Annotated in this window: 33 protein-coding genes, 1 tRNA gene and 1 pseudogene; 17 read left to right on the top strand and 18 right to left on the bottom strand. The window is 71.0% G+C overall.

Annotated elements, in window-relative coordinates; genetic code table 11:
* A pseudogene (locus AADR41_RS42960) lies at positions 1–101 on the top strand (SIMPL domain-containing protein); the annotation flags it as partial.
* Positions 102–227: 126 nt separating this feature from the next.
* Complete coding sequence (gene pyk / locus AADR41_RS23535) at positions 228–1,661, top strand: pyruvate kinase (RefSeq protein WP_342283374.1); 1,434 nt, start codon at positions 228–230, stop codon at positions 1,659–1,661.
* A gap of 8 nt (positions 1,662–1,669) precedes the next feature.
* On the opposite strand, the gene AADR41_RS23540 is transcribed toward pyk, so the two are convergent.
* Together AADR41_RS23540 and AADR41_RS23545 are read right to left on the bottom strand one after the other, a co-directional pair.
* Positions 1,670–2,449 carry a helix-turn-helix domain-containing protein gene (locus tag AADR41_RS23540; protein WP_342283375.1) on the bottom strand — a complete coding sequence of 260 codons (780 nt, stop codon included), beginning with the start codon at positions 2,447–2,449 and terminating at the stop codon, positions 1,670–1,672.
* Positions 2,450–2,559: 110 nt separating this feature from the next.
* Positions 2,560–2,632: transfer RNA gene (locus AADR41_RS23545), tRNA-Leu, on the bottom strand.
* A 100-nt stretch (positions 2,633–2,732) separates the two neighbouring features.
* Between AADR41_RS23545 and AADR41_RS23550 the strand changes: the two genes are divergently transcribed.
* The gene (locus AADR41_RS23550) at positions 2,733–3,383 is read left to right on the top strand and encodes an ANTAR domain-containing response regulator (RefSeq protein ID WP_124718259.1); all 651 of its coding nucleotides are present in this window, start codon (positions 2,733–2,735) and stop codon (positions 3,381–3,383) included.
* A gap of 66 nt (positions 3,384–3,449) precedes the next feature.
* Here the strand turns inward: AADR41_RS23550 and AADR41_RS23555 are convergent, their stop codons facing one another.
* From AADR41_RS23555 to AADR41_RS23585, 7 genes are all read right to left on the bottom strand, one after another.
* Positions 3,450–4,166 carry an ABC transporter ATP-binding protein gene (locus AADR41_RS23555; protein WP_342283376.1) on the bottom strand — a complete coding sequence of 239 codons (717 nt, stop codon included), beginning with the start codon at positions 4,164–4,166 and terminating at the stop codon, positions 3,450–3,452.
* Positions 4,163–5,056 (bottom strand): ABC transporter ATP-binding protein, encoded by an 894-nt coding sequence (locus AADR41_RS23560; protein WP_342283377.1) that lies wholly within the window; start codon positions 5,054–5,056, stop codon positions 4,163–4,165. Before AADR41_RS23560 ends, AADR41_RS23555 begins: the two co-directional genes overlap by 4 nt.
* Positions 5,057–5,061: 5 nt before the next feature.
* Positions 5,062–6,852 carry a branched-chain amino acid ABC transporter permease gene (locus AADR41_RS23565; RefSeq protein WP_342283378.1) on the bottom strand — a complete coding sequence of 597 codons (1,791 nt, stop codon included), beginning with the start codon at positions 6,850–6,852 and terminating at the stop codon, positions 5,062–5,064.
* Positions 6,853–6,857: 5 nt separating this feature from the next.
* Positions 6,858–7,787 (bottom strand): branched-chain amino acid ABC transporter permease, encoded by a 930-nt coding sequence (locus tag AADR41_RS23570; protein WP_342283379.1) that lies wholly within the window; start codon positions 7,785–7,787, stop codon positions 6,858–6,860.
* Positions 7,788–7,887: 100 nt separating this feature from the next.
* A complete protein-coding gene (locus tag AADR41_RS23575) occupies positions 7,888–9,105 on the bottom strand; it encodes a branched-chain amino acid ABC transporter substrate-binding protein (protein WP_342283400.1) in 1,218 nt (405 codons plus the stop codon).
* A 648-nt stretch (positions 9,106–9,753) separates the two neighbouring features.
* Complete coding sequence (locus AADR41_RS23580; protein ID WP_342283380.1) at positions 9,754–10,224, bottom strand: PaaI family thioesterase; 471 nt, start codon at positions 10,222–10,224, stop codon at positions 9,754–9,756.
* 80 nt (positions 10,225–10,304) lie between these two features.
* On the bottom strand, positions 10,305–12,626 hold the full coding sequence (locus AADR41_RS23585; RefSeq protein ID WP_342283381.1) for an FdhF/YdeP family oxidoreductase: 2,322 nt from the start codon (positions 12,624–12,626) through the stop codon (positions 10,305–10,307).
* Between the two features lie 158 nt (positions 12,627–12,784).
* Here AADR41_RS23585 and polA point away from each other — a divergent pair, with 158 nt between their 5' ends.
* Together polA and AADR41_RS23595 are read left to right on the top strand one after the other, a co-directional pair.
* The gene (gene polA, locus AADR41_RS23590) at positions 12,785–15,496 is read left to right on the top strand and encodes a DNA polymerase I (protein ID WP_342283382.1); all 2,712 of its coding nucleotides are present in this window, start codon (positions 12,785–12,787) and stop codon (positions 15,494–15,496) included.
* Positions 15,497–15,806: 310 nt separating this feature from the next.
* Positions 15,807–16,901, top strand: coding sequence for a hypothetical protein (locus tag AADR41_RS23595; RefSeq protein WP_342283383.1), 1,095 nt, complete (start codon positions 15,807–15,809; stop codon positions 16,899–16,901).
* A gap of 15 nt (positions 16,902–16,916) precedes the next feature.
* On the opposite strand, the gene AADR41_RS23600 is transcribed toward AADR41_RS23595, so the two are convergent.
* Entirely contained in the window at positions 16,917–17,756 is an 840-nt protein-coding gene (locus AADR41_RS23600) for a DUF4184 family protein (RefSeq protein ID WP_342283384.1), read from the bottom strand.
* Positions 17,757–17,942: 186 nt separating this feature from the next.
* Between AADR41_RS23600 and AADR41_RS23605 the strand changes: the two genes are divergently transcribed.
* From AADR41_RS23605 to AADR41_RS23615, 3 genes are all read left to right on the top strand, one after another.
* On the top strand, positions 17,943–19,703 hold the full coding sequence (locus AADR41_RS23605; RefSeq protein ID WP_342283385.1) for a lytic transglycosylase domain-containing protein: 1,761 nt from the start codon (positions 17,943–17,945) through the stop codon (positions 19,701–19,703).
* Positions 19,704–19,846: 143 nt separating this feature from the next.
* Positions 19,847–19,984: an SPW_0924 family protein gene (locus tag AADR41_RS23610; protein WP_266916575.1), complete on the top strand. Its 138-nt coding sequence runs from the start codon at positions 19,847–19,849 to the stop codon at positions 19,982–19,984.
* Positions 19,985–20,040: 56 nt separating this feature from the next.
* On the top strand, positions 20,041–21,018 hold the full coding sequence (locus AADR41_RS23615) for a DUF3068 domain-containing protein (protein ID WP_342283386.1): 978 nt from the start codon (positions 20,041–20,043) through the stop codon (positions 21,016–21,018).
* 155 nt (positions 21,019–21,173) lie between these two features.
* On the opposite strand, the gene hrpB is transcribed toward AADR41_RS23615, so the two are convergent.
* Positions 21,174–23,669: an ATP-dependent helicase HrpB gene (gene hrpB / locus AADR41_RS23620; protein ID WP_342283387.1), complete on the bottom strand. Its 2,496-nt coding sequence runs from the start codon at positions 23,667–23,669 to the stop codon at positions 21,174–21,176.
* A gap of 61 nt (positions 23,670–23,730) precedes the next feature.
* Positions 23,731–24,552 carry a class I SAM-dependent methyltransferase gene (locus AADR41_RS23625; RefSeq protein ID WP_342283388.1) on the bottom strand — a complete coding sequence of 274 codons (822 nt, stop codon included), beginning with the start codon at positions 24,550–24,552 and terminating at the stop codon, positions 23,731–23,733.
* A gap of 400 nt (positions 24,553–24,952) precedes the next feature.
* Between AADR41_RS23625 and rpsA the strand changes: the two genes are divergently transcribed.
* Positions 24,953–26,464 carry a 30S ribosomal protein S1 gene (rpsA, locus tag AADR41_RS23630; RefSeq protein WP_072483117.1) on the top strand — a complete coding sequence of 504 codons (1,512 nt, stop codon included), beginning with the start codon at positions 24,953–24,955 and terminating at the stop codon, positions 26,462–26,464.
* A gap of 108 nt (positions 26,465–26,572) precedes the next feature.
* Here the strand turns inward: rpsA and AADR41_RS23635 are convergent, their stop codons facing one another.
* The gene (locus AADR41_RS23635; RefSeq protein ID WP_342283389.1) at positions 26,573–27,535 is read right to left on the bottom strand and encodes a right-handed parallel beta-helix repeat-containing protein; all 963 of its coding nucleotides are present in this window, start codon (positions 27,533–27,535) and stop codon (positions 26,573–26,575) included.
* A 453-nt stretch (positions 27,536–27,988) separates the two neighbouring features.
* Here AADR41_RS23635 and AADR41_RS23640 point away from each other — a divergent pair, with 453 nt between their 5' ends.
* The 3 genes from AADR41_RS23640 (at position 27,989) to AADR41_RS23650 (ending at position 30,038) form a co-directional block, all read left to right on the top strand.
* A complete protein-coding gene (locus tag AADR41_RS23640; RefSeq protein WP_342283390.1) occupies positions 27,989–28,927 on the top strand; it encodes a PAC2 family protein in 939 nt (312 codons plus the stop codon).
* 39 nt (positions 28,928–28,966) lie between these two features.
* Positions 28,967–29,572, top strand: coding sequence for a dephospho-CoA kinase (coaE, locus tag AADR41_RS23645; RefSeq protein ID WP_342283391.1), 606 nt, complete (start codon positions 28,967–28,969; stop codon positions 29,570–29,572).
* Positions 29,573–29,669: 97 nt separating this feature from the next.
* The gene (locus tag AADR41_RS23650; protein ID WP_124718274.1) at positions 29,670–30,038 is read left to right on the top strand and encodes a tetratricopeptide repeat protein; all 369 of its coding nucleotides are present in this window, start codon (positions 29,670–29,672) and stop codon (positions 30,036–30,038) included.
* Positions 30,039–30,089: 51 nt separating this feature from the next.
* Here the strand turns inward: AADR41_RS23650 and AADR41_RS23655 are convergent, their stop codons facing one another.
* Positions 30,090–30,368: a DUF6343 family protein gene (locus AADR41_RS23655; protein ID WP_342283392.1), complete on the bottom strand. Its 279-nt coding sequence runs from the start codon at positions 30,366–30,368 to the stop codon at positions 30,090–30,092.
* A gap of 77 nt (positions 30,369–30,445) precedes the next feature.
* On the opposite strand from AADR41_RS23655, the gene AADR41_RS23660 reads away from it, so the two are divergent.
* Complete coding sequence (locus AADR41_RS23660) at positions 30,446–31,564, top strand: ADP-ribosylglycohydrolase family protein (RefSeq protein ID WP_342283393.1); 1,119 nt, start codon at positions 30,446–30,448, stop codon at positions 31,562–31,564.
* Between the two features lie 48 nt (positions 31,565–31,612).
* Here the strand turns inward: AADR41_RS23660 and AADR41_RS23665 are convergent, their stop codons facing one another.
* From AADR41_RS23665 to AADR41_RS23675, 3 genes are read right to left on the bottom strand one after another with little or no spacing between them, the layout of a single operon-like run.
* On the bottom strand, positions 31,613–32,710 hold the full coding sequence (locus AADR41_RS23665; RefSeq protein WP_342283394.1) for a tyrosine-protein phosphatase: 1,098 nt from the start codon (positions 32,708–32,710) through the stop codon (positions 31,613–31,615).
* A 41-nt stretch (positions 32,711–32,751) separates the two neighbouring features.
* The gene (locus AADR41_RS23670; RefSeq protein ID WP_342283395.1) at positions 32,752–34,743 is read right to left on the bottom strand and encodes a hypothetical protein; all 1,992 of its coding nucleotides are present in this window, start codon (positions 34,741–34,743) and stop codon (positions 32,752–32,754) included.
* A 6-nt stretch (positions 34,744–34,749) separates the two neighbouring features.
* Positions 34,750–35,646, bottom strand: a complete 897-nt coding sequence (locus tag AADR41_RS23675; RefSeq protein ID WP_342283396.1) for an SGNH/GDSL hydrolase family protein — start codon at positions 35,644–35,646, stop codon at positions 34,750–34,752.
* 194 nt (positions 35,647–35,840) lie between these two features.
* On the opposite strand from AADR41_RS23675, the gene AADR41_RS23680 reads away from it, so the two are divergent.
* Both AADR41_RS23680 and AADR41_RS23685 read left to right on the top strand, forming a co-directional pair.
* Positions 35,841–37,052, top strand: coding sequence for a PucR family transcriptional regulator (locus AADR41_RS23680; protein WP_342283401.1), 1,212 nt, complete (start codon positions 35,841–35,843; stop codon positions 37,050–37,052).
* Positions 37,053–37,149: 97 nt separating this feature from the next.
* Positions 37,150–37,860 carry a class I SAM-dependent methyltransferase gene (locus tag AADR41_RS23685; protein WP_342283397.1) on the top strand — a complete coding sequence of 237 codons (711 nt, stop codon included), beginning with the start codon at positions 37,150–37,152 and terminating at the stop codon, positions 37,858–37,860.
* A gap of 69 nt (positions 37,861–37,929) precedes the next feature.
* Here AADR41_RS23685 and AADR41_RS23690 read toward each other — a convergent pair whose 3' ends face one another.
* The gene (locus tag AADR41_RS23690) at positions 37,930–38,277 is read right to left on the bottom strand and encodes a hypothetical protein (RefSeq protein WP_124718280.1); all 348 of its coding nucleotides are present in this window, start codon (positions 38,275–38,277) and stop codon (positions 37,930–37,932) included.
* A gap of 346 nt (positions 38,278–38,623) precedes the next feature.
* Here AADR41_RS23690 and AADR41_RS23695 point away from each other — a divergent pair, with 346 nt between their 5' ends.
* Together AADR41_RS23695 and AADR41_RS23700 are read left to right on the top strand one after the other, a co-directional pair.
* Positions 38,624–39,586, top strand: coding sequence for a slipin family protein (locus AADR41_RS23695; RefSeq protein WP_342283398.1), 963 nt, complete (start codon positions 38,624–38,626; stop codon positions 39,584–39,586).
* Between the two features lie 214 nt (positions 39,587–39,800).
* The gene (locus AADR41_RS23700) at positions 39,801–42,812 is read left to right on the top strand and encodes a DEAD/DEAH box helicase (protein ID WP_342283399.1); all 3,012 of its coding nucleotides are present in this window, start codon (positions 39,801–39,803) and stop codon (positions 42,810–42,812) included.
* Positions 42,813–42,839 lie beyond the last annotated feature (27 nt).

The following is a 42,839-nucleotide window of genomic DNA, read 5'->3' on the forward strand; positions in this document are numbered from 1 at the left end:
CGGCACCCGCGCCCGCCCCCGCCCTCGACCTCGAACCCCAACGCCAGACCGTCTACGCCCAGGTCAACGCCCGCTTCATCATGTCACCGCCAAAACTCTGAAAGAGAATGCTCATCCGAGCACCCCGCCGCACAATTCAACACTTGTCAATAACCCTTCATCCAAAGGTCGTTGAGCGGTCACGGCACGCTGAATAACTACCCGTAGGTAAGGTCTAGGGTCGAACCATGCGCCGAGCAAAAATCGTTTGTACCCTGGGCCCCGCCGTCGACACATACGACCAGATCAAGGCATTGGTCGAAGCGGGAATGGACATCGCCCGCCTCAACCTCAGCCACGGCACCTACGCCGAACACGAAGAGCGCTACCACCGCGTGCGCAAGGCCTCCGACGAGATCGGACACAGCGTCGGCATCCTCGCCGACCTTCAAGGCCCGAAGATCCGCCTCGGATGCTTCCGCGAAGGCCCCGTACTCCTTGAACGCGGCGACAGCTTCACCATCACCGTCGAGCCCGTCGAAGGCGACCGTCACACCTGCGGCACCACCTACGACGGCCTCGCCGACGACGTCACCCCCGGCGAACGCATCCTCGTCGACGACGGCCGCGTGACCCTCGAAGTCACCGAGGTCGACGGCCCCCGCGTCCGCACCACCGTCGTCGAGGGCGGCATGGTCTCCGACCACAAGGGCCTCAACCTCCCCGGCGTCGCCGTCTCCGTCCCCGCACTCTCCGAGAAGGACATCGAAGACCTCCGCTGGGCCCTGCGCACCGGCGCCGACATCATCGCCCTCTCCTTCGTGCGCAGCGGACGCGACATCGAGGACGTCCACCGCATCATGGACGAGGAGGGCCGCCGCCTCCCCGTCATCGCCAAGGTGGAGAAGCCCCAGGCCGTCGAGAACATCGACGGCATCGTCGCCGCCTTCGACGGCATCATGGTCGCCCGCGGCGACCTCGGCGTCGAAATGCCCCTGGAGCAGGTGCCGATCGTCCAGAAGCGCGCGATCAAACTCGCCCGGCGCAACGCCAAGCCGGTCATCGTCGCCACCCAGATGCTCGACTCGATGATCGACAACTCCCGCCCCACCCGCGCCGAGGCCTCCGACGTTGCCAACGCCGTCATCGACGGCACGGACGCGGTGATGCTCTCCGGCGAGACCAGCGTGGGCAAGTACCCCGTCGAGACGGTCCGCACGATGTCCCGCATCGTCGAGGCCGCCGAGGAGGACATCCTCACCAAGGGCCTCCCGCCGCTGACCGACCGCAACAAGCCCCGCACCCAGGGCGGCGCGGTGGCCCGCGCGGCGGCCGAGATGGGCGACTTCCTGGGCGCGAAGTTCCTGGTCGCCTTCACCCAGAGCGGCGACACGGTCCGGCGCCTGTCCCGCTACCGCTCACCCATTCCGCTCCTGGCCTTCACCCCGGACCCGGCCACCCGCTCCCAGCTGAATCTGACCTGGGGTGTAGAGACCTTCCTCGGCCCGCACGTGGAGTCGACCGACGCGATGGTCGCCCAGGTCGACGAGGAGCTGCTGAAGATCGGCCGCTGCGAAAAGGGCGACGTCGTGGTCATCACGGCCGGCTCCCCGCCGGGCGTCCCCGGCTCGACGAACCTGGTGCGGGTGCACCACATCGGCGAGGACGACAGCCCCAAGTAGGCCGGTCGTCAGTGCTTCGGCCCGACGTGGGCGTCCATCAGCGCGACGGACGCCCGTCGGGCGACGGAGATGTTGTAGCGCTTTCCGGCGCGAGTGCAGTGCTTCCACTCGATGCCGAGCTTGTCGAGGGTGTCGGTGTAGAGCTGCCGGATGTCGTCCGAGACGTTGGTGAACCAGTACCGCGGATACTCGTAGCGCTTCCGCACGCCACCGACCGTCCTGGTGGTCCAGTTCATGTTCCGGCAGCCGTCGGAGTGGATGAGTCCACGGACGAAGTCCCAGGGGTGGGCGTCGACGATCTCCTGCTGCCAGGAGGCCAGAACGATGGGGCGCTCGTGCTTCTTGCCGGGGCCGTGCTGGGGGAAGAGGCATGTCCAGTGCTTCGTGAAGGACTTGACCTCGACGCACCCGCTTTTTTGCCGGCGCCCGGTACGTGGCAAGGGCATCACCTTGCGCATTGCCGACTCTGCCTCATCGATCAGGCCGGGCCATGCATCACCGCAGAAGATTGACAGGTGGTGCTGTTTGGGCTTGGAGATGATGTGGCCGTCTCCGAGGTAGAGGCCCAGCAGATACGCGTACGCGATGCGGTCGAAGTCCCGCCCCGTACATGACGGGCAGTCGGTGGGCTGCTCGTATCGCACGCCGCGGCGCTTGCGATCCTGGTGCAGCCACCAGCCGATAGTTCCACGAGGGACATTGAGGAGTTCTGCAACCGCTCGATTGGTGTTGCCGCCCCGCAAGAGGGCAAGTGCTTCGTCACGTATCGATGGATTGTGCTGTTCCATGTGGCGGAGTCTTGTGCGGACCTCGCCGATGCGTCCCGGATTCGAAGACACGTTCACCGACAGGAGTGAAGATCACAAAGTGATGTCGGGCCTTGGAATCAAAGGTAAAGTGCCCTGGGTGGGATTCGAACCCACGCTGTCGGTGGTTTGAGCACCGTGTCTCTTCCGCTGGACTACCAGGGCTGGCCTTAGCATCAAAGGTTAGCGTAGGCCCGCTGTGACTCAAACATACAGGAGCTAGGTAGGCTCAGGTAGCAGCACCTGCCTTGAAAAAAGGAGCCCCGTGACCACGCCCGAGTCGCCCCAGCCCGCCGCCGACGACGACAAGTCGCACGTTCCGCCGCTGACGACCCGCGTCGTCATCGCCGAGGACGAGGCGCTCATCCGTCTCGATCTCAAAGAGATGCTGGAGGAAGAGGGCTACGCGGTCGTCGGCGAGGCCGGGGACGGGCAGCGGGCCGTCGAGCTGGCGCGGGAGCACCGGCCGGATCTGGTGATCCTCGATGTGAAGATGCCGGTTCTGGACGGGATCTCCGCCGCCGAGAAGATCGCCGAGGAGTCCATCGCGCCGGTCCTGATGCTGACCGCGTTCTCGCAGCGCGATCTCGTCGAGCGGGCCCGGGACGCCGGGGCGATGGCGTATCTGGTGAAGCCGTTCAGCAAGAGCGACGTGGTGCCGGCCATCGAGATGGCGGTGTCCCGGTTCGCGGAGCTGAAGGCGCTGGAGACCGAGGTCGCGGATCTCGCGCAGCGGCTGGAGACGCGGAAGCTGGTCGACCGGGCGAAGAGCATTCTGCAGACGGACTACGGGCTTTCCGAGCCGGCCGCGTTCCGGTGGATCCAGAAGACGTCGATGGACCGGCGGCTGTCGATGCAGCAGCTGGCCGAGGCGTTGATCGAGGACGCCGAGGAGAAGAAGAAGGCGGCCGAGTAGGCCGTAGGCGAGTACGAGGAAGGCCCGCGTCCCGGTTGTCCGGGGCGCGGGCCTTTCCGTTGTGTGTCAGTCCTCGCCGAGGTACGCCTTGCGGACGGACTCGTCGTGGAGGAGGTCCGGGCCGGTGCCGGAGAGGACGATCCTGCCGACCTCCATGACGTGGCCCTGGTCCGCGAGGGAGAGCGCTGCCTGGGCGTTCTGCTCCACGAGCAGGATGGTGGTGCCCTGGGCCTTCAGCTCGACGATGGTCGCCATGATCTTCTGCATCATGATCGGCGAGAGGCCCATCGACGGTTCGTCGAGCATCAGGAGCTTGGGCCGGCACATGAGGGCCCTGCCCATGGCGAGCATCTGCTGTTCGCCGCCCGAGAGGGTTCCGGCTGCCTGCTTCCGGCGTTCCCCGAGGATGGGGAAGAGCTCGTAGGCGCGCTGGATGTCCTTCTCGATGCCTGCCTTGTCGTTGCGGAGGTAGGCGCCGAGCTGGAGGTTCTCGGTGATGGTCAGCCGGGGGAAGATGTGGCGTCCCTCGGGGGAGTGCGCGAGGCCGAGGGCGACGACCTTGTGGGCGGGGACGTCGGTGAGTGGCCGGCCGTCGAAGACGATGCGGCCGCCGACCGGCTTGAGCAGGCCGGAGAGGGTGCGCAGGGTGGTGGTCTTGCCCGCACCGTTGGTGCCGATGAGGGTGACGACCTGGCCGGCCTCGACGGTGAAGGAGATGCCCTTGACGGCTTCGATCTTGCCGTAGGCGACGCGGAGGTCCTCGACCTCCAGAAGTGCGGTCATCGGGTGTCCTCCTCCTCGGTGCTGGTGCTGGTGGTGGTTGTCTTCGCGGTGTCGGCTCCGGCTTCGGCGGCTTCGACCTCGGCGGCTTCTTCGGCGCCGGGGGCGCCTTCGAAGGGGGTGCCGAGGTAGGCGGCGACGACGCGTTCGTCGCTCTGGACCTCGGCCGGGGAGCCTTCGACGAGCTTTTCGCCCTGGACGAGGCAGGCGACGCGGTCGCAGAGGTTGAAGATGAACCGCATGTCGTGCTCGATGACGAGGACGGCGATGCCCTGGTCACGGATGGCGAAGATGAGCTCTTCGGTGACGCGGGTTTCCTGCGGGTTCATGCCGGCGGTGGGCTCGTCGAGGAGCAGGAGTCCGGGGTCGCTGGCCAGTGCGCGGGCGATCTCCAGCTTGCGCTGGTCTCCGTAGGGGAGGTTGCGCGCGAGGTGGTCGGCCTTGTCGGCGAGGCCGATGAACTCCAGGAGTTCCATGGCCCGTTCGCGGCTGGCCTGCTCCGCCCTGGCGAAGCCGGGCAGGCGCAGGAGGGCGGACCAGAGGCCCTCCTTGGTCCTGGTGTGGCGTCCGACGAGGACGTTCTCCAGGACGGACATGTTGGCGAAGAGCCGGATGTTCTGGAAGGTGCGGGCGATGCCTGCCTGGGTGACGAGGTGGGGCTTGGGCGGCAGGACGGTGCCCTTGTAGCTGACCTTGCCCTCGGTGGGGACGTACAGGCCGGTGAGGCAGTTGAAGAAGGTGGTCTTGCCGGCACCGTTGGGGCCGATGAGGCCGACGATCTCGCCCGCGTTGACGGTGAGGTCGACATTGCGTACGGCGGTGAGGCCGCCGAAGCGCATGGTCACGCCGTTGGCGTCGAGGACGGTGGTGGCGGTTTTCGTGGTGGTGGTCATGGTGGTCACACCCCCGCCTTGGCGATGCCGGCGGCGGTCTCTTCGGACTGTCGCGGTTCGGGTACGTCGGGCTGGTCGTTCTCGTGGAATTCGAGTTGCTTGCGGCGGTCGGCGACGAGTCCTTCGGGTCGCAGGCGCATCAGGAGGATGAGTGCGATGCCGAAGAGGAAGAGCTGGTAGTCCTGCATGAACTGCAGCTTCGCCGGGATGAGGTAGAGCATCGCGGCGCCGACCAGGGGGCCGCTGAGGGTTCCCATGCCGCCGAGGATGACGGCGGCGAGGAGGAAGGCGGAGTTGGGTGGCACGGAGCCGGCGAACTGGTACTGCTCGGGCGTCACGGTGTAGTTGACGTGTGCCTGGACGGTTCCGGCGAGTCCGGCGAGGGTGGCGCCGAGGGCGAAGGCGAGCAGCTTGAGCCGGAAGGCGTTGATGCCCATGGCGGTGGCTGCGGTCTCGTCCTCGCGGATGGCGACCCAGGCGCGGCCGATGCGGGATTCTCCGGAGCGGCGGAAGACGAGTACGACGACGGCGGTGAAGACGAGCATCAGCAGGTAGTAGTTGGAGGACCTGCCGAGGTCGAAGCCGAGGATGTTGTGCTTGAGCCCGAAGTCGAATCCGAAGAAGTTGAGGTCGGGGATGCTGGGGATGCCCTGGGAGCCGTTGGTGAGGTCGGGTCCGCTGTTGCCGTTGAGGTTGTTCACGGTGAGGCGGAAGATTTCACCGAAGCCGAGTGTGACGATGGCGAGGTAGTCGCCGCGCAGTCGCAGGGTGGGTGCGCCGATGAGTACGCCGAAGACGAGTGAGGCTCCGGCGCCGGTGAGGACGGCGGCCCAGAAGGGGAATTCGACGCCGATCGCGGACATGGTGGAGCCGGATACCAGGGCGGCGGCGTAGGCGCCGACTCCGAGGAAGGCGACGTATCCGAGGTCGAGCAGGCCGGCGAGGCCGACGACGACGTTGAGGCCGAGTGCCACCGTGCCGAAGATGAGGATGTTGGCGCCGATGAGTGCGAACTCCTCCTTCTGCTGGGTGAAGGGGAAGCAGACGGCTGCGACGAGGGCGGCGGTGAGTGTGATGTTGCGGTGCTTCGAGGTCAGCGCGGTGAGGCGGGAGACGAGTCCGGCCCGGTGGAGTGCGGTGAAGGCGAAGCCGACGGTGATGAGGAAGCCGATGAAGAGTTCGGTGTAGTCGGTGTCGATGCCGTAGGCGAAGACATGGAGGCCGATGCCGAACGCGGCGACGATGATGAGGATCTCGGCCCAGGAGGGGAGTGCCTTGGCGCGGCGGGCGTGGGGGGCGCCGAGGCTGTTGCGGAAGCGCTGCCAGGCGGTGGTCGCGGTTCCGTCGAGCGGCTGGTCGCCGGGGAGGCCGAGTGCGGCGACGGTGGCGAGGAGGGCGCCGATGCCGCTGACCCAGGCGCCGGGTTCCAGGTTGACGATGCCGCCGAGGTCGTAGGCGATGGCACCGATGGTGTAGCCGGTGGTGCCGAGGGTGCCGAGGGCGAGGAGACGGACGGGGCTGTTGGTGCCGCCGGGGGTGAGCCAGCGCAGGCCTCGGATGCCGTATCCGGACAGTGTGAGGAGCAGGGTGAGTGCGGCGCTGATGAGGGTGAGGACCTGGAGGCCGCCGGGGTAGCCGGTGACGGTGAGGTCGCCGGGGAATTCGTCGGTCCAGGTCCAGGCGAGGAAGGTGCCGGCCAGTGCGACGGCGGATCCCGCGGTGGTGCCGATGCGGGCCGCGGCCGGGGGGATCGGCAGGAATGCGGGGCCGGGTGCGGTGGTGTGGTTGGTGGTCATCCGTATCACGCCCGATCCGCGACGCGTTCGCCGAGCAGTCCCTGGGGACGGAGCAGCAGGACGATGATGAGGAGGACGAAGGCCCATACGTCCTTCCAGGCGCCGCCGCCGAAGAGGTCCATGCCGGGGACGTTGCTCATGTAGCCGGTGGCGAGGGATTCGGCGATGCCGAGTACGACGCCGCCGAGCATGGCTCCGTAGATGTTGCCGATGCCGCCGAGTACGGCTGCGGTGAAGGCCTTGAGGCCCATGATGAAGCCCATTTTGAAGCCGATCTGGCCGTTCTTGAGCCCGTAGGCGACGGCGGCGACGGCGGCGAACGCGGCACCGATGGCGAAGGCCATGACGATGATGCGGTCGGTGTTGATGCCCATGAGCTTGGCGGTGTCGGGGTCCTGGCTGGTGGCTTGCATGCCGCGGCCGGAGCGGGTCTTGGAGACGAAGAGCCCGAGGGCGAGCATGCAGATGGGTGCGGTGATGAGGACGAAGAGGTCGCCGCGCTGGATGTGGGCGCCGAAGATGTCGATCGCTTCGCCCTTGAACTGGGGGAAGGAGCGGTCCTTCTTGGCGTCGGGGTACCACTTCCAGATGGCTTGCTGGAGTGCGAGCGAGAGTCCGATCGCGGTGATCAGCGGGGCCAGCCGGGGGGCGGAGCGCAGCGGTCGGTACGCGAAGCGTTCGGCGGCCGTGCTGACGGCGACGGAGCATATGACGCCGCCGATGATCATGAGGGGGATGATCGCGAGGAGGGAGACACCGGCCGGCATCCAGAGGTACACGGTGAGAGCTCCGAAGCCTCCGATCATGAAGATCTCGCCGTGGGCGAAGTTGATGAGCTGGATGATTCCGTAGACCATCGTGTAGCCGATCGCGATGAGTCCGTACATCGCGCCGAGGATGAGTCCATTGGCCAGCTGTTGCGGCAGTTCGTTCACCGCAGGGCCTCCGTGGAGTGGTTCGGATATGGCACCGCGCGGGGGCGCTGGTGGCGCTCCCGCGCGGTCTGGTGTGGGTCAGGCGTGGCCCGGGAGCTTGTTACGGCTTGTAGGCCTCGCTGAGCTTGGAGGTCCACTTGCCGCCGTCGACCTGGTAGGCGGTCATCATGGTGTTGGTGGTGTCGCCGTATTCGTCGAAGGAGACGGGGCCGGTGACGCCGTCGAACTTGACCTTGGCCATGGCCGCGAGGACCTTGGTGCGGGCGTCGTCGCCGCTGGGGAGCTTGCCGCCGTTGTCGGCGACGGCGATCTTGACGGCTTCGATGATCGACCAGGTGGCGTCGTAGGTGCCGCCGCCGTACGCCTCGTAGGCGTCCTTGTATCCGGCCGCCTTGTAGTTCGCGATGAACGCCTTGGCCGAGTCGAGCTCTTCGACGGGCTTGCCGACGGAGGTGGCGATGTCGCCCTGGGCCTTCTTGTTCAGCTTGATGAAGTCGGCGCTGTACATGCCGTCGCCGCCCATGAGCGGGACCTGGAAGCTGTCCTTGAGCTGCTGGCTCAGGGGTGCGCCGGCGGGGTACTCGCCGCCGTAGTAGACGGCCTTTGCGCCGGACTTCTTGACCTTGGTGACGACGGCGTTGAAGTCGCGGTCGTCGGGGTTGACGTGGTCGGAGCCGACGATCTTGCCGCCGAGGGTGGTGAAGGTGTTCTTGAAGGACGCGGCGAGACCGGCGCCGTAGGGCTTCTGGTCGTCGATGAGGTAGACCTGCTTGATCTTCGCGTTGTTGTAGAGGTACTTCGCTGCGAAGGCGCCCTGGATCTGGTCCGTGGTGGCGGTGCGGAAGTAGGTCTTGAAGGGGCGCTTCTTGTCGCCGGTCTTCCAGTTCTCGCCCTGGGTGAGCTCGGTGCCGGTGTTGGCGGGGGAGACCTGGGTGAGGTTGGCGTCGTTGAGCGGCTTCTGCATCGACTGGGAGACGCCGGAGTTCAGGGGGCCGACGACGCCGACAACGGTGTCGTCGTCGATGAACTTCTGGGCGTTCTGCTGGCCGACCGAGGGTTGTGCCTGGTCGTCGAGGGGCTTGACCTCGAATTTGATGCCGGGGACGGTGTTTTCCTTGTTGGCCGTCTTGGCGGCGAGGTCGGCGGAGTTCTTGATGCCGAGGCCGAGGGCGGACAGGTCGCCGGTGATCGGCGCGTCGACGCCGATGACGACGGTCTGGGTGCCGCCGCTGTCGCCGCCCTTCTTGCTGTCGTCGCGCGACCCGCAGGCGGTGAGGGTCAGTGCTCCGGTCGTGAGCACGGTGGTGAGTATGAGCAAAGAACGGTGTCGCACGAAAGGTCCTTTCCCTGGCGCGGCCTCCTCTGCTTGAGGTGCCGTGTCGTTCGCCGGGCCGTACTGGGTGGTACAGGGCCGTGCTGCAGACGCGCCCGGCGGCGCGGTGACTGGCGGTGACTCTAGGCGCAGGTGTGGGGGTCGGGGATGACTCAGCCGCAGGATGTGACTGTCTTGTTATGCCGTTGAGGAAGGCTTGAGGTGGCTGTGCGGACATGTACGGCTTTTTACCGGACCGTGAAGTGACCGCATTCTGAGAACTTGCAGCTCTGCTAAGGGGCTTGAGCCGATCATGCTGCTGTCGTACGAGGTGGGGAGGGGTGCGGCGCGGGTGGGCGCGGCGAGGTGCCCGGCGGCTTCGCGGCCGGGTCGGTGGGTCCGTGTGGTGGTGTCCGCGGACCGGGCGATGGTTACGCAGTGTCACATCGGGGCTGATGTGATCGACGCGGTGTGGTGTGTGTGGGATGCCGAGTTGGCCACACAACGCGGGTTCTGGTCAAGGGAGTTGGCGCATTTGAATGCCAACTCCTGTTGTGTTGGGCGTGGTTGTGGGCGGATATGGCGCTGCCCGGCCGGATTGTGTTCCGGCCGGGCAGTGGTGCCGCAGTGTGTTGTGCGGTGTGTTCCGGACCGTCAGGCGGCGTCGGGCCGGGGGGCGTCACGGAGCATGCAGGTGAGACGCGCGGTGCAGACCCGCTTGTCCTGTTCGTCGGTGATGGCGATCTCGTAGGTGGCGGTGGAGCGGCCGCGGTGCACGGGGGTGGCGACACCGGTGACGAGTCCGCTGCGCACGCCGCGGTGGTGGGTGCAGTTCAGGTCGACACCGACGGCGAGCTTGCCGGCTCCGCCGTGGAGCATGGAGCCGATGGAGCCGAGGGTCTCGGCGAGCACGGCGGAGGCGCCGCCGTGCAGCAGTCCGTAGGGCTGGGTGTTGCCCTCGACGGGCATGGTGCCCACGACGCGCTCCGCGGAGGCCTCGACGACGGTGACGCCCATGCGTTCGCCGAGGTGGCCGGCGGAGAAGAGCGCGGGCAGGTCGACGCCGAGGGCGGCGTACTCGTCGATGATCTCCTGGGGGAACTTGGGTGCGGTGTGCTCGCCCATGGGTCCGGCTCCGATCGTCTGCGATGGTTCACTGCTTCATTGCTGTGTACATCGTTCTTATCAGACGGCTGAGCGGACGCTTAGGGCTTGTCCGGTCCGGTGTTCGGCCCGGCCGCGCGTTCCGGCCGGGCGGTGGTGTTCTCGAAGCGGACGACGACGGACTTGCTGGCCGGGGTGTTGCTGGTGTCGGCGGTGGAGCCGAGGGGGACCAGCACATTGGTCTCCGGGTAGTAGGCGGCGGCGCAGCCCCGGGCCGTCGGGTAGTGGACGACCCGGAAGCCGGGGGCGCGGCGCTCCACGCCGTCCTTCCATTCGCCGACCAGGTCGGTGTACGCCCCGTCGGCCAGGCCGAGGGCGCGGGCGTCGTCGGGGTTGACCAGGACGACCCGGCGGCCGCCCTTGATGCCGCGGTAGCGGTCGTCGAGGCCGTAGACGGTGGTGTTGTACTGGTCGTGGGAGCGCAGGGTCTGCAACAGCAGTCTGCCTTCGGGGAGTTCGGGGTACTCGACGGGGGCGGCGGTGAAGTTGGCCCGGCCGGTCGCGGTGGGGAAACGGCGCTCGTCGCGCGGGGCGTGCGGGAGGGTGAAGCCGCCGGGACGCGCGACACGGGCGTTGAAGTCCTCGAAGCCGGGGACGACGCGGGAGATGCGGTCGCGGATCGTGGCGTAGTCCTTCTCGAACTCCTCCCACGGGGTGTGCGACGCGGGGCCGAGCACGGCACGGGCGAGGCGGGCGACGATGGCGGGCTCGGAGAGCAGATGGGGGCTCGCGGGGGTGAGGTTGCCGCGCGAGGCGTGGACCATGCTCATGGAGTCCTCGACGGTGACGAACTGCTTGCCGCTCGCCTGGACGTCCTTGTCGGTGCGGCCCAGTGTCGGCAGGATCAGCGCGCGGGTGCCGGTCACCGCGTGCGAGCGGTTGAGCTTGGTGGAGACATGGACGGTGAGGTGGGCGCGGCGCATCGCGGCCTCGGTGACGTCCGTGTCGGGGGTGGCCGAGACGAAGTTGCCGCCCATGGCGAAGAAGACCTTGGCGTCGCCGTCGCGCAGGGCCCGGATGGAGCGGACGACGTCGTAGCCGTGGTGGCGCGGCGAGGTGATCTTGAACTCCGCGTCGAGGGCGTCCAGGAAGGCGGGGGCGGGGCGCTCGAAGATGCCCATGGTGCGGTCGCCCTGCACGTTGGAGTGGCCCCGGACGGGGCAGACCCCGGCGCCCGGGCGGCCGATGTTGCCGCGCAGCAGCAGGAAGTTGACGACTTCGCGGATGGTCGGCACGGAGTGCTTGTGCTGGGTGAGGCCCATGGCCCAGCAGACGATGGTGCGCTCCGAGGCGAGGACCATGGCCAGGGCCTCCTCGATGGTCCCGCGGTCGAGGCCGGTGGCGGCGAGGGTCTGTGCCCAGTCGGCCTCGCGGGCGGCGGCGGCGAACTCCTCGTAGCCGTGGGTGTGCTCCCGTACGAAGGCCTCGTCGACGGCGCCGTCGGTCTCCAGGATCATCCTGTTGAGGAGCCGGAAGAGGGCCTGGTCGCCGCCGATCCGGATCTGAAGGAAGAGGTCGTTGAGCGCGGTGCCCCTGATCATGCCGAGCGGGGTCTGCGGGTTCTTGAAGCGCTCCAGGCCGGCCTCGGGGAGCGGATTCACCGAAATGATCTTCGCGCCGGCCGACTTGGCCTTCTCCAGGGCGGAGAGCATCCGCGGGTGGTTCGTGCCGGGGTTCTGCCCGGCGACGATGATCAGGTCCGCCCGGTGGAGGTCCTCCAGCAAGACGCTGCCCTTGCCGATGCCGATGGTCTCCGTCAGTGCGGAGCCGGAGGACTCGTGGCACATGTTGGAGCAGTCGGGGAGGTTGTTGGTGCCGAATTCGCGGGCGAACAGCTGGAGCAGGAACGCGGCCTCGTTGCTGGTGCGGCCCGAGGTGTAGAAGAGCGCCTCGTCGGGGGAGCCGAGCGCGCGCAGCTCCTCGGCGATGATGCCGAAGGCGCGCTCCCAGGTCACCGCCTCGTACCGCTCGGCGCCCTCGGGGAGGTACATCGGCTGGGTGATCCGGCCCTGCTGGCCCAGCCAGTACCCGCTGCGGGCGGCGAGGTCGGCGACCGGGTGCGCGGCGAAGAAGTCGGGGGTGACCCGGCGCAGCGTCGCCTCCTCGGCGACGGCCTTGGCGCCGTTCTCGCAGAATTCCGCGGTGTGCCGCTTGTCGCCCTCGGGCCAGGCGCAGCCGGGGCAGTCGAAGCCGTTCTTCTGGTTGACCTTGAGGAGGGTCTGCGCGGTGCGCCGCACGCCCATCTGCTGCCGGGCCATGAGCAGGCTGTGGGCGACGGCGGGCAGCCCGGCGGCCGAGTGCTGGGCCGGCTCGACCTGCGGCGCGTCCTGGGCCGGGTCACCCGTGGGCGGTTTGGTGGCCATTGCGTGCTCCCCTTCGAGCCGGCGGCGGACCTGGGCGGTGTGCTGTGCGCAGCGGTGCTGTCCGTGTTCCTCCCGCGATCCTGTCACGCGGCACGGACAGGGCGGGCGCCGAGCCGGGTCGGTCGGGAATGTCAGTGGTCCGTGGCAGGATCGGGGGCGTGGCTGAGACGGCATCGAAGAAGACGGCAGACAACCGACCGCGCCTGCTCCTGATGGACGGGCACTCCCTGGCGTACCGGGCGTTCTTTGCGCTGCCTGCGGAGAATTTCACGACAGGGTCGGGGCAGCCGACGAACGCGGTGTACGGCTTCGCGTCGATGCTCGCGAACACACTGCGTGACGAGGCGCCGACGCATTTCGCGGTGGCGTTCGACGTCTCCCGCAAGACCTGGCGCTCCCAGGAGTTCCCTGAGTACAAGGCGAACCGCTCGAAGACCCCGGACGAGTTCAAGGGGCAGGTCGAGCTGATCGGCGAGCTGCTGGACGCGATGCACGCGGACCGTTTCGCGGTCGACGGCTTCGAGGCGGACGACGTCATCGCCACGCTGGCCACACAGGCCGAGGCGGCCGGCTTCGAGGTGCTGATCGTCACCGGTGACCGGGACTCGTTCCAGCTGATCACGGACAACGTCACGGTGCTGTACCCGACCAAGGGCGTCTCGGAGCTGACCCGGTTCACCCCGGCCAAGGTCGAGGAGAAGTACGGGCTCACGCCGCAGCAGTATCCGGACTTCGCGGCGCTGCGCGGCGACCCGTCGGACAACCTCCCGGGCATCCCCGGCGTCGGTGAGAAGACCGCCGCGAAGTGGATCAACCAGTTCGGTTCGTTCGCCGAGTTGGTCGAGCGGGCCGAGGAGGTCAAGGGCAAGGCCGGTCAGAATTTCCGGGACCACCTGGACGCGGTGCGGCTGAACCGCAGGCTGACCGAGATGGTCCGCGACGTGGAGCTGCCGAAGACCCCCCAGGACCTGGAGCGCGCCCCGTACGACCGCACGGCGGTGACCGGTGTGCTGGACGTCCTGGAGATCCGCAACCCGAGCCTGCGCGAGCGGCTGCTGGCCGTCGACCCGGGTGCGGCCGAGGACGAGGCCCCGGCGCCCGCCGCGGGCGTCGAGCTGGACGGTGCGGTGCTGGGCGCGGGCGAGCTCGCGCCGTGGCTCGCCGGGCACGGCGGGCAGCCGCTCGGTGTGGCCACCGTCGACACCTGGGCGCTGGGCTCCGGCGCGGTCACCGAGGTCGCGCTGGCCGCGGCGGACGGTGCGGCGGCGTGGTTCGACCCGGCCGCGATCGACGAGGGCGACGAGCAGGCGTTCGCCGCGTGGATCGCCGACGCGGACCGGCCCAAGGTCATGCACAACGCGAAGAGCGCCATGCGGGTCTTCCCCGAGCACGGCTGGCAGGTCGAGGGCGTCACGATGGACACCGCGCTGGCCGCCTATCTGGTCAAGCCCGGCCGGCGCTCCTTCGCGCTGGACGCGCTGGCGGTGGAGTACCTGGGCCGCGAGCTGACCCCCGCCGCCGCGTCCGACGGACAGCTGGCCTTCGGTGCGGACGACCAGGCCGAGGCCGAGTCCCTGATGGCGCAGGCCCGCGCGGTCCTGGACCTGGGCGACGCGTTCACCACGCGGCTGGCGGAGGTCGGCGCGGCCGAGCTGCTGCACGGCATGGAGCTGCCGACGTCCGCGCTGCTGGCCCGTCTGGAGCGGCACGGCATCGCCGCCGACCGGGCCCATCTGGAAGGCATGGAGCAGCAGTTCGCCGGTGCGGTGCAGCAGGCGGTGAAGGAGGCGCACGCCGCGGTCGGCCGCGAGTTCAACCTCGGATCGCCCAAGCAGCTCCAGGAGGTCCTCTTCGGCGAGCTGGGCCTGCCGAAGACGAAGAAGACCAAGACCGGGTACACCACGGACGCCGACGCGCTGGCCTGGCTCGCCGCGCAGACCGAGCACGAGCTGCCGGTGATCATGCTGCGCCACCGCGAGCAGGCCAAGCTGCGGGTCACCGTCGAGGGTCTGGTCAAGACGATCGCGGCGGACGGCCGGATCCACACCACGTTCAACCAGACCGTGGCGGCGACGGGCCGGCTCTCCTCCACCGACCCCAACCTGCAGAACATCCCGGTCCGTACGGACGAGGGCCGGGCCATCCGCCGCGGCTTCGTCGTCGGCGAGGGCTTCGAGACGCTGATGACCGCCGACTACAGCCAGATCGAGCTGCGGGTGATGGCGCATCTCTCCGAGGACAAGGGCCTGATCGAGGCGTTCACCTCCGGCGAGGACCTGCACACCACGGTCGCCTCGCAGGTCTTCGGCGTCGACAAGTCGGCCGTGGACCCGGAGATGCGCCGCAAGATCAAGGCCATGAGCTACGGACTCGCGTACGGGCTCTCCGCGTTCGGCCTCTCCCAGCAGCTGAACATCGAGGCCGGCGAGGCGCGCGGTCTGATGGACACCTACTTCGAGCGGTTCGGCGGGGTGCGGGACTATCTGCACCGGGTGGTGGAGGAGGCGCGGGCCACCGGTTACACGGAGACGGCCTTCGGCCGCCGCCGTTACCTCCCCGACCTCAACAGCGACAACCGCCAGCGCCGCGAGATGGCCGAGCGGATGGCGCTCAACGCACCGATCCAGGGCACGGCCGCGGACATCGTCAAGGTGGCCATGCTCCAGGTCGACCGGGCGCTGACCGAGGCGAAGCTGAAGTCCCGGATGCTGCTCCAGGTCCATGACGAAATCGTGCTGGAGATCGCCGGGGGTGAGCGGGAGCGGGTCGAGGAGATCCTGCGCCACGAGATGTCCACGGCCGTGCAGTTGCGCGCCCCGCTGGACGTCTCGGTGGGCGTCGGCACGGACTGGGAGTCCGCGGCGCACTGATCTGCCGGAGGTGTCGGACGGGCCCGGGGCGCACGCTCCGGGCCCGTCCGCGTGTCCGGGCCCCGGGTCGTGCTGCCGGAACGGCACATGCCGCGCCCGTGCCGACGGCGGGTGCGGCGACCTGACAGCCGACGCACCGCCCCGGCAGGCCGCTGACTTGATCATGCGATCATATGGCCGACTTTTGGTGGGCCGGTGCGCAGCCGACCGGTCGGACGGCCGCGCGCCCACCGAGCAGTCGACCAATCGGGCAATCGGGCGGGAACGGGAGTGCGGTGTGAGCGGGGCTGGGGGGCCGGACGATTCGTCCGTGTCCGAAGAGGAGTGGGAGCGGTTCCTCCGCGAATCGGTGGCGGGTGTGCCCGGGGCTCCTGTGGAGCCGTCGGCGCGCGCCCGTGAGGCGGAGCAGCGGCTGCGGGAGAGCTCCGGGCAGCCGGAAGGATGGCGTACGTACGCTCCGGCCCGGCCCCGGCGCAGGACGGGCCGGTATGTGATGACCGGTCTGGTGGTGGTCGCGGCCCTTCTGGTCATGACGTTCTTCCCGCAGCAGGTCGCCGGCTGGTTCGGCGGTGACGACGGCGGGCAGGACGGGGCGCCGCAGGCCGCCGAGTCGGAGCGGCCGAAGGAGGCTCCCGGAGCCGAGCGGGATCTGCGCCCCACCCTCGCCGAACCCTTCCGGGGCTCGCCCGCCGCCCGCTGGGCCGACGGCGCGGCGGGAATCACGGTGCCGCCGGCCGAGGCGACGGGCTGGATGGACACCGCCCGGGTGGAGCGGGCACTGCGCCGGAGCCGGGACTTCCTGGTGGCCGCGGGGCTCGACCCCCAAGTGCTGCGCGGTGAGCGGCCCACGAAGGCGATCGCGATGCTGAACCCGCATCAGGAGGACGTCCAGAAGTATCTCCGTACCGCCCTGTCGTCGAAGGCGCCCAGCGGCAGGACCGACCCGCTGCTGTTGTTCAGCCGCTTCCGGCCGGAGCAGTCCCGGCTGGTCGGCGACGTGGTCAGGACCCGCGGCCGGCTCACCTACCGGGAGGGGAGGAAGGGGGCGGTCGAGGTGACGGGCGACGTCACCTTCGTCTACCCGGTCACCACGGCGGGAGACGGCGGGCGGGACGCCGAGGTCGTCCGTACGATCGTGCGGCGACAGGTGGTGATGAGCTGGGACGACCCGGCCGAGGTCATCACCGAGCCGGGCACGATGTCCCTCGTCTCGTACACGCTCGACATGACCAACGGCGGCTGCTCCGCCCCGACCGGCTACTTCGTGCCCCCCTTCGGCACGGACGACGAGCAGGCCACCGACAAGACCCGTCTCGTCGATCCGTACGACCGCAGCAGGCTGATCGACACGAGCAACGGCACGACGGCCACGGGCGGCAACTGCGCGACCGCCACCCGTTCCTAGGGCCCCTCGCCCGGATCAGGGCTTCACGGACACGCCCTCGGCCACGGGGGCGGCCGGACGCGGTCGCCGCATCCGCAGCCGCATCCACACCCCGTACAGCACCAGGCCCACCGCCAGCCCCGCCCCGGCGCCGAAGCAGGCGGTCGGGACGATGTCGAGCGGGGTGTCGATGTGCCCGAAGTACGCGTACCAGCGCGCGCACCGGTGGACGATGCCGAGCAGTGCGCAGACGCTCAGCAGCGCCCCCGCCGCCCACCGCCCCCGCCGGTCCAGCACCGGCACCGACGGCGGGACCGGGCGGGTCCCGGTGGCGCGCAGCCCCGAGGCCGTGAACCGGGCGAGTACGGCCAGGGCCACCGCCGAACTGCCGTACTGCACCAGCTGGAACACCGGGAATCCGCCGACGCTCCCGTCGAGCACCGGCACCAGGCGGACACCCCACCGGTCGTGATGGGTGAAGGCGTCCCAGACGACATGCGTGGCGGCCCCGATCATCGCCGACCCCACGAACCCGACGGCCTCCCGGACCCCCCGCGCACCGCGCCGACCCCGTACGAACGCGTGGACGCTCCCCTGCCGGTTGGCCGGCAGCAGCGCCACCAGCGGTTCGCGCAGCAGCAGCCACAGCGCCACCACGGCCGCGGTGATCAGCACATCGACGGTGATGACGCCCCACACCGAGTGGGTGACCTGCCCGAACTCCATGGCGCCGGGGATCGCGGTGTCCGCGTAGTACGTCATGTCGGGGGCGAACGAACCCGCGACCAGGGCCGAGGCGAACAGCCCTCCACGCGCCGTCCCGTCCCGCCGCATCCCCGGCAGTACGGCGGCGGCATGACTGAGTGTGAACGGCATGGCGGCAAGTATGCGCGAGCCGTGCGAGCCCCTCTGACCACCGCCGTACAACTTGCCGTCGGGAACGTGAAAAACAGGTAAGAACCGGTCAGTACGCAGTGCCCCTACGGCACAAGTTGCCGTAGGGTCGCCTGAGTCCTGTCGCTGGGGAGCGCGGACTGTCGACGAAGGGGAGGGGCCAGAGGTATGGCAGCGCAATTCGGTCGCCGGCTTCGCAAGGGGGCGACCACCACCGCTGTGGCCGCCGTCGCCGTGGCGGCGCTCTCCGCCTCGGGGGCCCCGGGCGCCACGCTGGTCACCGGGAGCGACGACCCGCAGGCCACCGGGTCGACACCTCCGCCCGACGACAGCGCGGCCACCGGCAACTCGCCGTACTACACGGACCTGCCGCCGCTGAACACCCCCGACAAGCCCGGCACGTCCACGAATCCGCCCGTCACCGGCAGCGCGGAATCCGGCATCCCGGCCTCCATCCTGGCCGCGTACAAGAAGGCCGAGCAGACCGTCGCCGGCAGCGACGCGGCCTGCCGGCTGCCCTGGCAGCTGCTCGCCGCGATCGGCAAGGTCGAGTCCGGCCAGGCCCGCGGCGGCCGGGTCGACGCGAACGGCACCACGTTCTCACCGATCCTCGGCCCGGTCCTGGACGGCCGGGGCTTCGCCATGATCAAGGACACCGACAACGGGGCGTACGACGGGGACTCGACCCACGACCGTGCCGTCGGCCCGATGCAGTTCATCCCGTCCACCTGGGCGACCTGGGGCCAGGACGGCAACGGCGACGGCCGCAAGGACCCCAACAACATCTACGACGCGGCGCTCGCCGCCGGCCGCTACCTCTGCGCCGGCTCCCGCGATCTGTCCCTCGCCGCGGACCTCGACCGGGCGGTCCTGAGCTACAACCACTCGGACGCCTATCTGCGTACCGTCCGCTCGTGGTTCGACTACTACAAGCGCGGCACCCACGAGATCCCCGACGGAACGGGCACCGTCCCGCCCGGCCTCGGCGGCGGCACGGACCCCGGCCCCGGCAGCCCGAGCCCCTCGCCCTCGCCGTCCGGGCCCGGCAAGCCGGCCCCCGGCCCCTCGAAGCCGGGCGACGGCGGATCGACCGGGCCGACCCCGGAGCCGAAGCCGCCCGCCGAGCCGGCCGAGACCCTCGCGGGCGTGGAGAACGCCGGTACCGGCCCGCTGACGGCCACCGCGGGCGACGCCTTCGCCGAGCGGATCAAGGTCCGGGCCAAGAACAAGCTCGGCGGCCCGCTCGCCAGGGTGTCCGTGACCTTCACCGTCGCCGGTGACACCGACGCGGCCTTCGACGGCGGGAAGAAGACGGCCACCCTCCGGACCGGCGCCGACGGCACGGTCACCGCCCCGGTCCTGAAGGCCGGTGAGAAGGCCGGGAAGTTCACGGTGCGGGCCGTCGCCACCGGCCGCTCGCTGCCCGCCGTCGCCTACGGCGCGACCGTCACCGGCCGCCCGGCCGACGCGATCGCCAGGACCGACGAGAAGGCGCTGACCACAAAGGCCGGCACCGAGTTCGCCGACACCGTCGAGGTCAAGGCCACCTACAAGGGCGCGGTCGCGGCGGGTGTCGCCGTCACCGCCACCATGATCACCGACGACGAGAAGCCGGTCGAGAACGACAAGGGCCCCTACTTCAAGGACGCCGACGACAAGACGGTCCGTACCCTCACGGACCTGAAGACCGGCGCCGACGGCACCCTGAAGCTGCCCGAGATCTACGCCGACGGCACCGCGGGCACCTACAGGCTGCGCCTCACCACCGAGGGCGGCGCCACGGTCGTCATCGAGCTGAAGGTCGAGCCGGCCGACCCCACCGGAACGCCCGACCCCACCGGAACGCCCGATCCCGCCGGGACGCCCGACCCCTCCGGTACCCCCGAGCCGTCGAGGACGCCCGAGCCCTCCGGGACGCCCACCGCCTGACCCCGTTGCCCCGCACGTCGGAACAGCCCCTCTGCCACCACCCGGCAGAGGGGCTGTTCCACGTGTTCTCATCTCGCGCCCGCGTTGCTACGGTGCCCCAATCCTGACGACCCATCAGATCCGTGCTCTCCGGGAGGACCGGCATGCGAGCTCTCGTCGCCGCCGCCATCGGGCTCGCCGCAGCCCTCGCGCTCGTCTTCACCATCACGGCGATCGGCGCCCCGCCCGGAGAGACCTCGCCCGAACCCCTGCTGACCACCGTCCCGGGCCCCAAGAACTAGTGCCCCGATCCGGCACTGACCACCAAAAGCAACCGAAGCCGAGGGAGGGCACCCACATGCGCCGCCGAGCCAGCCTCGTACTCCTGGCATTCGCCGTCTTCTTCGCCGCCATGTCGCCACTGCTGCGCTGGTACGCCTTCCCCAGGCTGGCGAAGATCCCGCCCAGCCAGTACCAGGAGACGGTGCTGGAGGCGAAGCCCGCCACCCTCCTCGACTACAACGACAACATGAAGGTGAAGACGGTCCCCAAGGTCACCATCGTGCAGACCCTCAAGGGGAACGTCGAGGAGTCCGAGAAGATCGAACGCAGCGCCGGCCGCGACGTCGTCGTCTGGGACGCCCTCAGCTACGTGGCCGGACCGGACGGCAAGATGGTCTCCGAGATCCCCGAACGCTACATCTTCGACGCCCACAGCCAGGCCCCCGTCCACGCCACCGGCGAAATGGTCGACGGCGACCCGGTCAGGCGCGACGGCATCGAGTTCAAGTGGCCCTTCCTCACCCAGAAGCGCGACTACGAGTACTTCGACGCCCAGACCCGCACCAGCTCGCCCATCCACTTCAAGGGCACCCGCACCTTCCACGGCATGGACGTCTACTACTTCGAGCAGACCATCCCGTGGACCAAGGTCCCGATGCCGAAGAAGATGCCGATCAAGGGCGTCAGCCCGGAACAGATCGCGAAGACGGGCATGACCCGCTGGTACACCACCCAGCGGATGTTCTGGGTGGACCCGGTCACCGGAGCGCCGGTCAACGGCGAGGAAATACACAAGGAGGAGCTGCGCAACGCCAAGAAGATGGGGATGCCGAAGGACACCATGACCGTGTTCGCCGGACACGTGAAGATGCGCCCGGACTACGTCGAATCCATCGTCGACCTCGTCAAGTCCCAGCGCCTGCTGGTCCTGCTCCTCACCTCGTACCTGCCCTGGGGCTTCCTGGTCCTCGGCGCCGGACTGCTCGCCCTCGCCCTCTGGCTGGAGGCCCGCTCCCGCCGCCCGGACCCCGCCCCCGCACCCGCTCCCGCTTGAGCCGGGCCCCGGAGGAGCCGGCGGCGGGCACCGCGGCGTCGCGGGGCCGGGGCACGCGCCCCGCGGTGTTGCCGTCGGTCACCAACGCTCCGCGTCGGCCCGGTCCTGCGCCCCGCGACGCACGCACCCCGGCCCCGCTCCTCCACCCGCGCCGCCTACCGCCGGGTCCTCTTGGTGAACCGGGTCGCCTCCACCGTCGTCGGATCCTCCGGCCACGGGTGCTTCGGATAGCGGCCGCGCAGCTCCGCCCGTACGGCGCGGTAGCCGTCCTGCCAGAACGACGCCAGATCGGCGGTGACGGCGGCGGGACGGCCGGCCGGGGAGAGCAGGTGGACCAGGACCGGCACCCCGGCCACCCTCGGGGTCTCCCGCAGACCGAACAGCTCCTGGAGCTTCACCGCGAGCACCGGCTGAGCCCCGCCGTACTCCACCCTGATCCGGGAACCGCTCGGCACCTCGATCCGCTCCGGCGCCAGCTCGTCGAGCCGCACCGCCTCGCCGGTCGCCCACGGCAGCAACCGCCGCAGCGCCTGCCCCGCGTCGATCCGGGCCAGGTCGGAACGGCGCCGGGCCCGTGACAGCTCGGGCTCCAGCCACTGCCCGGTACGTTCCAGCAGCGCATCCTCCGACACGTCCGGCCAGGGCTCGCCCAGCTCACGGTGGAGGAACGCGAGCCGCTCCCGCAGCTGCCCGGTCTCGCGCGTCCAGCGCAGCAGCCCGAGCCCCTCGCGCCGCAACCCCTCGACCAGCGCCTCACGCACCGGACCGGGCGCCGGCTGCTTCAACGGACGCACCGACAGCTCGACGGCCCCCAGCCGCTCCACCCGGCGGGCCACCACGTCGCCGCCCGCCCAGTGGACCTCCTCGCCCGCGAACCGCAGATGCCCGGCGGCCGACCGCGCCGTGTCCTCGTCGATGACGGCCGCGAGCCGCACCCGCGCGGACGCCGAGTGCGCGGGCCGGTCCGCCACCGCGACCGCCAGCCACGGCGCACCGCGCAGCCCCGAACCGTCCCGCGGCTGCGCACCCGTCCCCGACACCATCAGGAACGCCCCCTCGCCCCGCGCCCGCGCCACCCGCTCCGGGAAGGCCAGCGCGGCCACCAGGCCCACCGCCGCGTCGTCCGGCCCGGAGCCCCCGCCCGCGTCCGCGACGAAGGAGGACAGCCGCCGCACCTCCTGCCGCCACCGCCCCGCGTACCCGTCGCCGCCCCGCCGCGCCGCGCGCAACGCGGCCGCCAGATCGTCCCCGTACTCCCTCGGCGGCTCCTCGCTCAGCAGCGCCACGACCTCGGCCGCCCGCCGGCCGCCCACCTCGGCGGCCCCGTCCAGCAACGCCCGCGCCAGCCGGGGATGCAGGCCCAGCCGCGACATCCGGGTGCCCCGGCCGGTCACCCTTCCCTCCGCGTCCACCGCGCCGGTCGCCGTCAGCACCTCGCGCGCCGCGCTCATCGCACCCGCGGGCGGCGGGTCGAGCAGCGCCAGCCCCGACGCCCCCGGATCGCCCCAGCACGCCGCCTGCAACGCGAACGCCGTCAGGTCCGCGACCTTGATCTCCGGGGACGGGAACCGGGCGAGCCTGCCGTCCTCCGCCTGCGCCCAGCACCGGTACACCGCCCCGGGCGCCTCCCGCCCGGCCCGGCCCGCCCGCTGCCTTCCGGCCGCCTGCGAGGCCCGCACCGTCGTCAGCGCGCTCAGCCCCCGGGCGTGATCGGTACGCGGCTCCCTGGCCAGCCCCGAGTCCACCACCACCCGCACCCCGGGCACCGTGAGGGACGACTCCGCGACCGAGGTCGCCAGCACCACCCGCCGCCGCTCGCCGGACGACCCGGCCAGCACCGCGTCCTGCACCGCCGCCGGGGCCCGCCCGTGCACCTGGAGCACCTCGGCGGCCACCCCGGTCAGCTGCCCCGCCACCCGGCCGATCTCGCCGACCCCCGGCAGAAAACACAACACGTCCCCGTCCCGCTCCGCGAGCGCCCGGCGCACCGTCGCGGCCACATGCGTCAGCAGCGCCGGATCGACCCTCATCCCGTGCGGCGGCCGCACCGGCGAGGCGGGCGGCGCCCAGACCACCTCCACCGGATGCGAGACACCCTCCGCCTCGACCACCGGGGCATCGCCCAGCAGCCGGGCCCAGCCCTGCGCGTCCGTCGTCGCGGACGCGGCGACCAGCCGCAGATCGGGCCGGATCGCCTCCCGCACGTCCAGCAGGAACGCCGCGACCGTGTCCGCGTCCAGATGCCGCTCGTGGCACTCGTCGATGATCACCGCGTCGACCCCGGCCAGCTCCTGGTCGCGCTGGAGCCGCTGGAGCAGCACACCGGTGGTCACCACCTCCACCACCGTGTCGCGCCCCACCACCCGCTCCCCGCGGACCGTGAACCCCACCCGGCCGCCGGCCCGCTCCCCGACGAGCCACGCCATCCGCCGCGCCGCCGCCCGCGCCGCGATCCGCCGCGGCTCCGCGACCAGCACCCGGCGCACCGGACCGCCACCGGCCAGACCGGCCAGGACCAGCGGTACGAGGGTCGTCTTGCCGGTGCCGGGCGGCGCGCACAGCACCGCGACACCGCGGTCGTCGAGCGCCCGCTCCAGGTCGGGCACAGCGGTGCGTACGGGCAACTGGTCCAGGGCGTCGGTACGGATCACGCCCCCAGTCTCGTACGACCCGCTCCCGTGCCGGAGCGCCGGTGCCGCGGGACCGGTTCCGTCAGCCCCGCTCGCAGACGAAGACCGCCGTGCCGGGGATCAGGTTTCCGCGCAGGGGGGACCAGCCGCCCCACTCCTGGTGGTTCCAGGCCGGCCACTCCGGTTCGACGAGGTCGACCAGCCGGAAGCCGCCGGCCACCACGTCCCGCACCCGGTCGCCGAGCGTCCGGTGGTGCTCGACGTACACGGCCTCGCCCCGCTCGTCCTGCTCGACGTAAGGAGTGCGGTCGAAGTACGAGGCCGCGACCGACAGGCCCTCGGGCCCCGGCTCGTCCGGGAACGCCCAGCGCACCGGATGCGTCACCGAGAAGACCCAGCGGCCCCCGGGACGCAGCACCCGGTGCACCTCGCGGAACACCTGCACGGGGTCGGCGACGAACGGCACCGCGCCGTAGGCGGAGCACGCCAGGTCGAAGGAGCCGTCCCGGAACGGCAGCACCCCGGCGTCCGCCTCGACCAGCCGGACCGCCGGCGCGTCGCCGTCGATCCGCAGCGCGTGCTGCAACTGCCGGTGCGAGAGGTCCAGCGCCACCGGCCGGGCCCCCTGCGCGGCGAGCCAGCGCGAGCACTGCGCGGCGCCCGCGCCGATCTCCAGGACGTCCAGGCCGCGCAGCGACCCGGCGGGGCCCAGCAGACCGGCCTCCGCCTCGTCGAGCCCTTCCGGCCCCCAGACGAAGCGGTCGTCGCCCAGGAAGGCGCCGTGGTCGCTCTGGTACTCGTCGGCGTTCCGGTCCCACCAGCCGCGACTGGCCCGGCTGCTCTCGGCCTCCGACGCCTCGCGGCGGGTCGCTTCGGGTTCGGCCGGGTAGATCTCTTGGCTCATCGTGTCCGTCGTTGTAGTTTGCCTTCACCCCGCCGCACGCGGTACGTACCTTGGGGTACCTGTGAGTACGGCTCCCGTGCCCGTGGGTTTGTCTCCTGGGGCCGATCTGGCCTCGGGGAACACGAGTTGTGCCGGATATGCGCCGTTGCGCCCCCGGTGTGCGCCTTCGCGCATTGACCGTGCCCGGCTGCCCCCGTATGCTACAAGTTGCGCTGCGAGCCTGCGCGCCTCAGACCTAGCAGGCCGCGCTCGCATCTGTTGTATGTCCCCTCGGTTCACGAGGCGCCTCCCGTCCGGCGGGTTCGGTGCTTCCCGAGCTGTCCGGCTTCTGCAGAGGTGATACGGGCTCCCGGCGTAGCAGTACCTACGACTCACTGTCCGTACCGGAGCCCTTTCCCACATGACGAGCAGCACCGAGACCACCGCCACCACCCCGCAGGTAGCGGTCAACGACATCGGTAACGAGGAAGCCTTCCTCGCCGCGATCGACGAGACGATCAAGTACTTCAACGACGGCGACATCGTCGACGGCGTCATCGTGAAGGTCGACCGGGACGAGGTCCTGCTCGACATCGGTTACAAGACCGAAGGCGTCATCCCCTCCCGCGAGCTTTCGATCAAGCACGACGTCGACCCGAACGAGGTCGTCAAGGTCGGCGACGAGATCGAGGCCCTGGTTCTCCAGAAGGAGGACAAGGAAGGCCGCCTCATCCTGTCCAAGAAGCGCGCTCAGTACGAGCGTGCCTGGGGCACGATCGAGAAGATCAAGGAAGAGGACGGCATCGTCACCGGTACCGTCATCGAGGTCGTCAAGGGTGGTCTCATCCTCGACATCGGCCTCCGTGGCTTCCTGCCGGCCTCCCTCGTCGAGATGCGCCGTGTCCGCGACCTCCAGCCCTACGTGGGCAAGGAGCTCGAGGCCAAGATCATCGAGCTGGACAAGAACCGCAACAACGTGGTCCTGTCCCGCCGTGCCTGGCTGGAGCAGACCCAGTCCGAGGTTCGCCAGACGTTCCTCACGACCCTGCAGAAGGGCCAGGTCCGCTCCGGCGTCGTCTCCTCGATCGTCAACTTCGGTGCGTTCGTGGACCTCGGCGGCGTCGACGGTCTCGTGCACGTCTCCGAGCTGTCCTGGAAGCACATCGACCACCCCTCCGAGGTTGTCGAGGTCGGCCAGGAAGTCACCGTCGAGGTTCTCGACGTCGACATGGACCGCGAGCGCGTCTCCCTGTCGCTCAAGGCGACGCAGGAAGACCCGTGGCAGCAGTTCGCCCGTACGCACCAGATCGGGCAGGTCGTTCCCGGTAAGGTCACCAAGCTCGTTCCGTTCGGTGCGTTCGTGCGCGTCGACGAGGGCATCGAGGGCCTGGTCCACATCTCCGAGCTGGCCGAGCGCCACGTGGAGATCCCGGAGCAGGTCGTCCAGGTCAACGACGAGATCTTCGTCAAGGTCATCGACATCGACCTGGAGCGTCGTCGCATCAGCCTCTCGCTGAAGCAGGCCAACGAGTCCTTCGGTGCCGACCCGGCGTCGGTCGAGTTCGACCCGACCCTGTACGGCATGGCCGCGTCCTACGACGACCAGGGCAACTACATCTACCCCGAGGGCTTCGACCCCGAGACCAACGACTGGCTCGAGGGCTACGAGACCCAGCGCGAGGCGTGGGAGACGCAGTACGCCGAGGCGCAGCAGCGCTTCGAGCAGCACCAGGCCCAGGTCATCAAGTCCCGCGAGGCCGACGAGGCCGCTGCTGCCGAGGGCGCTGCCGCCCCGGCCGGTGGCGCCCCGGCTGCCTCCGGCGGCAGCGGTGGCGGCTCGTACTCCTCGGAGTCCGCGGACAACTCCGGCGCCCTGGCGTCGGACGAGGCCCTGGCTGCCCTGCGCGAGAAGCTGGCGGGCGGCCAGAGCTGACGCTCTGCACCCCCTCCGGTCGGTGATCGACCGCAGTAGCTGAAAAGTGAGGCCCGCTCCCTTCGGGGAGCGGGCCTCACTCGTTTCCGTGATCGTCCACGCCCGCCGTTACGGCGTGACGGCGATGTTGGTCAGTCCCTTGCCGCCGGTCACCGTGTTGCTGCTGTGCACGGTTGCCGGGCAGCCGGCGCCGTAGTTGGTGACGTTGACGGCGAGCTGCTTGTCGCCCTTGGCGCCGGTCAGGTCCGAGGTGTTGCCGCGGAAGACGGTGCCGCAGCCCCAGCCGCTCTGCTGGGTGTGGGTCTCGTAGCCGTTGTTGCTCGTACGGGAGCCCTTGTTTCCCTCGACCAGGACGTCATTGCCCTTCACGTCGACCCAGGAGTCGTCGTAGTTGGCTCCGGTCAGCCCGCTGCCGTCGAAGGTGTTGCCGATGATCCTCGCCCCGGTGGTGCCCTCCTTGATGTCGACGTTCTCGCCGCCGACCCCCGGGCCGATCGTGTTCCGCAGGATCTGGACCCCGTCGCTCCGGTCGGAGAGATCGCCGGCCGTGCCGACGTAGACGCCCTCGCCCATGCCCCGGCCGTCGTGCCCGGTGTCGTAGATCCGCGAGTCCTTGATGACGCCGTTCCTGCTGGACCTGCGGAAGTGGACGCCCTCCATGTCCAGGTCGTGCACGGTCACCGAATCGATGACGACGCCGGTGGCGGCGTCGGCCATGATGCCCTTCTGGCCGCCGGTGACGGTGATGCCCTCGACGGTCCAGTAGGAGGCCCCGTCGATGTGCAGTCCGTAGCCCCCGCCGGCCGTGAGGACCGCCCCGGCCGAGCCCGTGAGGGTGATCCGGGCGGAGGCGGTGCCGGGGACGGTCGCCTTGAAGTTGCCGGTGTACGTGCCGTCGGCGAGCCGGATGGTGTCGCCCGGGGCCGCGGCGGTGAGGGCGGACTTGAGCTGGGCGGCGGTGCTCACGTCGATGACCGTTGCCGCGCCGGCCGTGGTGGCGGAGGCGAGGGCGAGGCCGCCGGTGGCGAGGGCGGTGGCCAGCAGGGCCGGGAGCGGAGTGCGGGTGCGCATGGGGGTGCCTTCCCGTCGAAGGGGTTCGAGGTTCTCGTACATGAATGTGGGGCGAGTCTCTGAACGCTCTGCCCAGTGACGGTAGGGACGGGGCGCGGCCCTGTCAATGTCTGGACCAATGCCTCGCGAGGGTGGACCGGTGGACCGGGTGAACCAGGGAACGCCTGTGTGGTGCACGGGAAACTGACGGTCCGTCGCCCTCCGTGCGCGGAGCCTGCGGTCCGGCCCGCTGTCATGAACTCGGCGTCGCCGGAGCCGTGTTCACCGACATGAACGTCAACGCCGTTGTCCCGGACGGGAGGGCGGATGCCCGCCGGCGGCTCCCGCCCCGCGGGCGGCCCCGGCGTTCTCGCACCGGATCCGGCATGAACCGGCGGGTGAAAGGGCACAGTCCGGGAATGCATGTGCCCCGCCGGGCGTTCTTCTCCAGGAACACGAGGAGGAGCGGTAACCGTGCCTGATCCGCAGAGTTTGTACGAATGGGAGCCGAAGGGCCTGGCCGTCGTCGACATGGCGCTCGCCCAGGAGTCGGCCGGCCTGGTCATGCTCTACCACTTCGACGGATACATCGACGCGGGCGAGACCGGCGAGCAGATCGTGGACGGCCTGCTCGAAACGCTGCCGCACCAGGTCGTGGCCAGCTTCGACCACGACCGTCTGGTCGACTACCGCGCACGGCGCCCGCTGCTCACCTTCCGGCGCGACCGCTGGGCCGCCTACGAGACCCCGACGCTCGACGTCAGGGTCGTCCAGGACGCCACCGGGGCGCCGTTCCTGCTGCTGTCCGGGCCCGAGCCCGACGTGGAGTGGGAGCGCTTCGCCGCCGCCGTCGAGCAGATCGTCGAGCGCCTCGGCGTCCGCCTCGCGGTGAACTTCCACGGCATCCCGATGGGCGTCCCGCACACCCGCCCCGTCGGCATCACCCCGCACGGCAACCGCACGGACCTCATGCCCGGCCACCGCAGCCCGTTCGACGAGGCACAGGTGCCCGGCTCCGCCGAGGCCCTGGTGGAGTACCGGCTGATGGAGGCCGGACACGACGTCCTCGGCGTGGCCGCGCACGTCCCGCACTACGTCGCCCGCTCCGCGTACCCGGACGCCGCGCTCACCGCGCTGGAGTCGATCACGGCCGCGACCGGCCTGGTCCTGCCGAGCGTCGCCCATGCGCTGCGCACCGAGGCGCACCGCACCCAGACCGAGATCGACCGGCAGATCGACCAGGGCGACGAGGAGCTCGTCTCGCTCGTCGAGGGCCTTGAGCACCAGTACGACGCGGTCGCCGGATCCGAGACCCGGGGCAACCTGGTGGCCGAGCCCGTGGACCTGCCGTCCGCCGACGAGATCGGCCTCGAATTCGAGCGGTTCCTCGCGGAGCGCGAGGGCGACATCTGACCGTACCCGCCGGTCACTCCGCGTACTAGGCTGCCGGGCATGCTGAAAGTGGGCCTGACCGGTGGGATCGGCGCCGGCAAGAGTGAAGTGTCACGGCTGCTCGTCGGATACGGGGCCGTGCTGATCGACGCGGACCGGATCGCCCGTGAGGTCGTCGAGCCGGGGACACCCGGGCTCGCGGCCGTCGTCGACGCGTTCGGCGCGGACATCCTCACCGCCGACGGCACACTGGACCGGCCGAAGCTCGGCTCGATCGTCTTCTCCGACGCCGACCGGCTCGCCACCCTCAACGCGATCGTGCACCCCCTGGTCGGCGCCCGCTCCGCCGAGCTGGAACGGGCCGCGGGCCCCGACTCGGTCGTCGTCCACGACGTCCCCCTCCTCACCGAGAACGGCCTGGCGCCGCTCTACGACCTGGTGGTCGTCGTGGACGCGAGCCCCGGAACCCAGCTCGACCGGCTCGTACGGCTGCGCGGCATGACCGAGCCCGAGGCCCGCGCCCGGATGGCCGCCCAGGCCACCCGCGAGCAGCGCAGGGCCGTGGCCGACCTGATCATCGACAACGACGGACCGCTGGAGAACCTGGAACCGCAGGTCCGCAAGGTCTGGTCGGAGCTGGCCGGGCGGGCCGCCGCAGCCGGCTGACCCCGGCACCGGCCGGGACCGGAATACCGGACCGCGGCCGGACGTTGAGGACCCGGTGGCGGGTCGAGTACCCGCCGACGAACGGAAGGACGAGACCGTGCCCGAGAGGACCCCGGAGACCGACGTCATCGACTTCCGCGCGGCCGAACACCTGCTGGCCGCGCGCGACCCCCGGGGCGCGGTGAAACTGCTGGATTCGGTGATCGCGGCCCATCCGGAGAACACCGCGGCCCGGCTGCTGCGCGCCCGCGCGTTCTTCGCCGCCGCCCAGCTGCGTCCCGCCGAGCTCGAATTCGAACTCGTCCTGGAGCGCGAACCGGACAACGCCTTCGCGCACTTCGCGCTGGCCCGCACCTTCGAGCGCTCCGGCCGCACGGACCGGGCCGCCCGCCACTTCCGGCTGGCGGCCGCGCTCGACCCGAACCCGGAGTATCTGAAGGCGGCCCGCTTCCCGGCCCAGGACTGACGCCCCGCCCAGGACCGACACCCTGCGCCGGGTCGCGCCCCCGGTGACGCTTCAGTGCCCGTACCTGCCGTGACCGCCGTGGTCGGGTTCGTAGGGCGGGACATCGCGGCCGGGCTGGTAGTGCGGCCCCTGGTGGATGTGGTGGACGATCACCGTCAGATCCACCAGGACCAGCAGGAGCAGCAGGCCGCAGGCGGCGGCCCAGCCCGGCCGGTCGGTCAGTGTGAAGGCGGCCAGGCCGAAGACGGCCCAGGCCAGCCCCCATAGACTCAGCCAGAGCCGCAGCCGCAGTGGACTGCGGGCAGTCGTCGGTTCATTGCCGGTACGCATGGCGATCGCCTCTTCTACCAGCATGGACCCGTGACGGCGTTTGTGGGACATGTGATGTCGGACTGAGGGGATCGTGCGTGAACGGCACATCGTGGGAGGGCCGCACCGGCCGCGGGTCGAGGGTCCGGGGCTGTCTGCTGGGCGGGGCGATCGGGGACGCGCTGGGGAACCCGGTGGAGTTCCTGTCCCTGGCCGGTATCCGCCGGGCGCACGGTGCGCACGGCGTACAGGGACTCCTCCCGGACGAGGAAGGGGTCGTCGGCCGGGTCACGGACGACACACAGATGACCCTGTTCACCGCCGAGGGACTGATCAGGGCCCATGCCCGGGCGGCGTCGAAGGGGATCGGCGGTGCCGAGACCGCGCTCGTACGGAACGCCTACCTCCGCTGGCTGGACACCCAGAACCACCCCGCGCCGCCCTTCGCGGGCGGTGACAACCCGATACGGACCGGCTGGCTCCGGCAGCAGCCCTGGCTCTACGCCCGCCGGGCCCCCGGCAACGCCTGCCTGACCGGGCTCGCCACCGGCCACCTCCCCGAACCGACGCGCCGGCTCGGGGAGCCCGGACCCGTCAACACCGGGTCCAAGGGATGCGGCACGGTGATGCGGTCCGCCCCCTTCGGCCTGCTGGGACAGGACCCCGAGTCGGGCTTCCGGCTCGCGTACTGGTGCGCGCAGCTCACCCACGGCCATCCGACCGGCGCGTACGCGGCCGGGGCCCTCGCAGCGATCGTCACGCACCTCCTGGAGGGCGACTCGACGGCCGGCGCCGTGCTGAGGGCGATGGAGCTGCTGCGCCACCACCCCGGGCACGAGGAGACCACGGCGGCGCTGCGGGCCGCCGTGGAGCTGGCCGCGGAGGGTGCGCCGACCGGCGAGAAGGTGGAGACGCTGGGCGCGGGCTGGGTCGCCGAGGAGGCCCTCGCCATCGCCGTGTACTGCGCCCTGGTGCTGCCCGGCGCCGACCAGGTGGCCCCGGCGCTGCTGCTCTCGGTCAACCACTCGGGCGACAGCGACTCCACGGGGGCGATCTGCGGCAACCTGCTCGGCGCACGCCACGGGGACGTACACCTTCCGCCGTCCTGGCTGGTGTCGACCGAGGGCCGCGCGGTGATCACCGAGGTGGCCGACGATCTCTGCCTGGAGGCCGAGCACGCGGTCGCCTGGCCGGACGGGCGATACCCGGCGTGCTGACGGGCGGTGGGGCCACCGTCCGTCGGCACGCCGGACTCTGACGATGCGTCAGTCGGTCAGCAGCTTGGCGCGCAGGGCGGCCACCGTCGCGTCGTCGACCTTCAGGCCCTCGCGCACGTAGGTGTCGAAGTCGCCGTAGATGTGGTTCACCTCGTCGAACGCCGCGCGCAGCCAGCTCAGTTCGACGGCCTTCGGGTTGCCCAGGTAGTCGTTGCTGGCGAGGAAGTCCGCCTCGACGGTCTCGCGCGGGACGCCGAGCACGGTGAGCAGCACGGCCGTGCTCCAGCCGGTGCGGTCCTTGCCCGAGCTGCAGTGGAAGACCGTCGCGCCGGAGTCGTTCGTCGCGACGGCCGTGAGCAGGTCGCGGAAGGCGTAGTCGGCGCCGACGAAGTTGACCATGAACGGGTAGCCGATGGACTGGCCGAGGTCGGACGAGCCGGAGAACAGCCCCGCGGCTATGGCCTCGGCCAGGGTCATCAGCGCCGAGTCGTGGAAACGGAGGCCGTGGCTGAGCGACACCACGTCGGCGACCTGGTACTTCACACCGGCGGGCACCCGGTCCGGGTCGTCGTGCCGCTCCACCGCGTTGCGCAGGTCCACATCAAGGGTGAGCCGCTGGGAGAGCAGGCGCTGCTGCTCGGCGTCGGTGAGCTTGTTGATCTTGTTGGAGCGGTAGACCAGCCCCGGGCGGACCCAGCGGCCGTCGGTGGTGCGGTAGCCGCCGATGTCCCGGAAGTTGCGGGCGGACTCGATCCCGAGCGAGCGTTCGGCGACGACCAGCGGGGAGCCGCTGTCCGGCACCAGCCGGAAGTACCAGCGCCCGGCCTCGGCGAGGGTTCCGGCGGGGACGGTCAGCGAACCGGTGCCGGGGGCGGTGCCCACCGGGGTGCCGGTGGTCGCGTCGGGGGAGGTGACGGCGGTGACGGTCACCGAACCGGCGGCGGAGGACCAGGAGAGCGTGTAGCCGCCGTCGGCGGCGCGCTTGGCGGTGGCGGCGGTGAACGGCACCGCGGCGGCCCGGGTGCCGGCCTCGGCGCTCGCCGCCGGTGCGCCCGGGGGCGTGGCGGCGAGGGCCGGCGGTACGAGGACCGTACCGGCGAGCAGGGCGGCCGCGACGGCTGCCTGGATGATGCGGTGCGTGCGCATGGTGCTCCTTGTCTGCATCCCTGTCAGGGGGGTGGGGGGTGTCAGGAGGCGGGGACGGCGGTGCACGGCGTGGTGCCGCAGACATTGATGACACGGCCGGTGGTCAGGAAGGTGGCCTTCTGCTGACGCGCGGCCGACGAGTTGCGGGGGTCCGAGTGCGGGTCGTGGCCGTACTGCGGCCCGGTGGGCGGGGTGTTGCCGAGCGGCGGGGTGGGCGTACCGCTGTCCCACACCGTCATCGCGGAGCCCCGGTAGGGCAGTTGGGCCCGGGAGACGGTGCGGATGCCCCAGTACGGGACGGTGTCCGGGCTGCGGCCCGGTGCCAGTGCGGGGGCGATCAGCCGGGCACCGAGGGTGCGCGCCTCCACGTCGGCCGCCGCGTTCGCGACCTGGTGGTCCCCGTACGCGATGTGCATCAGCACCTGATGACGGTCGGTGAGGTGGCTCGCGTACCCGTTGGTCTCACCGCGGTCCCACACCATCTGGAACAGCTGGAGGACGATCTGCTGGCGCAGCCGGTCCGGGTAGGAGAGGTCCAGGACCTGCTGGAACGGGGCGAAGTCGGCGCTGCGGTTGAGAAGCAGGCCGTAGTTCATGCCGGTGACGCCGAGGACCCCGCGCCGGATGTCGGGCGAGGCGGCCAGCAGCGCGCCGCCGAGGATTCCGCCCTGGCTGTTCCCGTCGTAGCCGATGCCGTGCCGGGTGTCCACGAGCGGCCGGCCGGCCGCGTCGCGGAAGGCCGGGTCGCTGGCCAGCCCGTCGGTGTGGATCAGGGCGCGGGCGAGGAAGAGGGCGTTCAGCATGCCCTGTTCGCTGCGCTCGGGGACGGCGGGGAAGAGGTTCGGGTCGGCGAGCGCGCCGAGCACCACGGGGATGTCCTCCTCGGCCATCCCGATCCAGTCCGTCGCGCAGAACGTGAAGTTGTGCTCCGCCGCCATCGCCTTGACATTGCCGGCGCCGACCTCGGAACGGCGGCCGAGGAGGCCGTGCCCGTAGAGGGCGGGGTGCGAGGCGGTACGGAAGGCGGAGCGCGGTATCTCGCAGCGGAACGTGGCGGGCCGGGTGCCGAGCGGGAGCCGCCGGGGCAGGCCGTCGCGACCGCGGCGCAGTACGGAGCCGGGCGGGCCGCCGGGCAGGTTCAGATAGCTGGGCACGTCGATCCGGCCGGTCACCTCGCGGGCGATGCGGGGATCCTGCTCGGCCGTGAAGTCGGTGACCTGGGTGACGGCGAACCCGGGGGAGCGGCCGCCGAGCCGGCGGAACGCGTCGTCGCGGATGGTGAGGAGGTCACCGGTGAGACCGCGGGTGCTCGCGACGGTGAAGTCCCAGGCCAGGTAAAGCCCTTCGGACCGCACCCCGGCCCTGTGCAGCGCCTTGAGGGCCGGACGGAGCTGACGCTGCCGGGCGTGCAGCGGATGCCCGCCGGGCAGCGGCCTCCCTGTGACGGCGGCGAACGGACCGGCGGCCGCAATGGTGCGCCCCGCCCCGTCCTTGAGGTTCCGCAGGGCGACGGCGTAGTGGTGGCCTTCGCGGAAGTTGCGCGCGGGATGGATCAGCAGGGCCCGGCGCGCGGGGTCGGTGGCGTTGGCGTCGGGCTCCGCCCAGTACGGCCACCGCTCGCCGGTCCGGGTGTCCAGCAGTACGACGGGGGCGTCCGGGGCCAGGGAGCGGCCGATGTCGGTGATCGGGGCCGCGCCGGTCGCCGCCGGGTTCAGCCCGGGGACGTGCGCGATCAGCGTCGAGCCGGGGGAGAAGCCGTCGGACCGGTTCCAGGCCGTCGGGTCGATGGGCCGGCCGGCCGCGGCGCGTGGCAGGACGCCGGCGCCGAAGGCCACCCGGCGGCCGGTGTCGGTGGCCGGGTCGGGCCGGGTGTACCAGTCGTTCGGGAACGGCAGCAGGCACTCGACGGGCGCCAGCGGGTCGCAGCCCGGCCCGGACGGCCCGGCGGCTTGTGCCGGCCGGGAGTCCGGGACGAGCAGGGCGGCGGCGCCGAGCGCCGCCGCCAGCAGCCCGCGCAGCAGGCGATGAAGCAACTTCGGTCAGCTCCCCTGGAGGTGCGCGCCGATGATGGCCGCGTAGTTCTCCTCACCCCTGCGGTTGGGGTGCAGCGGGGCGGCTGCCGCGGTCGGCACGTAGCCCTCGACCCACTTGTCCGACGGGGCCTGGCAGGAGTCGTGGCCCTTGCTGGGCGTGGCCAGATCGATGTACTCGGCCCCGTGCGCGGCGCTCTGCTCGGCGATCGCCGAGTTCATCCGGTCGACGCTGCCCTGCAGGAAGTCCGCGTCCACCGGCAGGACCGGCTGCAGCGGCCAGCAGCCGCCGGGCTTGATGTACAGCCCGTACCCCGTGACGATCACCCGGGCCTGCGGCGAACGCTGGTGGATGGAGTCCAGTACGACGCCCAGCTTCGGCGCGAACTCCGCGATGCGCTGCCCCACCTGGTCCACGCCGCCCTCGTTGTACTTCTCCTTGCACGGGGTGGCGTTCGGGTCGAGGGTGGTGCACTTCTGCGCGATGCCGACCAGTCCGGCGTCGTTGCCGCCGATGGTCAGCGTGACCAGGTCGGTGTCCGGGCGCAGCGCGTCGAACTGGGGCGGCGCCGAGCCCATCGGGATGTCGAGCAGCGACAGCGACTGCTTCTCGGTCATGTGCTTGGAGGAGGCGCCGCTGCACGTGACGTCGGTCAGCGAGGCGCCGAGGCGATCGGCCAGTTCGTGCGGGTAGTTGTGCGTCGAACGGCCGCAGGGCAGCGGCCCCGTGATGTCGGGGATGAGCGGTCCCGAGGCCATGGAGTCGCCGAGCGCGACATAGGATGTGGCGCCGTCCGTACCGGTGGCGGATGCCGGTACCGCACCGGTCCCCACGGCCAGACCGGCCAGGGCGAGCGCGCCCATGACGGTCCTGGCGGAACGACAGATGCCCTTTTTCTGCGGCATGTTCACGGAATCCTCCGACGGTGGGGGGCGGGAACGTGGCATGGCGTGTGACGCCGGTCATCATGCAGACTCAACTGCCGTCGTTTAACTGGTGGGTAACGCAGACTTCTGCGGGGGAACTTGTGACGCGTGACAATCGGCCGCTCGTCATCACGGGCGGACACGGCGTCCCGGGCGGGCCGGGGGACCGGCCGCTGTCCATCGCCGGACGTCCGGTGGCCGCGCAGCTGCGTGCCCGGGTTCCGGCCCTGACCGGCCGTGTCGTGGCCCGGCTGCTGGCAGATCTGCCGGTCTACGCGGATCTGCCGCACGAGGAGATCTCCGGCGACATCGCCGACATCGTCCAGCACAATCTGCGGCTCTTCGCCGACGTCGTCGAGCACCGCCGCCCCGCCACGGACGCCGAACTCGCCCAGCAGCGCGACTCGGCGGCCCAGCGCGCCGAGGAGGGCGTGCCGCTGGACGCGATCCTCACCGCCTACCAGGTCGGCACCGCGATGTGCTGGCAGGAGGCCGCGAAGGGGGCGCTGCCCGGCGATCTCGCCACCGTCCTGGAGATCATGGACCGCATCATGGTCCTTCAGCAGCAGCTGACCTCCGCCGTCAGCAGCGCGTACCTGGAGGCCCGGCAGATCCTCGACAGCCAGGACCACGGCGGCCGGCACGCCCTGATGGCCGCCCTGCTGACCGGTGAACCCCTGGACCGTTTCACCCACCGCACCGGACTGCGCCCGGCTGCCCGCTACCTCACGATGACGCTCGCACTCGCCCCGCACCCCGACGAGCTGAACCAGCCATTGGGCCCCGGCGCGGGCGTCGCGGCCCGGCGCAAGATCCGCCGGGTCCGCACGGCCCTGGATCATTTCGCCGGTACGCCGGTGCTCACCGCCCTGGACGCCTCCGGCGGCACGGTGCTGCTGCCCGCCGCCGAGCCGCCGCCGTGGCTCGGACCGGGCGGTCTGTGCGCGCTGATCGAGGAGGCGACCCGCGCCGCCGGCGTCCCCATCACGGCCGCCGCGGAGACCGCCGAACCGGAGGCGGTGCCGGCCGCGGTGGCCCGCAACGCCGAGATCGTCGATCTGATCGCCCGTACGGGCCGGCCGCCCGGCCTGTACCGGCTGGCCGACGTACTGCTCGAATACCAGCTCAGCCGGCCCAGCGAGGCCCTGCAGGGGCTCGCGCAGCTGCTGCGCCCGCTGGAGGCGAAGCCGGAGCTGCTGCGCACCCTGGAGACATACCTCGAACTGGGCCTGGACCGGCGGGCCACCGCGGCCGCCCTGCACATCCACCCCAACACCGTCGACTACCGCATCCGCCGCATCGACCGGCTGACCGGCCTCTCCCCGGCCCGCCCGGCCGACCTCCAGCACATCAGCGCGGCACTGGTGGCCCGTCGCTCGGTGTGAGCCGGCGCGGGACGACGCGGAGCGGTGTGAGCCGGCGCGGGACGACGTGGGGCGGGGTGACCGGAACTGTGGTCAACTGCCGTTCGTTCCAACGGGTATGAGCGGACAGCTGGTGCGTGAAGGGTATTCGGGGACGGGCCCCGGCGAGATCACACCGGACGGTTGCGCGGTCGAGCTGTACAGACGGCTCGCCGTCGGCGACGAACCGGACGTGATCGCGGCGGCGGTGCCCGCCGGGGCGACCATTCTGGAACTGGGCTGCGGCGCGGGCCGGGTGACACATCCGCTGGTCGGGCGCGGCTTCGAGGTCACCGCCGTGGACGAGTCGGCGCAGATGCTGGAGCAGATCCGGGGCGCCCGCACCGTGCGCAGCCCCATCGAGTCGCTGGACCTCGGCGAGGAGCGGTTCGACGTGGTGATGCTGGCGTCGTTCCTGGTGCACGCGAGTGAGCACCGGGTACGTGACGGGATGCTGCGGACGTGCCGCAAGCACGTCGAGGACGGCGGCGTCGTGCTCATCCAGCGTGAGGGCGCCGACTACCGCACCGACCTGCCGCGGGAGAGGACCCATCCGGCCGGATACACCGTACGGATCGTCTCGGCGGAGCCCGTGGGGGACGGGGTGGACTCGGTGCATGCCGAGTACGTCTTCGACGACGCGCGATGGACCCAGACGTTCCGTTCGCGGGAGCTGTCGAAGGAACAGTTCGAGGGACACCTGGCGGCGGCGGGCCTGTCCGTCGACCGGTATCTCACGGACGACGGGACATGGGTGCGCGCCGTGCCGGAGCGGCCTCGGAACGGGTGAGGCCCGCGGTCCGGGAGCGTCGGCTTCCGGCACCGCGGACGGGGAGGCGTGGCAGACGGGGCCGGCCGGTCAGTGGACCGTGCTGTAGCTGCGCCACGGCAGCGCGGAGGCCGCGTTGACATCGGTGAACGACTTCGCGAGGTACGTCGTGCCCGGACCGGTGCAGTTGCGGGTGCGGTACAGAATGATGTCGACCAGGGTGCCGTTGCTCACCACCTTGGCGCCCGAGGGGGCGAGCCGGTGGCAGCCCTTCACGGGCGGGCTGTTCACCGTGATCTCGACATCGCGCTCCGTCGTGTAGGCGATCGGTCCGACCGCGGTCCGGCCGAGGCCGGAACAGCCGGCGACGGTGAGGGTCAGGAGCGCGGTCCCGGCTGCGATGCCGAGACGGCGGCGTCGGTGGGCGATCACGGGCATGGGTGGGGTCCTCGTCTGTCTCGTCCGGCTCGTTGCACCGGCACTGGCGCTGCGTATGCCACGGGGTACGCACGGATGGCCACGCGGCGCGTACCCGCTAGGTGCTGACGCTGGTCACCCTGCCCACTCCCCGGCGCCCCGGCATCCGGTGCGCGGCCGGGCGGGGGACGGGCGGGAGGACGGAGGCCCGATCCGTGTTCATATCGATTGATATTGGGCATACCGTGGTAATAGCGACTGATTCATGCGGCCCGTGCGGCCCGCACGCCCTGCGCGACCCCTGTGTCGCGCATGACTCGCACGGATCGGGAGCGTCCGGCAGTTCTCCGGCTTTCAGGGGGCCGTCATGGTCCAGGAGCTCGTGATCGCGATAGTGGCGGCGGCCTCGGCGGGCGCGCTGTACACGGCGGCGGCGGCCAAGATCGTCAAGCAGTACGAGCGTGGCGTGGTGCTGCGACTCGGCAGGCTCCGTGACGACGTGCGGGGGCCCGGGTTCACCATGGTGCTCCCCGGCGTCGAGCGGCTGCGCAAGGTCAACATGCAGATCGTGACGATGCCGGTGCCGGCACAGGACGGGATCACCCGGGACAACGTCACGGTCCGGGTGGACGCGGTCATCTACTTCAAGGTCGTCGATGCGGCGAGCGCCGTGATCCAGGTCGAGGACTACCGGTTCGCGGTGTCGCAGATGGCACAGACCTCGCTGCGTTCGATCATCGGAAAGAGCGATCTGGACGATCTGCTGTCCAACCGCGAGAAGCTGAACCAGGGACTTGAGCTGATGATCGACAGCCCCGCGGTCGGCTGGGGCGTGCAGATCGACCGGGTGGAGATCAAGGACGTGTCGCTGCCGGAGACGATGAAGCGTTCCATGGCCCGCCAGGCCGAGGCCGACCGTGAGCGGCGGGCCCGGGTCATCAACGCGGACGCCGAGCTCCAGGCGTCGAAGAAGCTCGCCGAGGCGGCGAAGGAGATGTCCTCCCAGCCGGCCGCGCTCCAGCTGCGTCTGCTGCAGACGGTGGTGGCGGTGGCGGCGGAGAAGAACTCCACTCTGGTGCTGCCGTTCCCGGTGGAGCTGCTCCGCTTCCTGGAGCGGGCACAGCAGCCCGCGCAGCAGCCCGCGCAGCAGCCCGCGCAGCAGCCCGTACAGCAGCAGCCCGTACAGCAGCAGTCCGCGCAGCCGCAGGTGGCACCGCCGCAGGCGTCGTCCGGGGCCTCCGCACCCGCCCCCTCACCGCCTCCCGCGCCCGCAGCGCCGAACGCCGTTCCGGCGCGGCCCTCGCGCTCGAAGCCGTTGGCCAGGCACTGATCAGGTCCGCCCGCACCAGCCCTGTGCCCACCGTCCCCGCCCCGGTCCGACCTCATGGACCGGGGCGTTTCATGTGGTGTCTGACCTGCTGGAACGTGGGTGGGAGCCCGGTTGTCAGAGCCCCCGCCTAGACTCGCAGGAGTCGATGAAGGGCAGGGCGATCAGCAGCTCCGAGAGGGGCCGAGCGGATCAGGGCGGGAGGGGGAGGAGACCGATGAGTACGGCACAGCACCAGCAGGACGCCGCCACCGTCCGTCTTCTGCGCTGTGCCGCCGTGTTCCTGCCCGCGCCGCTGCCGAGGGACGGGCGGGTCGCCTTCTGGGATCCCGCGGGCGGCGCCCTCCCGGAGCCGGGCGAGGTCTGCGCGCGACCCGCGGATCCGGAGAGCCCGGCCCCCGGTGCGAGCGCGGCCGAGATCACCGTCGCCCGCCGGCAAGGACAGGACGACGACGTCCGAAGGCGGACGGTGCCCGCGCTGCTGCTGCCCGTCGCCGACGCGCTGCCGCTGCTGGTGCGGGCCCGGCACCAGGAGTCCGCCCACCCCGCCGCGCGCTGCTGGGGCGCCGCCGCGCTCCAGGCGCTCAACCTGGCGGCGCGCGGCAGACTGCTCCCCGGTCTGACGGGCGACGACCACGACGCCTGGCGGGCCGGGCCGCGCGACGCCGAGGACATCGCCCATCTCCGGGCGATCGCCGCCGCCATGCCGGCCGAGGGCCACGCGGTCCCGCTGCCGGATCTCAGCCCGCTCCGGCTCCCCGACCCCCAGTGGCTGCTGGGCTCCTTCCTCGACGCGGTCGCCGACACCCTGCCCCGTACGCCCGCCGCGGCGTACGCGATGGGGGCGCCCTTCGCGTCCCGAGAGGCCCAGCACCTGCCGGGGGCGCGTGACTGGGCCGTCGAGGTCGCGTCCGGACTCGACGCCGGTGTACGGGTGTCGCTGCGTCTGGACCTGTCGGCGTACGAACTCTTCGACACGGCCGACACGTACGGCACCGCCGACACGTACGACGCCCCCGACGCGGACGACGCCTCCGGTACGTACGACTCCTCCGACGCGCACCGCGGCTCCGACGCCGCCCGCCCCGGCGAGGCCATCGCGCACCGCACCGGCGCCGCGCGGCACGCCGCCGCGGCGATCACCCAGGTGCACAGCCTCGCCGACCCGACCTACGTCACCGACGCCGCCGCGCTGTGGAACGGCGGGGCGGTCGAGCCGTTCGGTCCGCGCGCCAGGATCGACGCCGTGCTCGCTTTGCGCCGCGCCGCCCGGGTCTGGGCGCCGCTGGAGCGGTTGCTGGACCAGCCGGTGCCCGATGTGCTCGCCCTGGAGGAGGACGAGCTGTACGAGCTGCTCGGTGACGCCGGAGCGCGGCTGGCGGCGGCCGGGGTGAGCGTGCACTGGCCCAGGGAGCTCGCCCGTTCGCTCACCGCCTCCGCCGTCGTGCGGCCCGCACCCGGCTCGGCCACCGACGGCACCTCGTTCTTCGACGCCGAGCAGCTCTTCGCCTTCAACTGGCAGCTCTCGCTGGGCGACGAGCAGCTCACCGAGGCGGAGATGGACATCCTCGCGGAGGCCCACCGGCCGGTGGTGCGGCTGCGGGACCAGTGGGTCGTCGTCGACCCCGCGCTCGTACGCAAGGCACGCAAGCGGGAGCTCGGCCTGCTCGATCCGGTCGACGCCCTCTCCGTCGCCCTGACCGGCACCGCCGAGGTCGACGGCGAACAGGTCGAAGCGGTGCCCGCCGGCGCGCTGGCCGCGCTCCGCGAGCGCATCACCGCCGACCACACCACCATCGACCCCCCGCCCGGCCTCGACGCCACCCTCCGCGACTACCAGCTGCGCGGCCTGGCCTGGCTGGACCGGATGACCTCGCTCGGCCTCGGCGGCTGCCTCGCCGACGACATGGGGCTGGGCAAGACGATCACCCTCATCGCGCTCCATCTGCACCGCGCCCACCCCGCGCCCACCCTCGTGATCTGCCCCGCCTCCCTCCTGGGCAACTGGCACCGGGAGATCAACCGCTTCGCTCCCGGTGTCCCCGTGCGCCGCTTCCACGGCACCGACCGCACACTCACCGGGTCCGGCGGCGGCTTCGTCCTCACCACGTACGGCACGATGCGTTCCAGCGCCGCACAACTGGCCGGTCACGGCTGGGGCCTGATCGTCGCGGACGAGGCCCAGCACGTGAAGAACCCGCAGTCCTCCACGGCGAAGGCGTTGCGCACCATCCCCGCCCCGGCCCGGGTCGCCCTCACCGGCACCCCGGTGGAGAACAACCTCTCCGAGCTGTGGGCCCTGCTCGACTGGACCACCCCCGGGCTGCTCGGCCCCCTCAAGGCGTTCCGGGCCCGGCACGCCCGCATCGTCGAGAACACCGGAACGGCCGCCGGACTCGCCAACGACGAAGCGGTGGAACGGCTCTCCCGGCTGGTCCGGCCCTTCCTCCTGCGCCGCAAGAAGTCCGACCCGGGCATCGCCCCCGAGCTGCCGCCCAAGACGGAGACCGACCACCCCGTCTTCCTCACCCGCGAACAGGTCACGCTCTACGAGGCGGCGGTCCGCGAGACGATGGCGTTCATCGAGGCGTCGGAGGGCATCGCCCGGCGCGGCCTGATCATGAAGCTGCTGGCCTCGCTCAAGCAGATCTGCAACCACCCCGCGCAGTATCTGAAGGAGGAGCCGACCAGGCTCGTCGGCCGGTCCGGGAAGCTGGCCCTGCTCGACGAACTCCTCGACACGATCCTCGCCGAGGACGGCGCCGTCCTCATCTTCACCCAGTACGTGACCATGGCAAGGCTCCTGTCCGCCCACCTCACCTCGCGCGGCGTCCCCTCCCAGCTCCTGCACGGCGGCACACCGGTCGCCGAGCGGGAACGGATGGTGGACCGCTTCCAGTCCGGTGAGGTCCCGGTCTTCCTGCTCTCCCTCAAGGCGGCGGGCACCGGACTCAATCTCACCCGGGCCGCCCATGTCATCCACTACGACCGCTGGTGGAACCCGGCCGTCGAGGAACAGGCCACCGACCGGGCCTACCGCATCGGCCAGACACAGCCCGTGCAGGTGCACCGGCTGATAGCGGAAGGCACCGTCGAGGACCGGATCGGTGAGCTGCTGGAGGCCAAGCGGACGCTGGCCGACACGGTCCTCGGGACCGGCGAGGCCGCACTGACCGAGCTGAGCGACCGCGATCTGGCCGACCTCGTCTCGCTCCGGAGGCCGGCATGAGCCCCCGCCCGCGCCCCGGCAACGACC

The organism is Streptomyces sp. CLV115, from assembly GCF_038448545.1.
GTDB classification, from domain to species: Bacteria; Actinomycetota; Actinomycetes; order Streptomycetales; family Streptomycetaceae; genus Streptomyces; species Streptomyces sanglieri.

Coding starts and splice junctions, on each gene's coding strand:
- AADR41_RS23675 (WP_342283396.1), bottom strand. CDS start 35,646: ATGCCGCAGAAAAAGGGCATCTGTCGTTCCGCCAGGACCGTCATGGGC.
- AADR41_RS23560 (WP_342283377.1), bottom strand. CDS start 5,056: ATGACCACCACCACGAAAACCGCCACCACCGTCCTCGACGCCAACGGC.
- AADR41_RS23565 (WP_342283378.1), bottom strand. CDS start 6,852: ATGACCACCAACCACACCACCGCACCCGGCCCCGCATTCCTGCCGATC.
- AADR41_RS23615 (WP_342283386.1), top strand. CDS start 20,041: ATGCGCCGCCGAGCCAGCCTCGTACTCCTGGCATTCGCCGTCTTCTTC.
- AADR41_RS23600 (WP_342283384.1), bottom strand. CDS start 17,756: ATGCCGTTCACACTCAGTCATGCCGCCGCCGTACTGCCGGGGATGCGG.
- AADR41_RS23585 (WP_342283381.1), bottom strand. CDS start 12,626: ATGGCCACCAAACCGCCCACGGGTGACCCGGCCCAGGACGCGCCGCAG.
- AADR41_RS23540 (WP_342283375.1), bottom strand. CDS start 2,449: ATGGAACAGCACAATCCATCGATACGTGACGAAGCACTTGCCCTCTTG.
- coaE (WP_342283391.1), top strand. CDS start 28,967: ATGCTGAAAGTGGGCCTGACCGGTGGGATCGGCGCCGGCAAGAGTGAA.
- AADR41_RS23625 (WP_342283388.1), bottom strand. CDS start 24,552: ATGAGCCAAGAGATCTACCCGGCCGAACCCGAAGCGACCCGCCGCGAG.
- AADR41_RS23665 (WP_342283394.1), bottom strand. CDS start 32,710: ATGCGCACGCACCGCATCATCCAGGCAGCCGTCGCGGCCGCCCTGCTC.
- AADR41_RS23605 (WP_342283385.1), top strand. CDS start 17,943: ATGGCAGCGCAATTCGGTCGCCGGCTTCGCAAGGGGGCGACCACCACC.
- AADR41_RS23655 (WP_342283392.1), bottom strand. CDS start 30,368: ATGCGTACCGGCAATGAACCGACGACTGCCCGCAGTCCACTGCGGCTG.
- rpsA (WP_072483117.1), top strand. CDS start 24,953: ATGACGAGCAGCACCGAGACCACCGCCACCACCCCGCAGGTAGCGGTC.
- AADR41_RS23610 (WP_266916575.1), top strand. CDS start 19,847: ATGCGAGCTCTCGTCGCCGCCGCCATCGGGCTCGCCGCAGCCCTCGCG.
- AADR41_RS23690 (WP_124718280.1), bottom strand. CDS start 38,277: ATGCCCGTGATCGCCCACCGACGCCGCCGTCTCGGCATCGCAGCCGGG.
- pyk (WP_342283374.1), top strand. CDS start 228: ATGCGCCGAGCAAAAATCGTTTGTACCCTGGGCCCCGCCGTCGACACA.
- AADR41_RS23580 (WP_342283380.1), bottom strand. CDS start 10,224: ATGGGCGAGCACACCGCACCCAAGTTCCCCCAGGAGATCATCGACGAG.
- AADR41_RS23555 (WP_342283376.1), bottom strand. CDS start 4,166: ATGACCGCACTTCTGGAGGTCGAGGACCTCCGCGTCGCCTACGGCAAG.
- AADR41_RS23700 (WP_342283399.1), top strand. CDS start 39,801: ATGAGTACGGCACAGCACCAGCAGGACGCCGCCACCGTCCGTCTTCTG.
- AADR41_RS23635 (WP_342283389.1), bottom strand. CDS start 27,535: ATGCGCACCCGCACTCCGCTCCCGGCCCTGCTGGCCACCGCCCTCGCC.
- AADR41_RS23685 (WP_342283397.1), top strand. CDS start 37,150: ATGAGCGGACAGCTGGTGCGTGAAGGGTATTCGGGGACGGGCCCCGGC.
- AADR41_RS23695 (WP_342283398.1), top strand. CDS start 38,624: ATGGTCCAGGAGCTCGTGATCGCGATAGTGGCGGCGGCCTCGGCGGGC.